Source organism: Ventosimonas gracilis (assembly GCF_001580025.1).
GTDB classification, from domain to species: domain Bacteria; phylum Pseudomonadota; class Gammaproteobacteria; order Pseudomonadales; family Pseudomonadaceae; genus Ventosimonas; species Ventosimonas gracilis.
Genome location: NZ_LSZO01000188.1, coordinates 1 through 57329, shown reverse-complemented (window position 1 = coordinate 57329; position 57329 = coordinate 1). Strand labels below are relative to the sequence as shown.

Sequence of the window (57329 nt, the reverse complement as noted above, 5' to 3'; positions counted from 1 at the left end):
TCGCTTCGCGCCCGCCGAGCATCCGGCGCTGCACCCCGGACAAACCGCGCAGATTGAGCAAGCGGGCAAACCCATCGGCCTGCTCGGTGCGCTGCATCCGGTGCTCGCACAAAGCCTCCACCTTAGCCAAGCGGTCTTTTTATTTGAACTGCAACTGGGCGCCTTGCAACAAGGCCGTCTGCCAGAGTTTGCCGGTCTTTCACGCTTTCCCGCCGTGCGCCGCGACTTGGCGCTTATCGCCCGAAGCGAACAATCCGCCGGAGCATTACAAGAGTGCATCCGTGAACAGGCGGGGCAATACTTGACCGAGCTGCGCCTGTTCGACCTTTATCAACCCAAAGATAATCCAAAGGAAAAAAGCCTCGCTTTCGGCTTGACCTGGCAGCACCCAACGCGCACATTGACCGACAGCGAAATCAACCAAAGTATCGCTGGCATCCTTAGCGCGCTTAAGCAACGCTTTAAAACAAAACTAAGGACTTAGGGAGAAACCAAGTGACCGCACTGAGCAAAGCCGACATGGCCGACCATCTGTGTAAAGCGCTAAAACTGGACAAACCGGCCGCCAAGGCCTTTATCGAACAGTTCTTTGAACAAATCCGCGCGGCGCTGGAAGCGGGCGAGCCGGTCAAGCTGTCCGGCTTTGGCAACTTTGAACTGCTCAATAAAAACCCGCGCCCCGGCCGCAACCCCAAAACCGGCGAAGAAGTCCCCATCAGCGCCCGCCGCGTCGTCACCTTCCACGCCGGACAAAAACTCAAAAGCCAGGTTGAGACACTGACAGCCTAACCAACCGCCATGCGTGCAATACGCATGGCGGGTTTCATTGCGCTAGAATAGTCGGCCATTTTCTGCCCGTCTTGAGCGCCTTTCGTGAGTGATTTGAGCCATATCCGCAATTTTTCCATCATCGCCCATATCGACCACGGCAAATCGACGCTGGCTGATCGCTTTATCCAGATTTGCGGTGGGCTATCCGAGCGCGAGATGGAAGCTCAGGTGCTCGACTCAATGGATTTGGAACGCGAGCGCGGCATTACCATCAAGGCGCACAGCGTTACCTTGCACTACCCCGCCAAAGACGGCAAAACCTACCAGCTCAACTTTATCGATACACCCGGGCATGTGGACTTTACCTACGAAGTCAGCCGCTCGCTCGCGGCCTGTGAAGGCGCGATTTTAGTGGTTGATGCCGGACAAGGAGTGGAGGCGCAGTCGGTTGCCAATTGCTACACCGCCATTGAGCAGGGGCTTGAAGTCATGCCGGTGCTTAACAAGATGGACTTGCCGCAAGCCGAGCCACAGCGGGTCAAGGCAGAAATCGAGCAGATTATCGGCATCGATGCAAGCGGCGCGGTGCCGTGCAGCGCCAAAAGCGGTGAAGGCGTGATTGACGTGCTTGAACACCTGGTCGCCACCATCCCTGCGCCCACCGGTGAAATAGACGCGCCGTTACAAGCACTGATTATCGATTCCTGGTTTGATAATTACCTGGGCGTGGTCTCTTTGGTACGCGTTAAACACGGCCGCCTCAAAAAAGGCGACAAGATTTTGGTGAAATCCACCGGTAAACAACACCAAGTGGACAGCGTTGGCGTCTTTCGCCCCAAACACAGCGAAACCGCCGATTTAAAAGCCGGTGAAGTCGGTTTTGTGATTGCCGGTATTAAAGATATTCACGGCGCACCGGTCGGCGATACCCTAACCTTGGCGGCGACGCCCGATGTAGAGGTACTGCCCGGTTTTAAACGCATTCAACCGCAGGTTTATGCCGGATTATTTCCGGTCAGTTCCGATGACTTTGAAGATTTTCGTGAAGCGCTGCAAAAACTCTGTCTAAATGATGCCGCTTTGCAATACGAACCGGAAAGTTCAGACGCTTTAGGTTTTGGTTTTCGTATCGGCTTTCTCGGCATGCTGCATATGGAAATTATCCAGGAGCGTTTGGAGCGTGAATACAATCTGGATTTAATTACCACCGCACCTACCGTTTTATTTGAAATAGTCCTTAAAACGGGCGAAACCCTCTGCGTGGACAATCCCTCGCGTTTGCCTGACCCATCGGCCATTGGCGAAATGCGCGAACCCATTGTCCGCGCCAATATACTGGTGCCACAGGAGCATCTGGGTAATGTGATTAGCCTGTGTATCGAAAAACGTGGCATGCAGCGTGATTTACAGTTTGTCGGCGGACAAGTACAACTGGTTTATGACTTGCCGATGAACGAAGTCGTGCTCGACTTTTTTGACCGCTTAAAATCAGCCAGCCGTGGTTATGCTTCACTCGATTACAGCTTTGACCGCTTCCAGGCCGCCAACCTGGTTCGCTTGGATGTATTGATTAACGGTGAAAAAGTCGATGCACTGGCGCTTATTGTCCACCGTGAGCGCGCCGCGCAAAAAGGGCGCGTATTAACGGAAAAAATGAAAGAACTCATCCCCAGACAAATGTTTGATGTCGCCATCCAGGCGGCGGTAGGCGGCCAAGTGATTGCCCGCACCACGGTTAAAGCGCTGCGCAAAAACGTACTCGCCAAATGTTACGGCGGCGATGTGACGCGCAAACGCAAATTGTTGGAAAAACAAAAAGCCGGTAAAAAACGCATGAAACAAGTCGGTAATGTGGAAATCCCGCAAGCGGCGTTTCTTGCGGTACTTAAAGTTGATAGTTAAACCTACCCTTGAGCGCTTAAATAATGTCAATAGATTTTTCACTGCTGCTGGTATTGTTGGTTGCTGTTTGCGGCGCCTTGGCGTTGCTCGACTTTGCCGTGCTGGCACCGCGCAGACGCAGCGCTATTTTGTTATATCAAGGGCAAACGCTGGAGCCGGAACCCGCTGTACTGGATAGGTTAAACCGCGAGCCGTTATTGGTCGGTTGGGGTAAATCGTTATTTCCGGTATTGGCCATTGTTTTGGTTATTCGCTCGTTTTTGGTCGAGCCTTTTCAAATTCCAACCGGCTCCATGCGACCAACCCTGGAAGTCGGCGATTTTATTTTAACCAACAAGTTTATTTACGGTATTCGTTTACCGGTATTGGGCAGCGAGATTATTCCGGTGACCCAGCCCAAACGCGGTGATGTGATGGTTTTTCGCTATCCGATAGACCCTGCTGTTCATTACATTAAACGGGTTATTGGTTTGCCGGGTGATAAAATCCATTATGATCAAGAGAGTAAACAGCTTTATATCAATGGACAATTAATTGAAGAACAGCGGCAAGAGGATGAGCCGGGCAGTCTTGGCAGTATCACCTGGTACCGCGAAAAACTCGGCGAAACCTCGCACCTTATCCGTAAAGAAAACGGCCCCACCCGTTATAACCCCAATACCGACTGCGGCGCTTGTGAATGGACTGTGCCACCAGGCTATTACTTTATGATGGGTGATAACCGTGACGGCTCGCACGACAGCCGCTATTGGGAGAACCCCTATCCCTCCCCCGAACTGCAAGGCATGGTGCCGGAGCGTTATATCGTCGGCAAAGCCTTTACCATCTGGTTTACCTGGCCTTCCCCCAGACTGCAAAACCTGCCGAGCTTGTCGCGGGTAGGCCCGATTAAATAACTATTTTAAGGTAGTGGGCGGCTTACTCTTGCCATGCGCAAGATTATTCATATCGATGCCGATTGTTTTTTTGCAGCAGTGGAAATGCGCGAAAACCCGCGCCTTAGCCGTAGGCCGATTGCCGTCGGCGGTGCGCCAGATAAGCGCGGGGTTATCGCTACCTGTAACTATCCGGCGCGGGCTTTTGGCGTGCGTTCAGCAATGGCCAGTGCCTACGCCAAAAAGCTTTGCCCGCAGCTTTTAATCATCCGCCCGCGCTTTGAGCTGTACCGCGAAGTCTCGCAGCAGATGCGGCAGATTTTTCGTCATTACAGCGAGCAAATCGAGCCGCTGTCGCTGGATGAGGCTTATCTGGATGTTAGCGACAGTGCGCATTTCTCCGGCAGCGCCACGCGCATTGCGGTGGATATTCGCCGCCAAATCCAATCCCAGTTAGGCCTTAGCGTCTCGGCGGGCGTTGCCCCCAATAAATTGCTGGCCAAAATTGCCAGCGACTGGCGCAAACCGGATGGGCTCTTTGTTATCCGCCCGGAACAGGTGCTGGATTTTGTCGCGCCGCTTGCGGTCAGTCGGCTGTACGGCGTGGGCAAGGTGACGGCGGGCCGGCTGGAGCGTTTAGGCATTCACACCGCTTTGGATTTACGCCAGCGCGATTTACTGGAACTCACTCGCCTGTTTGGCCGCTTTGGCGAGCAGCTTTGGCAGTTTGCCCGAGGTATTGACGAACGCCCACTGGAAACCTCCAGCAAGCGCCAGTCCTTAAGCGTGGAAACCACCTTTGTGCGGGATTTGCCAGATATTGAGGCTTGCCTTGCAGAATTGCCCAAGCTGCTCGCCGAACTTAAACAACGTCTGCAAAAACTTAACGGCTACCGCGTCGGCAAACCCTTTGTCAAAGTCAAATTCTGCGACTTTAGCCAAACCACGCTGGAACAAACGGGCGCACAGCCCGACCTTGCAGGCTTTGCCGCGCTGCTGCGCAAAGCGCACGCCCGCGCGGGAAAACCGGTACGCCTTTTGGGCATCGGCGTTCGCCTGATGGATTTAGGCGCAGAAGGCGAGCAGCTTTTATTGTTTAGGACATAATCTTTAAGTTTCTACAACGGGTTTATTGGGCTATTTTGCACAACTAATTGGATAGTATTGGATAAAATATCATCACACTAAAGAACGATAAAACCATTAAACCGCAGCCCTTTTTAATACCGATGGAGGGGTGAAAAATGCAGCTTTTTGAAAGTCTTGGTTTTCATTGGGAACGCTCTGTTGTGCCTGCGAAAATCCCTGTTCACTCGATCGAACGAGTCTGCTTTCGATTTTACAAAATGCTTCCTGAATTTGTTTGGGATGCGGGTGTTTTAGAGGGTAATCCCTTTACCTTTCCAGAAGTTAAGACTTTACTGGATGGTGTGACTGTGGGAGGGCATAAACTCTTTGACCAAGAACAAATTTTAAATTTGGCTGAAAGCTCAAAAACACTGCTTGGCTTGGTTAAAACAAAAAAATTTGCTCTGAACAAGAACACATTCTGTACATTACATGGGCAAGTGGCAAAAAATGAAGCACTGGAGTGGGGGCTTTTTCGCGGCGAAGGCCAAGAAATCAACTTTAGTCCCATGGTGAGTCTTGGAGAAAAAGGCGTTTATACGCCAATGCCTACAGAAAAAGACGCCATTAACCTCAACAAAAAATTTGCAAGTGGACTTCACGCATTAAATCAAGAAGTTCACCAGCCTTTTGAGCAAGCCTGTTTGTTTTTTCTTTTTGGTGCGTTACAGCAATTCTTTTTTGATGGTAATAAGCGCGCCTCACGCTTGATGATGAATGGCATTTTAATGTCAAATGGAATGGATGCCATTAGCGTTCCGGCGGCAACGGTGCAAGAATTTAACCATAAAATGGTCGATTTTTATGTCTCCAAGGATGCTACAGAAATGCTGGCTTTTTTGCTTCGCCAGCATCCTGAGTTTGAAAAAATCGAGCAACTGAACAAAAAGGATCGATAGTGCAATGGCTCGGTCACGGCATTATCGTTGTTCGCCGTTAGTCTTCTTCTTTGAGCGGCCACAGGCGGATGGGGTCGCCTTGATCCGCCCAAAGCTGTAGCTGGCCGGTTGTCGAAAAGTCCCAGCGGGTGATTTTGCTCAGCATGTGCAAAAAGCGCTGTTCTTGTTCCATCAGTGCCCCTGGGCAGGCCATTAGGGTGCTGCTGGGGGCAGTGAAGGTAAGCTGCTCGCCGTGCAGCTCATAGCTGCTGAGCCAGCGGTTGCAGCCGCCGTCACCGTAGGCGCGGCCTTCTTCGGCCAGCGTCAGGCTGAGGTGGCTATTGTCAACCAGTGGGCGCTCGCCCAGCCATTCGACTTGCCAGCGGCTGCCCGCTTGCAGGCTGGCAGGTTTTTCGGCAACGGGTAAACGGCCAGTACAGGCTGTTAAAGCGGCTGTCACCAGCAGCACGGCAAGACGGTAGCTCATGGTTATCCCCTTAAAGTTACAGACTGTAGGCAATCACGTAATCGCCGCGATCCTCGTTGCTGCCGGTACGAGTCGCGCCGCCAGCAACGACCACGATGTATTGCTTGCCGTCCGCGCCCATATAGGTCATCGGTGCACCTTGGCCGCCGACCGGCAGGCGCGAGCGCCAGAGTTCCTTGCCGCTGTCGCTATCGAGTGCACGCACGTAAAAGTCCATGCTGCCGTGGAAGAAGGTCAGTCCCCCTTGTGTCACCAAGGGGCCGCCCATCGTTGGCATGCCAAGCGGGATATGCAGCTGGGCTTTGTAGCCCAGAATGGGGCTGTCTTCGATACTGCCGAGCGGCACCTGCCAGCGCGTTTGCCCGCTGACCAAGTCAATCGCGGTCATGCTGCCAAACGGCGGTTTAAAGCAGGGAATGCCGAGCGGCGAAACAAACATCGAGCGCTCCACGCCCCAAGGCGTGCCCAGTTGTTCGGAATACTCGCCTTCCGACGAGGGTTTGAGATTGATGCGTTTGGCCTCTTCGCGTGAGATAAATTGCCCCCACTGCGCCATGCGGATGTCATTGACAATCAGTGTGCCGCTGCGTGCATCCAGTGCGCCGCCGCCCCAGTTCATGCCGCCGTAGTAGCCGGGGTAAATCAGCGTGCGTTGTTTGTCCGATAGCGGGGTAAATTCGCCCTCCCAGCGCATTTTTTTAAATTGGATGCGGCAATAAAGCTGGTCGAATATCGACATGCCCCACATATCGGTTTCCGTTAGCGGTTCAGCGCCGATGGAAAGCACCGAATAAGGCTGAGTTTCGGCAACTTTCATGCCGGGCATGGCATCGGTTGCGACCTTGCGTTGCTCGACTGGGATAACCGGTTTGCCGTTGCGCCGGTCGAGCACAAAAATTTGCCCGCGCTTGGTCAGTTGGATAAGCGCCGGAACGGTGCTGCCATCAGGTCTCGGCAGGTCGTACAAAATCGGCTGCGCGGCGACGTCGTAATCGAACTGGTCAATATTGACGGTACGGAAATGCCAGCGCTCGCGGCCGGTTTTAATCTCCACGGCAACGATGGCGTCGTTGTATTCATCGGAATAGGGATGGCGATTACCCGTCCAGAAATCCGGCGTTTGGTTGCCGGTGGGGAAATAGGCCAACCCTAATTGCTCGTCATAAGCGGCAGTGCCCCAAAAGTTCGGGCTTTCGATAGGATAAACCTCGCCTTCGGGCAATGGCTGACTGTCTTTTGCGCCACGCGAGGCATCCCATGCCCAGAGCAGTTCACCGCTTTGCACATCAAAGCCGCGCACCACACCGGAGACTTCGCCCACGCGCAGATTGTCCTGAATGCGTCCACCCACCAGTATTACGCCGCCCGCTACCAAGGGCGCGGAGGTCAGGTTGTAGGACGTCGGCCCGTTAGGTCCTAAACCTTTAAGCAAATCGACAAAGCCTTGCTCGGCAAAGTTTTTACAGGGTTTTCCGCTTTGTGCATCCAGTGCGAATAAACGCGCATCGCCCGTAGTGCTGATAATGCGCTGCGCACAGCTTGCAGGTTCGGCAATGGTTTCTTGCAGGGCCCCGCCGACTTCGCCCGCCTCTTCGCCCGCCTCTTCACTGATTTCGCGACTGATGCTTGTTGCCGGTATTTCGGCATAAGCTACGCCACGGCAGCGCTTCCAGCCTTTGTTAATCTCAGCTTCTTTGACTTTCGGGTCAAAGCGCCAGATTTCACTGCCGCTGACGGCATCAAGGGCAATAACCTGATTACGCGGGGTGCACAGATACAGGCGGTCGTTCACTTTAATCGGCGTGACCTGATATTCGCCGCCATCAACCGCCAGCTCGCCGGTACGGTACTGCCAAGCGATTTTTAAATCTTTAACATTGCCCTTGTTGATTTGCTCAAACTGCGCAAAGCGCTCGCCGCGCAGATTGCGGCCATAGGCCGGCCAGTCACCCGCGCTGTCTTGTCCGGCATTGATATTAAGCACGCGCAAGGGTTCGGCGCTGGCGGCCACTTCCTCGTGCGGTAAAAACATCCCCGCACCCATACCGCCAAGACCTGCCATCAGCAACAGAGCCAGTACCAGCACCGCCTTGCCCCTCGGTACTGGCCCCGACAATGCAGGTGCGGCCAAGGTTACTACCAGCGTCAACACGGCAAAGGCCGTGATGCGCGGCACCCACTGCCAAAAATCGAAGGCCACTTCCCGGAAGCTCCAATAGCCTGCCGCAAACAGCAGCAGCCAGCTTAGCCAAAAGGCAATGCCCCAGCCGCGCAACAATCCCCAGCCGATCACGGTAGCGACTATGCCGCTTGCCAGATAAAACCAGCTACCGCCCAGCATCAGCAGGTACAGCCCGCCGCCTGCCAGAGCCAATCCCAGCAGCGCAAAAAGAAACCCCAGCGGGGTCAGCAGCCAAGCCAACAGCCTGCCCATGTGTGTATGCCTCGTGCAATCGTGCAAAGTAGTGCGCAGAGGTCGCGCACAAAGAAATAATGCGGTTAATTGTCGCCCACTGACCGGCTCTGCTGCAATCTTTTGTGCCGCAGCGCCCCTCTTCCACTGGATTATTTGGCTTGATAAACAATGCTTTGCTTGCAACGAACGGTTTGAAAGTAATCCCCCAACCCGCCCAGACTTTCGGTTGCGCCAAGCAGCAGGTAGCCGCTTGGTTTTAGGCGCTCGTGCAGGCGCTTGATAATGCTTTCGCGTATGGCTTGCGAAAAATAAATCAATACGTTGCGGCAAAAGATAATGTCGAACTGACCCAGCATGGCGTAGCTGTCCAGCAGGTTTTGCAGACGAAAAGTCACCCGCTGGCGGATGGCGGGTAACACGCGCCAATGGCTTTCATCGATGGGCTTAAAGTAGCGCGCCAGCCGCTCAGCGGACAGTCCGCGGCGGATGGCGAGCGCATCGTATTCGCCACGCTGGCAAACGGCCAGCATGCGCGTTGACAGTTCGCTGGCAATAATTTCTGTGCCGCTACGAAAAAGCCCCGACTGGCTCCGTTCAAATTCATCGATCGACATGGCTATCGAATAAGGCTCTTGGCCGGACGCGGCGGCAGCCGACCAGATCCGCAGCGGCGCATGGCGCGCTTCGGCCAGCCGCGCGGGCAGCAGATGCTCTTTGAGCGCCTCAAACGGGTGTCCATCACGAAACCACAGCGTTTCATGAATGCACATGGCATCGATGACCTGCTCGCGCAAGCGGCCAAACGGGTGTTTTTCCAGTTGTTCGAGCAGATCGTGCAGATTGTCTATGCCGTGCTCGCGCAGCAACGTGCCGAGTTTGGCACTAACCAAATAGCGCTGCTCCGCGCCCAGCACAATGCCGCTTTGATTTTGCAAAAACTGGCAGAAACGCTCAAAGCCATCATTCATTAAATGGCTGCTCAAATCTTTTGCTGAATTCATCCACGACGACTTTAACGATTTTCTCGACATCGATAATTTCTACCAACTGGCCGTCGATATGGGTAACGGCGGTTAAATAGTGGTCTTCGCCGCTACCGGTCGGCGGCGGCAAGATGTGCTGCCAGTGTTGCGTTACCGTGCGCTCCAGCGCACGCACCAAAAAACCCTGCAGGCGCTTGCCGTACTCGGTGATGATGACAAAATCGCCGCCCGCACCATAAAGCCCCGCCTGACCGATGGCGCGCGCCAAGTCCACCACTTGCATGGTGTTGCCGCGAATAGTCGCCAGGCCGCAAACCAGCATATGGCTGCCGGGAATTTGATTAAGCATTGGGCATTGCAGCACCTCACGCACCTTAAATACGTTAATGCCGTAAAGCTGCGCACTACCGAGTCGAAACAGCAATAACTCCAGAGCGCTTTGCCCCGCCAGTTGGCTACGCTGGTCGACCGAATCCATCAAAGTGCTCATATCACTCTCTGTTAAATATCTACCCTCTCCCCGCCTTTCTCCCATCAATGGGCGAGGGCAGCAATCGCGCACGTATTTTGCATGCACTGCCGCCATGAAACTGATCTCACCCCTTATCGGACTCTGGCTTACACTGCCTTTTTCGTGCTTTGCGGCGAATGAAGCGGTTATCGGCAACGCCCGTGTTTTTCTTGAGCAGCAAGTGAAGGATTATTTGCAGCAAATGTCGCTGAGCGGTCGCTGGCAGATTGAATTTGCGCCGATAGATGCGCGTCTTTCCGCCAAATCGTGCAAAAAGCCACTGATGAGCTCGCTTGAAGGCCGCGTGCCGCTTGGCCGCTTAAGCGTGCGCGTGCGCTGCACAGAACCTGCCTGGACGCTGCTGCTGCCCGCGCGGGTGCAGCTCTGGCAGCGCGTGCTCGTCGCGCGTCATCCGTTAAAACGCGGGCATTGGCTGAGCGCTGAGGATGTCACTTGGGTTTTGCGCGATATTGGCAGCTTGCCGCCGGGCTGGCTGACTGAGTTTGACGCACTGCAAGGCCAGCAATTAACCCGTTCGGTCAGCGCCGGGCAATTGCTGATGCATACGCAGTTAAAAGCGGCGCTGTTGATTGCAGCGGGCGAGCAGGTGCAAATCCTTTCGGGCAGCGGCGGTATTCGTGTACAAATGGCTGGCGAGGCGCTTTCCGGCGGCAGCCTGGGACAGCAAATCCGCGTGCGCAATTTAACCTCGGGGCGCACGCTGCGTGCGCGGGTGATTGCACGAGGACAGGTTGAGGTGGATGGCTAATCGAGCCTTTCCCTCGCCCGCTTACGGGAAAAGGGAGAGGGTCATCAGCTCGCGGTGAAGTCGTAGTTCATATCGTCGTTCGGTGCTTGCAGGTAGTAGCCCTGAATATAGTGGGCACCGGCTTGCCAGAGCAGCGAGAGTACGCCAACGGTTTCTACAAAGGGCACGATGCTTTGCTTGTTCTGTTCGGCGAGCTTATCCAGCAACGCTTTTAAACGCTGTTGATTTTCGGCTTCATCCAAGTCTTGCGAAAGGCTGCTGCCGAGCTTGATAAAGTCGGCATCAAGATGCTTAAACAGGGCGAACTGGCGGGCGCTGCCGTCGAAATTTGCCAGGGCGACTTTGCAATGCAGTGCGTGCAAACCACCGATAAGGGTTTGTGTTTGCTTAATCCATTGTTCGGTATCGGCAGTGTTTAACTGGAAAATCAACCGCCCTTTGGGCAGTTTGGCGGCATTGATCACGCTGGCGAGCCAAGGCAGCAGGCTTTGGTCTTGCAGGTTGATGGGCGACAGATGGATAAACAGGCAGGGCGAATCCTTGGCGCTGCGCTGGCGCTTGATGGCATTTAAGATGACCCAGCGGTCGATTTTGCCGAGCAGCCCGGCCTGCTCGGCAACGGGCAAAAAATCGAGTGGCGAAATCTCTTCGCCCTGCGCGGTTTTAAGGCGCAGCAACACCTCATAGTGCTTATCCGACGCACCGCGCAGGCTGACCAGCGGCTGGAACAACAGGCGAAAGCCGTCGCTGGTAAACGCTTGTTGAAGCAGGGCAACGATGTCGCCGCTACCGGCTCTGGCGGCAAGTTCTTCGGACGGGTCAAAGCATTTTAAGCCATTGCCTTGAGCGACGGCACTCGCGCATTGCCGCGCCCGTTCCATGACTTGCACGGCTTCAGCGCTGTCTTGTGCAAGGCCGACCAAGCCAATTGAAAAACTGGTCTGCACGGTGCGCCCGCCCACATCAAACAGACGGCTGGATACCTCTTTGAGCAGCAGGTTCAGACTTTTTCCCATCTGCGGCGCGGTTATCCCGGTTTGCAGCAGACTAAAGGCGTTGTCGGCAAAACGCGCGAGCGACACGTTCTCGTCAAAATGCCCACGCAGCAATTCGGCTAGGCTAATCACCAGTTGTTCGACACCGGACAGGCCTATGCTGGTGAGCAAATCCGAATAATGGTCAATGCGCAGATAGGCTACTGCGGCGGGCGTGCTGCTGGAGGCGGTTTTTTCCAGCAATTTTAAGAAGTGGTTATGGTTGAAAAGCCCGGTGGTGAGATCCTGACTGCTGATTTTCTTGAGTTTTGCTTCAAGTTCAGCATCGCCGTGCTCGCTTCTGATAATCACTTGGGTGCAGGCTTCGCCCTGCCAACGGGCTGGGGAAAACACCATTTTTGCGGCAAAGGGTTTGCCGCTGCTGGTCACGGCGGTCAGTTGCAGCTCCGCTTCTTGTTCGCTTGAAGCCTCCTTGAAAAAGGCCTTGAACTTGGCTTGGTCGGCCTGCGCTATCAGGTCGATGATGGGCATGCCTTCGAGTTCTTCGGCGCTTTCATAGGCAAAACGCTGCCGCCAGCTCTGGTTGCCGTAGATGTGCATGCCGTCGTGAATGTAGGCAATGGCATCCTGCGAACTTTCCAGCAGCAACTGACAGCGTTTTTCCGCTTCGCGGTGCGCCTCCAGAGCCGCGTGCAGGGCGCGGCGGTCTCGCAGATTGGCGAGTTCGCGACTGGCTATCAGCAACAGCATGCGGTCTTCGCCTTGCGCCACCACGCCGCGCGCGCCGCGCTCCAAGGCCTCAACAATGACCGCAGAGCCGCTGTCTTGTTCAACCAATTGAATCAGCGGAATGTCGCGCGAGCGTTTGCTCAGTAGCGCGGCCACTTGCTCTGCACTGATCTGCTCGCAGGCAGGGGCGCAAATCAGCAAATCCCAGCTTTGCATCAGCGACTGCTGCAATTGCTCAGGGCAATCCACGCGCTGCACGCGCACCGAACGTCCGCCCGCGCGAAACAGGTTGGCAATGCGTTCGGCTTCGTTTTGTGAGTCTTCGACCAGTAACAGCGAAGTGGCTCGTTTTGCGTGGTTCATATAGCGACTTCAATGAACAAGCGGGATAAATGGTTGCTCGCTTACTGCAAGAAACCTCGCAAAACTTTGAATTTTATAGGCTATCCCATAAGTTGTCAAAACTGCCCTCTTCGATGGAGGCGCTATCCGCTGCGGGCATTTTGCCCGTCGCAAGCGCAGGTTTTGCACCATCCGCCCCCAGCAAGCGGTAGGAAAATTGGTTGAAGTTAATGCTGCCCGCTTGCCAATGTTCCAGCAGCGCCAGGCTCTCTTCGCCCTCGGCGTTGATGCGCACTTGGTCACCCTGCTTAAACGGCAGACTGGGTGTAATTAGCCTGGGCGACACGATGCCATTACCGGAAGGCAGCAGTAGTGCACGCAAAAAAGGCTGCTCGAACTGGCCACTGCGTACCCGTTGCAAGGCGCATGGCAAGGCGCTGCCTGCTATGCGTTCGACGCCGACTTGAATAGCAGAACCCTCTTGCATAATCCAACTGACGCGGGCAATGGTAAAGCCCTGCTCACCGGCCTCTCGAATGCCGACCAGTTCGCCAATCGGCAACTGCGTTTCGCCTTGCCCCTGCCAAGTCAAGCAGTAGCCGCCGCTGCTGCGGTTAAGCAGTTGTTCTTGATACAGCGGGTACTGCTCCGTTTCCTCATCCGCTCCCTTTGGGGCAAAGGCAAAGTTACCGTAGCCATCGGTTAACTCTTCACCGCCTCTTACCACGCCGCCCCAAGCGTCCACTTGCGCGGCGGTATCTTGCGAAAACAAGACCGGTTTGCTCGCGCGTTGTCCCAGCAGCGATTCAAACGAACGCTCGCCCGCCAGAAAATAGTGCAGCGCGCGCAATCCCACGCACAAGGTCAGCTCGCCTTGCGCTGGACGACGCTCCCAGCGGCGTGGCGCCGGGTCGCTAAAGGCGTTCAGCAGATGTTGTAACAATGCCGGGCGAAGCATCGACGGCTCAGTCGCCGCTTGCTGCTGTTTGATAGTCGAAAGCAGCGCGCTTAAGTTAATGCCCAGCAGGCCATCTGTTTCACCTTCTGCCAACAAGGAGCGGTAGCAGGGCGGTTGGTCACGTTTGAGCGATACCACAAACAGGCTGCTTTGCGCGTGCGCCGCTTGCGGTTTGACGCGCGAAACCCAAGTTTCCAGCGCTCCCAACAACGGCGCGATGCTCGCCTGATGCAGTTGGTTGGTACGTGCGCCGCCCAGCAGCACGGCCGTTAGCCAGGTCTGCTCAATGGAAATTTCCTCCAACTGGCTTTGCGGGTCGCTCTGCGGTGCTTGTTGCAGGCCAAATTTGCAGGCCGTTTGATACAGGCCATGTAGCTCCAACCACAGGCCATCGGCTGGCGCTTGGTGCAATTGGCAACTGCGCAAGAGCAATGCACGCAGCGTATGGCAAGTCCGTTGCAAGGCGAGGCTGAGTACTTTGAGATTGCGCTTTATATTGCCCGCTTGTGCTTGCGAGACAATAATCAGCTTGTAACCCACGGCGAGACGTTCTTGCAGGGACTGGCACAGCTTGGCGATTTGCTGGGCGCGTTTATCCAGCACCAGCGGTTGGTTAAGCAGAGTAGGTTCTAGTTGCTGGCATAGATAAAACACTTCGCCGCGCAGCAGTTCAAGCAGCTCCAAACGGTTCTCAAAGGGTGTTGCCAGTTGATTCAGTTCTAGCAAGGCTTTATAGACTTGCTTGGCCATTTCGCCCAAATTGGCTTTGGGCAGGGTTTTCAGCCAGCGAGCTAAACCCTTTGGCGTGGAGTCGCAAAAAGACAGTCGTGGCTGGCTGGGGTTCGCGGCAGGCAGAAATGATCGCGTGGTTTGGCCTTCCATAAACGCTCCAAAATTCTAAGTGATTGAGGTAGTGCTTTTGCAAGGCATCCTGCCTTCAAGCGAGTATTGCGCGCAAGACTTATGCCCGCTTGGGGTATATCAACGCTTAGCGGCAACTGCCCAGCCGCTGTCCCATGCGCACCTTACTGCCGGCGCCAAGTTCGCCGCTCCAATCCACCTGCTGCTGCTCGCCAAACAGCAAGATGACGGTTGAACCTAAGCGAAATCTACCAAGTTCCGTGCCCGCTTGCAGATGAATCGGGCCATCGTAGCTAAAGCGTTTGACCTGCCGCTTAACTGGGGCGACAAGCCCTGCCCAGACGGTTTCCATCGACGCGACAATCATTGCGCCGACCAAAACCAGCGCCATTTTTCCGCAGGCTGTATCAAAAATACACACCAGCCGTTCGTTACGCGCGAATAAATCCGGTACGGCGCTGGCGGTTAAGGGATTCACGGAAAACAGCTTGCCCGGCACATAAATCATCTCGCGCAAGGTGCCGTCTATCGGCATGTGCACGCGGTGATAGTCGCGCGGCGACAGATAAACCGTGGCAAAGCGACCATTTAAGAAAGGCGCCGCGCGCGCGCTATCGCCGCCCAGCAAGGCAAGGGTGCTAAAACTGTGGCCTTTAGCCTGAAACACCCGCCCATGCCCGATCTCGCCCATCTGGCTAACCGCGCCATCGGCCGGACAGAGTATCGCCCCGGGCGTTTCATCAAGCGGCCTTGCATCAGGCTTTAAGGCGCGGGTAAAGAAGGCGTTGAAGCTATCAAAGGCGAGCGGGTCTTCAATCTGCGCCTCGCGCATATCGACCTGATAACGGCGGACAAACCAGCCAATCAGGCGGTTTTTTAGCCAAGGTGCGCGGGCTTCGGCGAGCAAGCCGACCAGCCTCGACAATAAATGCTGCGGCATTACATATTGGACAAGGATAAACAGCCGGTCTTTTAGCGGCATTTCGTTCATGGCAGGCTAGCTCTCAATCGGTGTGTCGGCACGGCTGCCCCACTCGGCCCAAGAGCCGGGGTAGGCTTTAATCCGTGGAAAGTTAAGCGAACGGGCGAGTAGATAGGTAAAACCGGAGCGGTGGTGGGTTTGGCAGTGGGTGATGACTTGCTTGTCTTCGGTGATGCCAAGCGCACCAAGCCGCTCGCTGATGTCGACGCGGATACGTAACGAGCGCTCCCTGTCCATACCCGCCGTCCATTCAAAATGCACAGCAGTGGGGATATGCCCACTGTGGTATTCCGCTGCCGAGCGGGCATCCCAAATCACTAAATCTTCTGCATGCAGGCGGCTTTTGATGTAGTTGCAATCGGCGCTTGGCGCATCACACAAGGTTAAAGCGGCGCGCCTTACATGCGCCGCGGGAAGCTCTTGTGACAGCGGCAAGCCTTCATCCAGCCAAGCTGGTAAGCCGCCGTTTAAATAGTGCATACGTTTATGACCGATCAGATCCAAAAGCCAGATAAAACGCCCAGCCCAGCCACCGCCTTCATCGTCATAGACCAGATACACCGCATCCTGGTGATGCCCCAATTCGCCAAACAGTTGCGAAAGTTGCAAAAGCTCTGGTGCAAGCCCCGGCGCAGGCGGCGTACCGCGCTGGGTACGCTTGGGATCAAGCCAACGTGCGCCCGGCAAGTGGCCTTGCTGGTAACGCAGCGCACTGCATAAATCGACCACAATCAGATTGGGCGCTTGGAGATAAGGCAATATCTGCAAGGGCTCAACCACCAGCGGTAGGTCATCGGGAACAGCCAGCATGCAAAGCACCAACCTGGAAAAAGAGCGCCGATTATAGCCTTGCACAAGACTTTATGTTTTGCGCCAATAAGGCACTTTTAAGGAGAGCTTTGATGCGCCTGCCCCGTTTGTTTATCGATAAGCCACTGTCGCTGGGCGTGCATACATTGCCCGCAGACCGCGCCCATTACTTAAGTCGCGTGCTGCGCCGCCGCGCTTTCGATGCGGTGCAGTTGTTTGACGGCAGCGGCTTTGAGTATTTGGGTGAACTGACGCCATCTAGCAAAAGCTTGCAGGTGGCGCTTAAGCAATGCCTGCCTGGACTTGCCCGTGAAAAGCTCGCCATTCATCTGGGGCAAGGTTTGTCGCGCGGCGAGCGGATGGACTGGGTGATACAAAAAGCCACCGAACTCGGCGCAAGCAGCATCACACCGATTATTAGCGAGCGCTGCGAAGTGCAGCTTAAAGGCGAGCGTAGTGAAAAACGCTTAGGTCACTGGCGGCAAATCGCCATCAGCGCCTGCGAACAGTGCGGGCGCTCATATTTGCCGCAGATCAACCCGCCGCAGCCACTCAAATCCTGGCTTGCCGAAACGGGCGCGGATTTAAAGCTGGTACTTTCGCCGCAATCCTCCAGTGCTTTGCCTTGCACCCAGCCGGCAAGCCTTGCGTTATTGATTGGCGCAGAAGGCGGCTTGACTGAGGATGAAGTCAAAAAAGCCCAGTTGGCGGGCTTTTTGGCGCTGCGACTTGGCCCACGTATTTTGCGCACAGAAACCGCAGCCATAGCCGCGCTTGCGGTCGCGCAGCAGTGCTTCGGGGATTTTTAGTCGTCATCGGCTTAATTAAGGGCGCAAGCTGTATTGAAGGCAGGCGGCGCAAAGCGGCACAATGTCTGCGGCTTTAAAACAACAAAAGCCGCTGACCGTGAATGAGTGCGTGCCATGAACAATCCCAACAACCCCAGCAACCCGTCCCATCCCGCCGCTGACGAGGCCGACAAGGTGCAGTCCATCGGCTTTTTGTTGGTGGATAACTTCACGCTGATTTCGCTCGCCTCGGCGGTTGAACCGCTGCGCATGGCCAACCAGCTTTCCGGCCGCGAACTGTACCGCTGGCACAGTCTGAGCACGGACGGTGCGCCGGTACGCGCCAGTGACGGGCTGCAAATCACGCCGGATGCCGCGCTCGCAGACGCACCCGAGCTGCACACGGTGATTCTCTGCGGCGGCATTGATATTCAGCGAAGCGTACGCCGTGAACAACTGCTCTGGCTGCAACAACAGGCGCGGCGTGGCTTGCGCATTGGTGCAGTCTGTACCGGCAGTTGGGCGCTCGCCAAAGCAGGCCTTTTGGACGGCCATGAATGCAGCGTGCATTGGGAAATGCTGGCTTCCATGCAAGAGGCTTTTCCGCATGCACAGGTGACCACGGCGCTGTTTTCCATCGACCACGAGCGCTGCACGGCCTCCGGCGGCACTTCGCCGCTCGACATGATGCTCTATCTGATTGCAAACGAGCATGGGCGCGAGCTGGCCGCCGGTATTTCCGAGATGTTTATCTACGAGCGCATGCGCAACGCACAGGACCATCAGCGCGTGCCGCTCAAACACATGCTGGGCAGCAATCAGCCGAAATTACAGGACATCGTCGCGCTGATGGAAGCCAATCTGGAAGAGCCGATTGACCTTGATGAACTCGCGCGGTACGTCAAAGTCTCGCGCCGCCAGCTTGAGCGATTATTCCAGAAATACCTGCACTGCTCGCCATCACGCTATTACCTGAAACTGCGGCTGATTCGTGCACGGCAACTGCTTAAACAAACGCCGATGTCGATTATCGAAGTCGCTGCGGTCTGCGGTTTTATCTCCACACCGCATTTTTCCAAGTGCTACCGCGAGTATTTCGGCCTGCCGCCGCGCGACGAACGCGCAGGCCACCGGCTGGAAAAAGTGCTAAAGGCGCTGGAAACCGACGAACAGGCCGTTAGCGAGCAACCCGCCTCCTCAGCGCTGGCCGCCCTCTCCATCGCCAAAGATGAGCCTACTTTTGCCAGTGTAAGGCTTTGACATCCTCCCTCGCCCGCTTGCGGGGAGGGGCTGCGGAGGGTTACAGCGAACGCGCCACTTCGACTTTCTCGAACACTTCGATTTTGTCGCCAATTTTGACGTCGTTGTAGCTTTTAACGCCGATGCCGCATTCCATGCCGGCGCGCACTTCGGCGGCATCGTCTTTAAAGCGGCGCAGGGATTCCAGTTCGCCTTCAAAGATCACCACGTCTTCGCGCAGTACGCGAATCGGGCGGTTACGGTGGACGGTGCCTTCGATCACCATGCAGCCCGCGATTGCGCCGAATTTTGGCGAGCGGAATACGTCGCGCACTTCGGCAACGCCCAGGATGTTTTCGCGCAAATCGCTGCCCAGCATGCCGGAGAGCGCTTTTTTCACGTCGTCAATCAATTCGTAGATCACGTTGTAGTAGCGTAAATCCAGGCCTTCTTGCTCGACGATGCGCCGTGCGCCCGCATCGGCACGCACGTTAAAGCCAAACAGTACACCGCCGACTGCAAGCGCAAGATTGGCATCGCTTTCGGTAATGCCGCCTACGCCCGCGCCCAGGATGCGTACCTGCACTTCGTCGTTGCCAAGCGAGGCGAGCGAGCCTTGTAGCGCTTCCAGAGAACCGCGCACGTCCGCCTTGAGGATGACGTTGAGGGTCTTTTTCTCGTCTTGCCCCATATTCTCAAACAGGTTTTCCAGCTTGTGTGAAGCCTGTTTGGCGAGCTTGACCTCGCGGAATTTGCCTTGGCGGAACAGCGCCACTTCCCGTGCTTTGCGCTCGTCGGTGACAACGCTCATGTCATCACCGCTATCCGGTACGCCGTCCAGACCTAACACCTGCACCGGAATGGAGGGTCCTGCTTCTTTGACCGGCTTGCCGTTTTCATCGAGCAGCGCCCGCACGCGGCCAAAGTTGGAACCGGCCAAAATCATATCGCCTTGGCGCAGCGTACCGTCCTGCACAAGAATGGTGGCCACCGCGCCGCGACCTTTGTCCAGCTTGGCCTCGACCACCACGCCACGCCCTGGGGCGGCGGCCGTGGCTTTGAGTTCCAGCACTTCGGCTTGCAGCAATACGGCTTCAAGCAGCTCGTCAATGCCCGTCCCGGCTTTGGCGGAAACCGGCACAAACTGCGTATCGCCACCCCAATCTTCAGGGATGACATCGAGCGCGGCGAGGGCGTTTTTGATGTTATCGGGATTCGCTTCCGGCTTATCCATCTTGTTCAGCGCGACCACAATCGGCACACCGGCCGCCTTGGCGTGCTGCACCGCTTCAATGGTCTGCGGCATCACGCCGTCATCGGCAGCGACGACCAGAATAACGATGTCGGTCGCTTTGGCACCGCGCGCGCGCATGGCGGTAAAGGCGGCGTGGCCGGGCGTGTCGAGAAAGGTGACCATGCCGCGTTCAGTCTCGACGTGGTACGCACCGATATGCTGGGTAATGCCGCCAACTTCGCCAGCGGCCACTTTGGCGCGGCGGATGTAGTCGAGCAGCGAGGTTTTGCCATGGTCAACGTGACCCATCACGGTCACGACCGGTGCACGCGCCGTGGCTTCACCCTCGAATTTAAGCGATTCAGCCAGTTGTTCTTCCAACAGGTTGTCACTGACCAAGCGCACTTTGTGGCCTAACTCTTCGGCAACCAGTTGCGCGGTTTCTTGGTCAAGCACTTGGTTGATGGTCACTGGTGTGCCCATCTTGAACATAAATTTAACCACTTCAGCGGCTTTTACCGACATCTGCTGCGCCAGTTCGCTAACGGTGATGGTTTCACCCAAAGCGACCTCGCGCACCACTGGATTGGCGGGCGCTTGAAAGCCGTGTTGATTGCGTTTTTTGGCACGGCCTTTACCGCCGCCACGGCCGCCTCTGCGCATATCGCCGTCGTCATCCAGGCTGCGCGGGGAAACTTTGGCCGGTGTGGCGCGGTCTTTGAGCGCTCCGCGCTGCGTGGCGTTTTTCCGCTCGCCGCCGCCACGGCGTTCACCGCCGCCGTCGCGTTCGGCGCGTTCCGGCTTGCGCGGCGCTTCTTTAGGCTTGGCAGGCTTGGCGGCGCTTTCGGCGGGTTTGCGCGGCGCGACCGTAGCCGTCATGCGCGGCGCTTCGTTGCGCGCGGTTTTGTTTGCCGTTGGCTGGGCTTTGGTCTGCTCCTTGGTCTCGGTTTTTACTTCCAGCTCGGCCGCCACAACGGGTTCGGCTTCGGCTTCGGCGGCTTTGACGACGGCGGCACTGGCGGCCACGGCAGCCGCTTGCTGCTCTTGCTGCTGTCGCACCGCTTGCTCAGCGGCTAACTGTTTGGCTTTTTCTTCAGCGGCTTGCTGCGCGGCTTGTTTTTGCGCGGCGGCGGGGTCTTCGCGTTTGACAAAGGTTTTTTTCTTGCGCACTTCAACGCTAATGGTTTTGCTGCCCGCCACGCGCAGGGTGCTGGTGGTTTTGCGCTTTAACACGATTTTTTTCGGCTCTTCCACCTGCTGCCCGTGGCTGCCTTTAAGATAAGCGAGCAGCACGCCTTTTTCGCTATCGCTTACCGCTTGCTCGGCTTTGCTGTGCGAAAGGCCGGCTTCTTTCATTTGCGTCAGCAGGCGCTCTACGGGTGCGCCGACTTCTTCGGCCAGTTGTCTTACGGTCACTTGCGACATCAGTACTCTCTCCTCGCCCGCCTGTTTTATTCAAACCAATGTGCCCGGGCGGCCATAATCAGTTTGCCTGCTTGTTCGGCATCAACGCCTTCAATATCCAGCAGGTCATCAATCGATTGCTCGGCGAGGTCTTCGCGCGTTTGCACGCCGCGTAGCGCCAGTTCCTGTGCCAAGCTTTGCTGCATGCCGTCAAGTGCCAGCAAGTCTTCGGCGGGCTGCGCTTCGCTGCGTTTTTCTTCGCTGGCAATGGCATGAGTCAATAGACGGTCTTTGGCGCGGGTGCGCAGCTCGCCGACGATTTCTTCATCAAAACCGTCGATGCTGAGCATTTCTTCCATCGGCACGTAGGCGACTTCTTCCAGGCTGGAGAAGCCTTCTTCGACCAGCACTTGCGCCAGCTCTTCATCCACGCCCAGTTCATCGATAAAGCGCTGCTTGATGTCGCCGCTTTCCGCCTCTTGTTTGGCGCTGATGTCGGCTTCGCTCATCACGTTGAGCGTCCAGCCGGTCAGTTGGCTGGCGAGACGCACGTTTTGCCCGCCGCGACCAATGGCTTGTGCCAAATTGCCTTCGGCGACGGCAATGTCCATGCAGTGGCTGTCTTCGTCCACGATAATCGCCGCGACTTCCGCCGGTGACATGGCGTTGATGACGAACTGCGCCGGGTTATCGTCCCACAGCACAATGTCCACACGCTCGCCGCCCAGTTCGCCGGAAACCGCCTGTACGCGTGAGCCGCGCATGCCGATGCAGGCACCTTGCGGGTCAATCCGTTTGTCTTTGGCGCGCACGGCGAGCTTGGCGCGCACGCCCGGATCACGCGATGCGCCCATCACTTCAATCATGCCTTCGGCGATTTCCGGCACTTCGACGCGAAACAGTTCAATCAGCATCTCCGGCGCGGTACGTGAGAGGATAAGCTGCGGGCCGCGGTTTTCGCTGCGGATTTCATGCAGTAGCGCACGAACCCGCGCGCCGCTACGAAATATCTCGCGCGGAATGATGTCTTCACGCGACAGGATGGCCTCGGCGTTGTTGCCCAAATCGACAATAATGTTGTCGCGCGTGACCTTTTTTACCGTGCCGGAAATAATCTCGCCCAACCGGTCGCGGTAGGCATCGACCACCTGGGCGCGTTCGGCCTCGCGCACTTTTTGCACTATGACTTGCTTTGCGGTCTGCGCGGCGATGCGGCCAAATTCGATGGATTCAATCGGCTCTTCCAGCACATCGCCGATTTTGGCATCTTCTTTGCGTTTTTTTGCCTCGCTTTCGGTGATTTCCTGTGCGCCGTCATCCAGCTCACCATCGGCGACCACGGTAAAACGGCGGAAGGTGCTGTAGCTGCCGTTTTGCCGGTTAATGGCAACGCGCAAATCCACTTCTTCATCAAAGCGCTTTTTCGTCGCCAGGGCGAGCGCCAGCTCCAGCGCCTCAAAAATCGCCTCCGGCGGTACGCCTTTTTCGTTGGAGACGGACTCCACTACCAGCAGTACTTCCTTACTCATCGTTACGCCTCATCGTTTCTCGCCAGCCGTTGCCACTGGCAGCGCATGCAATAAAAATTCAATCAAAAGCGGGGATCACATTGGCTTTATCGATTGAAACCAAGGGCAAATACCAGTTTTGCCCCTCTACCCCAATAACCTGCACCGCTTCATCATTGGCCGCCCTAATCACGCCTTGCAGATTGCGCCGCCCATCGAGAGGGGCGGTCAAGCGGATTTTGACCTCGCTGCCCACATAGGCGGCAAACTGCGCCGCGTTAAATAGCGGGCGATCCATACCAGGGGAGGAGACTTCGAGGTTGTACTCGCCGCTAATCGGGTCTTCCACATCCAAAACGGCGCTGATTTGCCTACTGACTGCCTCGCAGTCTTCCACTGCAATGCCATTTTCGTGGTCGATATAAACACGCAAAAGCGAGTGGCGACCTTGTGCCAAAAACTCAATACCCCAGCACTGATAACCCAGCGACTCAACTACAGGTGCCAATAATTCGTGTAACTTATCCAGTCGGCTGGACATTGCTTGTCCTCAATCGGCCGTGCTTAAAAACAAAAAAAGGGCGCTTAGCCCATCCCGTCACCGCTTGGGAGCTTTCTCTGGACGGACGGTACTTCCCAAGATACCGCCCCGCCAGCAAAAAGCCCCTGAAAAGGGGCTTTTTACGAGACTTACATGGTTGCGGGGGCTGGATTTGAACCAACGACCTTCGGGTTATGAGCCCGACGAGCTACCAGACTGCTCCACCCCGCGTCAAAAGCAGGGCATGGAGTATATATAAAGAAAGCCGCGCAGTCAATGAAAAGTCTTTTAGAATTGCGCTCACCTGCCCTCTCCCGCTCTCCCAACAGAGGGGAGTTTGTCTGCCCACCGCACAGTACCCGCTTTCTCCCCTCCCCCGCCTGCGGGAGAGGAGGCGCTGGAGAGGGCAAGAGGGTTGCAGTCTTTTGTAAGGCCGTGTCTTTTCGCAACTATCCCGTTGATTAGCCTTAAGTTTGGAGAGTTTCCCAATGAGCAGCGATTTTCAATTTATCGAGGTCAGGCGCAACGAACCGCAGAAAAAATCCCTAAGCGAGCGGCAAACGGGTTTTGTCGAAATCTACCAAGGCTTTAACCAGAGCCAGGCCGGTGAGCAGGCCGGGCGCTGCCTTTCCTGTGGTAATCCTTACTGCGAGTGGAAGTGTCCGGTACATAACTTCATCCCCAACTGGTTGGAGTTAATTGCTGAGGGCAAGATTTTGGCGGCAGCGGAACTATCCCACCAAACCAATAGCCTGCCGGAAGTGTGCGGGCGCGTTTGCCCGCAAGACCGCCTGTGCGAGGGAGCTTGCACGCTGGGCGAGGGTTTTGGTGCCGTGACCATCGGTGCGCTGGAAAAATACATCAGCGAAACTGCTTTTGCCTTGGGCTGGAAGCCGGATATGTCCGCCATCGTACCAAGCGGCAAGCGCGTGGCCATTATTGGCGCGGGGCCGGCCGGTTTGGGCTGCGCCGATGTGCTCGTGCGTAGCGGGGTTACGCCAGTGGTGTTTGACCGCCAGCCTGAAATCGGCGGGCTACTCACCTTTGGCATTCCCGAATTCAAGCTGGAAAAAAGCGTGATGACCCGTCGCCGCGAGATTTTCTTGCAGATGGGCATTGAATTTCGCCTCAATACCGAAGTCGGCAAAGATATTGCACTTGAACAACTGCTGAATGAGTACGACGCCGTATTTATGGGCATGGGTACTTACCGCTATATGAAAGGCGGCTTCCCCGGTGAGACCTTGCCGGGCGTGGTGGACGCGCTCGATTACTTGGTCGCCAACGTTAATCGCAACCTGGGCTTTGCCGAAGGCTGTATCGATTTTGCGGGTAAGCATGTCGTTGTGCTGGGCGGCGGCGATACCGCGATGGACTGCACGCGTACCGCCATTCGCCAAGGCGCAAAGAGCGTCACCTGCGCTTATCGGCGTGATGAAGCCAATATGCCCGGCTCCAAGCGCGAGGTGCAAAACGCCAAAGAAGAAGGCGTGCAGTTTTTATTTAACCGCCAGCCGCTCGCCATTATTGGCAATAAAAGCGGTGTAAGCCACGTGCAATTGGTAGAAACCCGCTTGGGCGAGGCCGATGCCCGTGGCCGCCATTATCCCGAGGTTATCGAAGGCAGCGAGCAAACCTTGGCCGCCGATGCGGTAGTGATTGCCTTTGGCTTTCGCCCAAGCCCGGCGGATTGGTTTGAGCCTTCTGGCATTCGCACCGATAAAGAAGGCCGCGTACTCGCTCCGGTCTGTGGCCGCTTTGCCCATCAAACCAGCCATCCAAAGATTTTTGCCGGTGGTGATATGGTGCGCGGCTCAGACCTCGTCGTCACTGCCATCTTTGAAGGGCGCAAAGCCGCTGAGAGCATCTTGACTTATTTGGAGATTTAAATGCCCTGGTTACAACTGCGCGTCGCCGTCACCCCACAGCAGGCGGCGCGTTTGGAGCAAGCGCTGGAAGGTTTTGGCGCACTTTCCGTCACCCTGATGGATGCCGCTGACCAGCCGATTTTTGAGCCAGAGTTAGGCACCACACCACTCTGGCAACAGAGCGAATTGCTCGCGCTGTTTGAGGCCGAAGCCGACCAGCATTCGCTGCGCGAGCAATTAAAGCAACTGGATAACAGCCTTAAGCCGCAGTTTGAGCATTTGCCCGACCAAGACTGGCAGCGCCACTGTATGGATAGCTTTAAGCCGCTCAAAATCGGCAAAAAACTGTGGATTGTACCGAGCTGGCACCAGCCGCCAGAACCAGGCGCGCTGAATTTACTGCTTGACCCGGGGCTTGCCTTTGGCACCGGCAGCCATCCGACTACCGCGCTCTGTTTGCAGTATCTGGAAGCAGCTGTTTTGGCAGGTCGCCGCGTACTGGATTTTGGCTGCGGCTCCGGCATTCTTGCGCTGGCCGCGCTGCTGCTCGGCGCGCGCGAAGTGATCGGCACCGATATTGACCCGCAAGCGCTTGCAGCCACCAAGGATAATGCGCAGCGCAATGGCCTGAACGATGAGCGCCTTAAGCTCTATCTGCCGGAACAACTGCCCACTGAAAAAGTGGATGTGCTGATTGCCAATATACTCGCGGCGCCTTTGCAACAACTGGCCGGGCAATTTGCCCAATTTTTGCCCTCCAGCGGCAAAATCGCGCTGTCCGGCATTCTCGCCGAACAAGCCGAAGCGGTGCTTGATGCTTACTCTCAAGACTTTGAGATGGCAGCCCCGCTCGAACAAGACGGCTGGATACTGCTTTACGGCACAAGAAAATAGCCTGCCCTCTCCCGCAAGCGTTTCAATAAGCCCGTTGCGCTTGCGTTTAAAATGCGACCAGATGTCGCTAGCCGTCATACAAAAGGTCGCTGGCGGGCAATTGCCCGATCGTTAAAGCTCTACCCTTGAGCCACCCTATTGACGCCGCCAACGTACCGGCCACAAGCCCAAACGTCAGCAGGCAGCGTTAGCGCCTTTAAAAAAATCAGACGAAAGGGCTAATTTACCTGCAACAGCAGTCCGCTTAACAACAGCCATAACAAGGAAAGGATGCACACGCATGCACTCTGGAAAAATCGTGGTGCAAAACCTGTACAAGGTCTTTGGCTCCGAACCGAAAGAGGCCATTGACTTGCTCCGGCAAGGCTGGAGCAAGGAGAAAATCCTCGCCGAACGTGGCGCGGTCATTGGCGTCAGTGATGCCTCATTCAGCGTCGAAGAAGGCGAGATTTTCGTGCTGATGGGGCTGTCCGGCTCCGGCAAGTCCACGCTCATCCGCCTGATTAACCGGCTGATTGAGCCTTCCGCCGGGGATGTGTTTATCGACGGGCAAAACGTCGCCAAACTCTCGCAAAAAGCTCTGGTGGATTTGCGCCGCCGCGATATGAGCATGGTCTTTCAATCCTTCGCCCTGATGCCGACGCGCCGCGTGCTGGATAACGCCGCCTTTGGCCTTGAGGTCGCCGGCATGCCTCGCCGCGAGCGCGAAGCGCGGGCGATGGAAGTGCTTGCGCAAGTGGGCCTTGATACCTTTGCCGATAAATACCCGCATGAGCTTTCCGGCGGTATGCAGCAGCGCGTGGGACTGGCGCGGGCGCTGGCGGTTAATCCGTCAATGATCATCATGGACGAGGCGTTTTCTGCGCTCGACCCGCTCAAGCGCCGTGAAATGCAGGATGTTTTGCTGGATTTACAGCGCAAACAGCAGCGCACCATTATTTTTGTCTCGCACGATATTGAAGAAGCCATGCGCATCGGCAGCCGTATCGGCATTATGGAAGGCGGCGTGTTGGTGCAAATCGGCACGCCACAGGAACTGATCCAAAATCCGGCCAATGACTATGTGCGCGCGTTTTTCAGCACCATCGACACCAGTCGCTACCTCACCGCAAGGCAGCTTTGTGAAGACAACGTGCCGCTTTTTATCGAGAGCGGCGTTAGCCTGGATGCGCCCACCGTGCGCGGCGCTCTGCAAGCGCAGGGCAAACACTACGGCTTTGTGCTGGATGCAGAAAAACAGCTCAAAGCCGCCGTTAGCCTCGAAACCATCGCCCTCGCTGCGGATGCGCCGAATGCCAACTGGCAAAGCCCGTGCACGCCGATCAAGCAGAACCTGCCACTCGACCAAGTGATTGCCAAGCTGGTGCAAAGCGAAGGGCCTTTGCCGGTGATCGATGAACAAGGGCGCTACTGCGGCGCTATCAGCAAGCGTCATCTGTTAAGCCAATTGCGTGGAGAAGCCGCATGAAAAAATGGGATATAGGCCAGTGGGTCAACCATTTTGTCGAATATCTGCAAGAAAACCACGGCGCGGCCTTTGATTGGTTCGGCGGCTTGATTAACGGCTTTTCCGGCACCGTCGAACAGCTCTTGATGTGGCCGCCCGCCTGGCTGATGGTCACGCTATTTGCCCTGCTCGCGCTATGGCGAGTCGGCGCGGGCTTTGCCCTGTTTACCGCAGCGGCGCTGAGCACCATCGTGCTGACCGAATTTTGGCCGCAAACCGTGGTCACTTTGGGGCTGACTTTTTCTTCGACCTTAATCAGCCTGCTGCTGGGTATCCCGCTTGGGATTTGGGCCGGACGCAGCGAGCGCGTGGCCACTGTGATTCGCCCCATGCTGGACTTTATGCAGACCATGCCCGCCTTCGTCTACCTGATACCGGCGGCGATGTTCTTTGGCCTTGGCCGCGTACCCGGCATTATCGCAACCGTCGTATTCGCCATGCCGCCTGCGGTGCGCCTGACCAGTTTGGGCATTCGTCAAGTCAATAAAGAAATCGTCGAAGCCGGACAATCCTTCGGCTGCAACGCCCTGCAACTGCTGATGAAAGTACAGCTTCCCAACGCGCTGCCGTCGATTATGGCAGGCGTTAACCAAACGCTGATGATGGCGCTGTCGATGGTCATCATTGCCTCGATGGTCGGCGCAGGCGGATTGGGTAACGAAGTGCTCGCCAGCATCCAGCGCCTCGACGTGGGGCTTGGCTTTGAAAGCGGCATGGCGGTCGTGCTGCTCGCCATTATTCTCGACCGCATCACCGAAAGTTTCGGCACGCCGCAGCCAGGTACCAGCTTCTTCAGCCGGCTGTTTAGCCGCATGCAAAGCGCGCCATCCCCTGCGCAAAGCTCGCACTCATAAAAAAGGAAAACCCCTATGAAAACAATAATCAAACACAGCGCGCTACTGGCGTTGTTATTCACCGGCACGGCCACCGCGGCGGAACCGGCCTCCTGCCAAAGCATCCGCTTTGCCGAAGTGGGCTGGGCGGATATTGCCGCCACCACGGGCATTGCCGCCGTGATTACTGAAGGCTTGGGCTATAAACCCAGCAAAACCCTCGCCTCGGTACCCATTGCCTTTGCCGGTGTGGGCAATAAAAGCATTGATGTCTTTTTAGGCTATTGGATGCCGACGATGGACGAGATGATTGAGCCGTTTTTACAGCGCGGCACCGTCAAGGTGCTGGAAAAAGCCAATCTGGAAGGTGCCAAATACACCCTCGCCGTCCCCGCTTATACCTACGATGCCGGGCTTAAATCCTTCCAGGACCTCGCGCGTTTTAAAGACGCGCTTAACAGCAAGATTTACGCCATTGAACCCGGCAACGACGGCAACCGCGCGGTGGAAGACATGATCAAACGCAACCTGTTTGATACCAAGGGTTTTAGCCTGGTCGAATCCAGCGAGGCGGGAATGCTGGTGCAGGTACAGCGCGCGGTCAAAAAACAAGAGCCTATCGTCTTTTTGGGCTGGGAACCGCACCCCATGAATACCCAGTTCGACATCCGTTATCTGGATGGCGGTGATGAAACCCTGTTTGGCGCGGATTTTGGCGCGGCCAAAATCTGGACGGTCATCCCGCCGGACTACGAAAGCCGCTGCCCGAATATCGGCAAATTTTTAAACAACCTGCAATTTACCGTCGGCGTAGAAAGCGAGCTGATGGAAAAAATCCTCGAAAAAGAAAACCCGAACACCACCGCAGCCAACTGGCTGCGCAGCCATCCCGACTGGCTTGAGCGCTGGCTTGATGGCGTGACCGCCTTTGACGGCAGCGACGGCCTTGCGGCCGTAAAACAACATCTTGGGCTTTAACAAGGAGCATCCATCATGAAACAACCTTTGATCAAAACCCTAACCGCTGCGGCACTCGCCTTAAGCATGGGTGCAAGCGTACAGGCGGCGGACAAGCCCACACTCAAAATCGGCTATATCAATAACTGGGATGACAGCGTGGCGGTGTCCTTTGTCGCGGCGGAAATCCTGCGTGAAAAGCTTGGGTTTCCGGTCGAGATGAAACCGGTGGAACCGGCGCTGATGTGGCAAGGCGTTGCGCGTGGTGATCTGGATATATCGCTGTCCGCCTGGATGCCCGTGACCCACGGCGAGTATTCGGCCAAATTGGGCGATAAGGTCGAGATTTTAGCCAGCAATTATGTCGATGCCAAAATCGGCCTGGTCATCCCCGACTATGTGGAGGGCGTTAACAGCATCGAAGACCTCAATGCCCATGCCAAAGACTTTAACGGCGTGATTACCGGTATCGACGCAGGCGCGGGCATTATGCGCCGCACCGAAGATGCCATTAAAGAATACGACCTTAAGCTAAAACTCATGCCCTCCTCTGGCAGCGGCATGGCAACCGCGCTGGACCGCGCCATCCGCGCGAAAAAACCGGTGGTCGTCACCGGCTGGATTCCACACTGGATGTTTGCCCGCTGGTCATTGCGCTTTTTGGACGACCCCAAAGGCGTTTACGGGCAGGCCGAACATATCGACACCTTCGTCCATCCCAGCCTCGCCGAAAAAGCCCCCGATGCCCACGCCTTCCTGAAAAAACTCTCTTGGGGCGCAGCGGATGTGGGTGCGGTCATGCTTTCCATCACCGAAGGCGCAAAACCGGAACAAGCCGCCAAAGACTGGGTAAACCAGCACGCAGACCAAGTGAACAACTGGCTGCAATAAAACCACCCGCCCCTCTCCCGCGGGATGTCTGCTTACAGCAGGCCAAGAATGCCGTACAGCAGCATCCCGCCGCCCATCAGCCAGATCAATAGCAGTAGCGCCAAGCAAAACGGCTTGCTGCCAGAGCGCCACAACAGGCGCAATGGGCTGGCAAAGCCCAGCGCCGCCATTGCCATGCCAAGCAATAGGGTATCAAGCGTGTTAACTGCATGCAGTACGGCAGTCGGCAGGGTAATGACTGAATTAACCAGCACCACGGCGATAAAAGCCAAGGCAAAACCGGGCAGTTTGATGGGTCGCTTCTCGTCTGAACCGCCGCGCGAGAAGTAAAACGACAGCGCCAGCAGAAAAGGTGCGAGCAGCATCACCCGCAGCATTTTGCCAATCAGCGCCACGTCTGCCGTTTCGCGCCCGATACTCTGTGCCGTCGCCAACACTTGCGCCACTTCATGCACGGTCGCGCCAATATAAAGACCAAATCCCGCCGTGCTAGCAAAAAAGTCCCCATAAAGCTTATAGAGCAAGGGATAAAGCAAGGTCGAAAGCGTGCCGAACAGCACCACAGTCGCGATTGCCACGGTGACTTGCTCGCTGCGCGCGCGAATCACAGGCTGCGCCGCCATAATCGCCGCCGCGCCGCAAATGGCACTGCCGATGCCAATCAGCAGGCTGCTTTCAGCATCGAGTTTGAGCCAGCGAATCCCCAGCCAACAGGCGAGTAAAAAGGTCGAAAGCAGCATCAGCACATCCAGCAGCAACCCACTCAAGCCGACTTGGCCGATATCCTGCAGCGAAAGCCGCACGCCGTACAGCACCACGCCCGCCCGTAACAGCCAATGGCGGGCAAATTGAATACCGGCCCCAAGCGGCGCATGCCAAGCACCCGGCAGCAGATTGCCCGCCAGCAGACCGAACAAGATCGCCAGTGTCAATGCCGCCAAGCCGTGTGCGGCAAACCACGGGATTTGCCCAATCAGCGCCGCGATCCCGGCCAAACAGCCGCAAAAAACCAATCCAGCCCACCAATGAAACGAAACGGATAAACGACGCATGTCCCGCGCATCCTGTTCATATTAAGAACAGAAATATGCTAAAAGGGAGCCTTGTTATCTGTCCAACGGATTATTTTTGTAAAACCAATAGGTAAAACAGGTAAGGCAATGTCCCGATTACGCTTGACACTACGTCAGCTACAGAGCTTTGTCGCCGTCGCCCGGCAAGGCAGCACCTCGGGTGCGGCGCAAGCAACGGCACTTTCGCAATCGGCGACCAGCGCCGCGCTGAGCGAGTTGGAGCGCCTGCTGGGGCTTTTGTTGTTTGACCGCGTGGGCAAGCGCCTGCTGCTTAACGACAACGGCCTCGCCTTGCTGGCGCGCGCCGAAGCGCTGCTCGACGGCGCGGCCAGCATCGAGCAGATGGCAAACGACAGCGATACCCGTTCACTGCGTATCGGTGCGAGCAGCACCATCGGCAACCATATCCTGCCGCGCTTTTTGCGCAGCCTGCTGCCCGCACAGCCGCACAGCGGCAAACCGCTGCTGCGCGTGCAAATCGGCAACAGTGAAAGCATCTGCGCGGCGCTGGCGGCTTTTGAACTGGATATCGGGCTGATTGAGGGGCCCTCGCACTACAGCGAGTTACAAGCCACGCCTTGGCTCGCCGATGAACTCGTGCTGGTCGCCGCGCCGAACTTTATCAAGCTCAATACGCCACTGAATATCGATACCCTGCGCGAGGCCGTCTGGCTGCTGCGCGAGCCAGGTTCCGGCACGCGCGAGATGACCGACCAACTGTTGCTGGCGCACCTTGGGCAGTACCGGCACTGTATCGAGCTGGGCAGTTCTGAGGCGCTCTTGAATGCCGCCGCGCAAGGACTGGGACTGGCCTGCCTATCCCATTGGGTGGTGCAAAACGCGTTGCAGCAAGGACAGCTCGTGAAACTCAATACCCCATTACCGCCGCTGCGCAGGCAATGTTTTTTAGTGATACACCGACAAAAAATCATCACCGGCGCATTGCAGCACTTTATTCAACGAGCGCAAGATTGGAGCCAGCATTGACATCCTCCCTTGCTAAAGCAAAGGGATTCCTACCGCGTCCAGCGAAGCGTTGTCGCTTTGCTGAATCACCTCGGCGGGTTCCTGCTGCTGATCCCCTACTTCAGGATTCACTTCACAGGCGAACCGGGCATGTCCTGCCCTTAATATATTGATCGCACCGACCATGTCGGCGTTGTTTTCGTAGCCGCATTCGATACACGCGAAATGCGCTTGGCATTGGCGGTTGTCTTTCGATACATGCCCGCATACGGGACAGGTCCGGCTGGTGTTTTGCGGTGGCACCGCTACCAGTATGCCGCCGTTCCAGTCCAGCTTGTATTGCAACTGCCGCCGAAACTCGAACCAGCCTTGGTCGAGTATGGCTTTGTTCAGGCCAGACTTGGCACGGACATTACGCCCAAGCGCTTCGCTTGTCCCCGCCGCTGATTTCGACATATTGCGTACCTGCAAATCCTCAATACACACGACCGCGTGGTTTTTGCTGATCGTGCTTGTGGCTTTGTGCAGGTAGTCGTGACGGGTGTTACGGATGCGTGCGTTCAAACGCTGAACTTTGCGTGCGGCCTTCCACCAATTATTACTGAATTTCTCCTTTCGGCTCAATGACTGCTGCGCTTTGCGTAGCGCCGTTTCATGCCGCTTGAAGCTGTTGAGCGGTGCGAGGTAACGACCGTCCGAGAGCGTAGCAAAACGGGCAATGCCAAGATCAATGCCAATAGCGCTGGTGGTTTCGCGCAAGGGTTGTTCCACTTCCCGCTGGGTCTGTATCGACACAAACCACTTGCCCGCCCGCCGCGATACCGTGACATTGCGCAGCACACCTTGAATGTTGCGGCTATTGCGATAGCGCAGCCAGCCCAGTTTGGGTAGAAATATCCGGCTATTCGCTTCATCGAGCTTGATTTGCTGCGGCTGCGGATAGCGGAAGCTGTCGCGCACGCCTTTCCTTTTGAAGCGGGGAAATTCCGCCCGTTTGGCAAAGAAGTTGGCATACGCCCGTTCCAGGTCTTTGAGCGATTGCTGCAAAGTCTGCGCAGGCGAGCACTTCAACCAGGCAAGCTCGCGCTTCCACGCAGGTAGCCGATTTGCCAGCATCGTATAGCTGAACCGCGTTTGCTTATCGGCCTCGTAGCGCTCCTTTTGCAAAGCCAGCGCTTTGTTATAGACAAACCGGCACGAACCGGCAAAGCGGTTCATATCGCGCTTTTGCTGCCCATCCGGTATCAGTTCGTATTGGTAGGCTTGCAGACGTTGCATGCTTGGCAGTATAGGTCGATCTATGAAAAACAACACCGATGAGCTACGCAGCAAGGACGGCTACGCCGTCCGCGCTATCCATCCTCGCCCTGAAGAGGCTGTCGCAAAAGGGACAGAGAACTCATTTTATTCTGAATTTAAATTTTAACCACGTGATTTTATTGATATAAACTAAACAAATCCGTAGCAAAAATCAGGTAGCGGAGCATTTCGCGACAGCCTCTGAAGAGCGAGGTCTTACGCGCAACTCTGATAAATCATTGCCGCTATAATCGACCCGCCCCAAAAAAAGGTAGTTTTTAAGCCAGCAACAACCGATGGGAGTTTGCCATGTTTGGATTAAATCAACGTTTTTTTACCACCGTTAGCTTATTTCTGTTGTTGATGATAAGTGGCTGCCACACGACGGAAGATCTTAAAACGCCGCAGATTCGGCTGGTTAATATTGAAGTCGAAGAAATCAAACTGCTCGAACAAAAATTTATTTTGCATCTGCAAGTGGATAATCCCAATGACCTTACACTTGCCCTGCACCGTTTCAGTTATCAGCTTTGGTTAAACAATCTGGAAATAGGCAACGGCCAACTGGATAAAAGGTTTAGTATTGCCGCGCACAATTCACGTCTTATTGAAGTACCGCTGCATACCAATATCTGGCAGCATATAAAACCCTTGACCGCCGCGCTAAAAAACCCACAAAACCCGCTGCATTATCGTTTGCAAGGCAAAATAAAAACCGGTTGGCTGTTTGGCTCTAATCTGCACTTTAACAGTCAAGGTGAGATGACTCCTGCCGATTATTTGCCGCAGCTCTAGCCACTGCGCTATGGTTTATCCTTTTTACACCGCCACTTTAAGGAATGCTCCATGTCTTTACCCGCCTTGCTTAACCATCGCCTGCGCCTGCCGCTGGTCGCAGCTCCCATGTTTTTGATTTCTGCGCCTCAATTGGTGCTTTCTTGCTGCAAAAACGGTGTGGTCGGCAGTTTTCCCGCACTAAACCAGCGCACCAGCAGCGGTTTTAGCGATTGGGTAGATGAAATCAAAGCATCACTGACCGAAGATGACGCGCCTTTTGCGGTCAACCTGATTGTGTTTAAAGGCAACCCGCGCGTTTCGAGCGACCTTGCCATCTGCGAAAAAAAGCGCGTACCCATCGTTATTACCAGCTTGGGCGCGGTCAAAGAAGTGGTCGATACCGTGCATAGCTACGGCGGCTTGGTGTTTCACGATGTAACCACCCGCCGTCACGCCGAAAAAGCCGCCGAAGCCGGTGTTGACGGCCTGATAGCCGTAGCCGCCGGCGCCGGTGGACACGCCGGAACGCTCAGCCCGTTTGCCTTAATCCGCGAAATCCGCGAGTTTTTCGACAAAACCCTGCTGCTTTCCGGAAGCCTCGGGCACGGGCGCGAAATTCTCGCCGCGCAAGTGCTTGGCGCAGACCTTGCCTATATGGGCACGCGCTTTATCGCCACGCAGCAAAGCGATGCCGATGAGGCCTACAAACAAATGCTGCTGCAAGCCCGCGCCGGTGACATTGTCTATACTCCTGCCGTTTCCGGCATTCCTGCCAACTTTATGCAAAAGAGCCTGGAAAAAGCCGGTTACGATACCGAACGGCTGAAAAAAGGCGAAGTACACAAACCCGCACAGGAGTTCAGCAGCGAGGAAGCCAAAAGCTGGAAGAACATTTGGTCTGCCGGTCACGGTGCAGGCAGCATCAGTGATATTCCTTCGGTAGAAGCACTGATCGCGCGACTGGATAGCGAATACCAAGCGGCTGTACGACAGGTGCGTAGCCACTAAACATCCCTTCAGCGCGCACGATACTAACAAGGTATATACTTCGTCAGTACCTTTGCAAAAAGCGTTTTCACAAAGGAGCGCACCATGGCAAAAGAAGCCGTTTTCACGATGAAGCTGGAACCTGAGTTGCGTGCCGACTTTATGGCCGAAGTGATCGCCGAAAATCGTCCGGCATCCCAGGTCATGCGCGAGTTGATGCGCAGCTACATCGAGCAGCGCCGCCAGGCTCGCGAGTACGACGAATACCTGCTGCGCAAGGTCGAAGCCGGACGCGCCTCCATGCGTGTCGGCCGTGGCCGGTCGAATGATGAAGTTGAAGCCACCTTCGCTGCCAGGCGCAACCAGGTAGCGGCGGGCCAGACGTGATAGTTGTCTGGACGCCAGAAGCGGAACAAGACCGCGCCGACATTTGGGACTACATCGCGGCCGACAACCCCGGCGCAGCCGTTCGTATGGATGAGCTTTTCCGCGATGCGGCCGCCCGGCTGGGCGCTCATCCGCAGATGGGCAAGGCGGGCAAGATCGCCGGCACCCGCGAGTTGATACCGCACAAAAGCTATCGGCTGGTGTACGAGATCGACGGAGACAGGGTGTGGGTGCTGGCCTTGGTGCATACGGCCCGGCAGTGGCCGCCGGTGTAAGGGAAGAGCGCGCAGGCGGGTGCTTGTCGGTGCGTAGCCACTAAACATCCCTGCCATACCACCTGCCCGCGGGCGAGGGGCGGGCTTTCCCCTCTGCTATTTATGGGAGAGAGAAGAAGTTTTTATGTGCCAGCCCCGTTACAAAATCATCTTTAGCGGCGAGCCGCTACCCACGGTCTCGGATGAAACGCTAAAAGCCAATCTCGCCCAGTTGTTCAAAATTTCCTTGGAAGAAGCGCAGCAGCTGATGTATCGCGGCGAGATAACCCTCAAGCGCGACCTGCCCGAAGCCGAGGCCGAACGTTACCTGGCCGCGCTGCAAAACGCCGGTGCCGTCTGCCACAAGGAAGCCGCCGAACTTGCGCTAGTCCATGACGAAGCGCTGGAACAAGCCAAAGCCGCCGAAGCCGAACGCTTGGCGCAAGAAGCCGAGCAGCAAGCCGCCGAAGCGGCGCAAGGCACCCCATTAAACCCTTACCTCGCACCCAAGGCCGCCGTTTTCGACGAAAACGACGAGCGTTTTGCCGAAGCGCTTAACCCCTACTCCGCAGAAGGCCGTATTGGCAGACTACGTTATTTGGCCTGGTTAATGGCATCGACACTGGTGATTGGCATCCCGCTGTTTGTGGTGACATCGCTGCTGTCCTGGATAAGTTCCAGCTTAAGTGCTCTTGCCATGCTACTGTTTGTGGCGGGCGGCATAATGCTAATCGTTTGCGACTTTCGCTTTGCCATCCAGCGTCTGCACGACCTGGGGTTTTCCGCCTGGTGGGTATTGCTGCATTTTGTGCCGATAGCGGGCAGTATCTTGCCCTTTGTACTGATGCTTGCCCCCGGCAGCTCAAAGCGCAATATCTACGGCCCGCCACCCCCGCCCAACAGTTTGGCCGTACAGTTTCTGGCGGCGTTATGGTTGCTGCCGATTGTGTTTGGCTTGTTGAGCTTACTGTTTCGCTAATGATTAAAGGAAAGTCGCCATGATGCTTAACCGCCACTACAGCCCCCTCGACCGCCTGCTGCTGCAAGCCGATGCCGCTTTGCGCACTTTAGTGCCGGGCAGCAGCCAGCCAGCGCGCCCATCCCCAGCAAACGCACTTGCCGAAACGAGCTTAAGCGAAAGCCAGAGTCGCCATTTGGCCGGACTGATGCGTATCAACCACTGCGGCGAAGTCTGCGCACAGGCGCTCTACCAAGGCCAAGCCTTGACCGCCAAACTGCCCGAAGTACGCGATCAGATGGAGCAAGCGGCGCAGGAAGAGGTAGACCATCTGGCTTGGTGCGAGCAGCGCTTAACCGAGTTAGGCAGCCGCCCCAGCGTGCTGAACCCGCTGTTTTACGGACTGTCACTCACTATTGGCGCACTGGCTGGACGCATCAGCGACCGCATCAGTTTGGGCTTTGTCGCCGCTACCGAAGAGCAAGTCTGCCGTCATCTGGATGACCATTTGCAGCAACTGCCGGATGACGAGCAAAAATCCCGCGCCATTTTGCAAGCCATGCGCGAGGACGAACAGCGCCACGCCGAATCCGCGCTGGCCGCAGGTGGCTTTGACTTTCCCGCACCGGTTAAATTCGGCATGCGCTGTATCGCCAAAGTGATGACCAAGAGCACTTATCGGATATGAGGATTGCGAGGACTTACTCCGCCTCAATCACCTCGTGACTGTGGCTGAGCAGCACCCCGGCGCGTTCGAGCATCACACCCGCCGAGCAGTATTTTTCTGCCGAAAGCTGCACCGCCCGCGCCACTTGTGCGGGCGCAAGGCCACGCCCTTTGACCACAAAATGCAGGCGGATTTGGCTAAAGACTTTAGGCACAACCTCTGCGCGCTCGGCCTCTAACTGCGCCTCGCAACTGATGACCTGCTGGCGGGATTTTTTCAGGATGGAAACCACATCAAAGCTCGCGCAGCCACCCAAGCCCAGCAGTAGCATCTCCATTGGCCGCACGCCCAGATTACGCCCGCCCAACTCCGGCGGGCCATCCATCAACACGGCATGGCCGCTGCCGGATTCGCCCAAAAACATCGCCTCGCCCACCCATTGAACCCGTGCTTTCATCGCCTGTTTGCCTTAAGTGAAAAAGAAATCCAGCTTAGCACGCGGCTCTCTCCCACTTGTGGGGTGCTTGCCTCGCCGCCGTGCAAACACTTAAGCTGCTGCCTCCAATAATGACCCAAGGAAAGTCTGCCATGACGACAAACTCCACCAATAACAACCCTTACAGTGCACCACAAAGTGACCTTGAACTGGATAACAGCCAAGGCAAGGTGCCTTCCATTAGCGAAGCGCTGTCGCGCGGTTATGACTTTGCCATAGGTGAAGTACTAAGCGAGGCATGGAGCAAAGTCAGTGGCAGCAAAGGCACCATTATCGGTGCGGCTTTGCTTACCTTTGTGTTGATGTGGGTCGCTTCTTTTATAGCAGGATTGATCAGTTCTCTTATTGGAATCGCTTCCCCTGGATTGGGTATTGCTACTGAATTGACACTAGAAATTATCACCGGCGCATTGATAGCCCCAGTGATTGCCGGTCTATTTTTAATCGGTATGCACCGCTCCGCTAATTATCCCATCCGCTTTAACATGATTTTTGACTTCGTTAATAAAGCCGTACCGTTGCTGTTAGGCTACTTATTGATGAATCTCGTTATTTTTGTTCCTGCCGCGTTATTGGTGGGATTGGCTGCCGTACTCGGTCTGCCCATCGGCGTGCTTTTTCTCGCTATTGCCATTGCCGTTATTTACGCCACCTATTTAAGTGTTGCTTATATATTCACCTTGCCTTTGATGGCCGAGCGCGATTTATCCCCTTGGCAGGCGCTGGAAACCTCGCGCAAAGCCGTTAGCCAACGCTGGGGTAAAGTCTTTGCTGTGCTGATACTGATCTACCTTTTTATGCTGCTCAGTGTCTTTACGCTATTTATTGGCTTGATTTGGACTATCCCGCTGGCGCTTATTGCGCTTGGCATTGTCTACCGCACCATTTTTGGCGTGCTGCCGCCTACCCACTAAATCAGTCCGGTGAGCTTACCTTTGCCCAGCGCAGCCAGGCTCGATAGCGTCTTCCATCTGGAAACCCCTGAAGGCATTGACCTGCTGCTGCGTCCGGCAGGTCCCTTGCCGCGGGCGCTGGCCTTGTTGTTCGACCTGCTGCTGCGCGGCTTGCTGCTGGCACTGCTGGCGGTTGTGCTGTTTTTTTTTGGCGGGCTGGGCAAGGGGCTGATCACTATCTTGGCGTTTGTGATCAGTTGGGGCTACCCGATTTTGTTTGAGGTGCTCTGCCAGGGGCAAACGCCGGGCAAAAAGCTGATGGGGCTTTGCGTGGTGCATGACGATGGCACGCCGATTGGCTGGCCGTCTTCCATCACCCGCAATCTGCTGCGTGCGGCGGATATGCTGCCGGTTGGCTACGGCCTCGGCTTGGTGGCTTGTCTGCTGCAAAAGCAGTTCAAGCGCCTGGGGGATTTGGCGGCAGGTACTTTGGTGGTCTATAAGCCCGCGCTAGCCAAAAACCGCCCCGAACTGCCAAAAGCGACGCCGCTGCGCCTGCCCTTTGTGCTCTCAGCGGATGAACAACGCGCGGTGCTGGATTTTGCCGAACGCCACAAGCAGCTTTCCAGCGCCCGCCGCGCGGAACTGGCGGCCATTGTCGCGCCCGTGCTGAGCGTGGATGAAGCGCAGGCCGAGCAGCAGCTTCACCGCCTCGCCCGCGGCCTGTTGGAGAGCGCATGAAGCAAAGCCAGTTTGAAAGTCGCTACCAGTCGCGCTGGCAACAATTTGCCGAGCAGCTTGAAGTATTGGAAGGCGCTAAGAAATCCCAAAAAGATAAAAAACAAGCGGTAAAAGCGGACGAGGGCTTTATCAGCGCTTATCGGGCGCTTTGCCAGCAGCTTGCGCTTTCTACCGAGCGCGGCTACAGCCGCCATCTGATCGACCAGTTGCAGCAACTCGCGCTGCGCGGTCATCAGCAGCTTTACCGGCATAAAAGCACCTTGGGCGTGCAGCTTTTGCGCTTTGTGCTGGTTGGCTTTCCTCAGCGCGTGCGGCAAGAGTGGCGCTTTGTCCTCGCCGCCTGCCTGCTGCTCTTTGGCAGCATGCTGGGCATGGGGATTTTGACTTATCTGTTCCCAAGCTTGCTGGAGCTGCTGGCAAGCCCCGAGCAGATTGCCCAATTCGAGCAGATGTACAACCCCGCCGACCCGCGCTTTGGCAAAGTCGGCACACGTGAGGCAGCGACCAACTGGGGGATGTTTGCCCATTACATTGAAAACAATATCGGCATTGCCTTTCAGACCTTTGCCAGCGGTGTGTTGTTTTGTATTGGCAGCCTGTTTTATCTGCTGTTTAACGGCATTTATATCGGCGCGATTGCCGGTTATTTAACGCAAATCGGCTCTGGCGCGCCGTTTTGGAGCTTTGTTGCTGCGCATTCGTCCTTTGAACTAACTGCCATAGCCATCAGCGGCGCGGCGGGGCTGCGCCTTGGCATGGCGCTGCTCGCCCCCGGGCGCTTGCTGCGCGGCGAAGCGCTGCGCTTGGCCGGGCGCTCGGCTGTCGGCTTGATTGGCGGCGCAACACTATTTTTACTGCTCGCCGCCTTTATCGAGGCGTACTGGTCGCCGACCATCTTGCCTTGGCTCTGGGTCAAGTACCTCTTTGGCATTTTTCTCTGGCTTTTGATGCTGGCTTACCTGTGTTTGGCCGGACGTGGTATGGAGACTGCCGATGCATTTGACTGATGCGAGCGTGGTACTGCGCCAGCGCAGTGCCTGGGAGGCGGTTGACCTTGGTCTGCTGCTCGCACGCAAGCACAGCGCCCTGCTGCTGATCAGCCAAGCGCTGGTTACGCTGCCAGTCTTTGCATTGATCAGCCTGTGCCTTTGGCAGCACCCAGCCTATGCGTATCTGTTGTTTTGGTGGCTTAAGCCGCTGTATGAAAGGCTGCCTTTGTATATCCTCTCGCGCGCGTTGTTCGGTCAAACACCGCGCTTGAAAGAAGCGCTACGGGCGCTGCCCAAGCTATTGGGACAGCAATTTTTTGCCAGTTTGCTGTGGCGCAGGCTTAGCCTGTGGCGCAGTTTCGCCCAACCGGTTGTCCAGCTTGAAGGCTTACAAGGCAAGGCGCGGCGCGAGCGGCTGCGCATCCTTGGGCAAAAAGACAGCGCCACCGCCAGCGGCCTTACCCTGATCGGCGTGCATATTGAGCTGCTGCTTTGGCTGGGTCTCTGTCTGCTGGCTTTTCTGCTGCTGCCGCAGCAACTATGGACGCTTGACGATTTACTGAACATCAACAACTGGATTCTTTCCGATGAAGAGAGCCGCCTGCACTATCACCTGTCCAACTTGGCCTATGCGCTGGTGCTGGTATTTTGGCAGCCGATTTACGCCGCTTGCGGCTTTACCCTGTATCTGAACCGCCGTACCCATCTGGAAGGTTGGGACATCGAGCTTAAATTTCGCGCCCTGCGCCAGCGCAAAACGGTCAATCCCTTATTGCTGCTTGTACCCGTACTGCTGGCCGCGTCCCTCGCCCTGCCCTCGCCCGCCCTGGCACAGGGGGAGGAATTAGGCCCGGATAAAGAACGCCTGTTGCAGCAGTCGCTCACCAGCAAAGCGGCGCAGGATGAGATTAAAACGCTGCTTGATGCGCCGCCTTTTACCAACCGCAAAACCCAAACCGAATGGCAATGGGATAATAAAGCGTCCCTGATTTCTGTGATTAAGGCTTGGTTTAGCTGGCTGTTTTTTCTTCATGATTTAGCGCAGTGGATACAAATTGTGCTGTGGTCTGTGGTGATCAGCCTGTTTGCCTTACTTGCGTGGCGCTGGCGACACTGGCTGGCCACCTTTTTTCAGCCTCGCCATTTGCGCAAAAAGGCCAAAGTCGCGCCGCCGGCGGTATTGTTTGGCCTTGAAGTCACGCCCGAAAGCCTGCCCGAAGACCTGCTCGCTGCCGTGCGCGGTCTGTGGGATCACAAACCGCGCGAGGCGTTGGGATTGTTCTACCGTGGCCTGCTCAGCCGACTGCTGCACCAATTTAATCTGCCGCTAACCAGCGCCCATACCGAAGGCGAGGTTTTAGCCCTGGCCCGCTCGCTGCAACAAAGCGAACTGACCGATTTTTGCACACAGTTGACCGACTGCTGGCAGCGCACCGCCTACGGTCACGAGCTTCCCGGCGCTTCACTTAAAGAGCCGCTCTGCCAAAGCTGGCAAGCTTTGTTTGAAGGGCAAGCGGCATGAGTTTACGCAAAAAAATCCTGCTTGCCCTGCTCGCCGCTTTGCTGCTGTTTATAGTCTCCTGTGCGTTCTGGGCGGGCAGCCGAGTTACCCGTCATAAGAAGGAAATCACCTACCCCTCGCCACAAGCACTGTTCAATCCCTACTTGGCGGTTGAACACTTTTTGAAAAAACAAGGCATAAGCATTCGCCGCAGCAGGAGCCTCAAAAGCGCCTTGCGCACTCCATCTGCTGGGAAAACCCTGCTGCTGCTTGCCGAAGGGCGCTCGTCCATGACCCGGCAGCAAACCGAGCAACTTTTGCAATGGACAGGCTTTGGCGGGCATCTGGTGGTGGTGGCAGAGCGCATCTGGGACGAAAAAAAAGGGCAAAGCGGCGACCTGCTGCTCGATAGTCTAGGTATCGAGCAGTATCTGTCCAAAGACTTGGCCGAGGAAAAACCGGCCAATAAAAAAGCCGAGCGCTATCCCAAACTGACCAAGCTCTATCTGGAAAACGAAACCTCGCCGGCCTACATCAGCTTTGATACCCGCTACCACCTGTTTGATGCGCAAGACCGCGCCCATGCTTGGGCAAACAGTGGCGGTGGCATTACCCACATGCTGCAACTGCACTACGGCGACGGGCTGATTACCGTACTTTCCGATCCGTGGATCTGGAACAACAACAATATCGGTCAATACGACAACGCCTGGCTGCTCTGGTATCTGACCCAAGACCATAAAGAAGTCACCCTGCTCGATCAGTTCAAAGCCAAACAGAACCAGCCGAACCTTATTGATGCCCTGCTGCAATACTTCCCCGAAGCGCTCGCGGCCTTGGCGCTGCTGCTGCTACTGATCCTCTGGCATAACGCGCAAAGGCAAGGTCCACTGCTGCCAGCGGCTTCACGCGCCAGACGGCAACTGGAAGAACATCTGCGTGCCAGCGCCGATTTTTTGCACAGACAGCAAGGCCACGCCCACCTGATCCAGATGCTGCAACAAGACATCGAAAAACGCGCCGCCGAACGCCAGCCCGGCTTTGCTGCACTTACTAACCTCGCACGTCAAAAAGTGTTGGCGCAGCTTGCCAGAACATCCCTCGCCGAGGTGCGCGCGGCGATGCAGCCACCGGCCGAACGCCCAAGCGCCGCTGATTTCAGTCATCAGGTCAAAGACCTGCAAACGCTCAGGAATGCCCTATGAACACCACGTCCGACCTTAATCCACCCGCTATCGATTTGAAGAAATCCTTTGACGAACCCGGCGCCGCCCGCCAGCGCGCCGCATTAGTGGTGAGTGCACTCAAACAAAACCTTGAGCAAAGCCTGATCGGCCAAAGCGCGGTTATTAACGATGTATTAACAGCGCTACTGGCCGCGGGTCATGTGTTGCTCGAAGGCGTACCCGGCCTCGGCAAAACCTTGCTGGTTCGCGCCCTGGCGCGGGCGATTGGCGGCGCGTTTGCGCGGATACAGTTCACCCCCGACCTGATGCCCAGCGACGTCACCGGCCACGCCGTCTACGACAACCAAAGCGGCGAGTTCAAACTGCGCAAAGGGCCGGTATTTACCAACCTGCTGCTCGCCGATGAAATCAACCGCGCGCCGGCAAAAACTCAAGCCGCACTGCTCGAAGTCATGCAAGAGCACCAAGTCACCCTTGAAGGCCGCGCCTTGCCCGTGCCACAACCCTTTATGGTATTGGCCACGCAAAACCCGATCGAACAAGAAGGCACCTACCCACTGCCCGAGGCCGAACTCGACCGCTTTATGCTCAAACTGCAAATGGACTACCCCGATGCGGCGGGCGAATTGCAAATGGTGCAGCAAGTGACCCGTTCGGCCAAAGCCGACATGCTTGAAGTCACCGAACAGACAGCCATTTTGCAAGCGAGCGACCTGATCACCCTGCAACAAATCGCAAGCCAGATGCCGCTGGATGAGCAAGTGATGGACTACGCCGTGCGCATTGCCCGCGCCACGCGCAGTTGGCCGGGGCTTTTGCTCGGCGCAGGGCCTCGCGCCTCGATTGCGCTGGTCTGCTGTGGCCGCGCCCGCGCCCTTTTGCGCGGCGGCGACTTTGTCTTGCCGGACGACATCAAAGCCTGCGCTCCCGCCGTACTGCGCCACCGCGTGCGGCTGTCGCCAGAACTGGATATTGAAGGCTTATCCGCCGACCAAGTGCTGGCCTCACTGCTCGAACAAGTCCCCGCGCCAAGGCTGTAGAAGGAAAAGGGATAAGGACAGGGCTTGCGCGCTGAGCGGGTCTGCACGATACTTGTATCACATCAGCCAAAGGAGCAATAGCTATGGCGCTTTCGATTCGACTGCCTAGCGACGTGGAAGGCAGGCTGAAAAGCTTGGCGGCACGAACCGGACGAACAAAGTCCTTTTACATTACAGAAGCGATTACCGAACATCTGGAAGACCTTGAAGATTTGTACTTGGCCGAGCGCGAGCTTGAAGCCATCCGCTCTGGCAAGTCGCAAACCGTACCACTTGAAGAAGTGATGAAACGCTATGGTATGGAAGGTTGAGCTTTCGTCGCTGGCTCAAAAAAACCTTGACCAGCTTGACCCACAAATTGCCCGGCGTGTCTTGTCATTTCTGCATGAGCGCGTGGCCCCGCTGGACGATCCACGCAGCATCGGTGAATCCCTCAAGGGTTCGCGCCTTGGCATCTATTGGAAATACCGCGTCGGGGATTACCGCATCATCAGCAGCATCGAGGACGACGCCTTACGCATCCTCGTTGTTCGCATCGGCAACCGGCGCGACGTATACCGATAAAAAAGCCACTGCAATGCAGTGGCTTTTTTATTGAACCTTCCGTCCTTACTGGTTATTCAGCGCTTCGGACAGTTGGCTTTCGACGTCACTGGCGCTGATCGGTAAGGGTTCGGCCTGTTCGCGGCGGCGTTTGCGTTCGCTGTGGTAGGCAAGACCGGTACCTGCGGGTATCAAGCGACCGACCACGACGTTTTCCTTCAATCCACGCAGTGAGTCGCGTTTGCCGGTGACGGCGGCTTCGGTGAGCACGCGGGTGGTTTCCTGGAAGGAGGCCGCCGAGATAAAGGACTCGGTGGACAGCGAGGCTTTGGTAATGCCGAGCAGCACCGGCGTGTAACGCGCCGGGAAGCGTTCGGCAGCGACCAGCTTCTCGTTTTCTTCCAGCACCTGCGCCAGTTCCACCTGGTCACCCTTGATAAAGGAGGAATCGCCGGATTCGCTGATTTCAACGCGGCGCAGCATCTGCCGCAAAATGGTTTCGATGTGCTTGTCGTTGATTTTTACCCCTTGCAGGCGGTACACGTCCTGAATTTCGTTGACGATGTACTTGGCCAGTGAACTGACCCCAAGCAGCCGCAGAATGTCGTGCGGGTCACTCGGACCATCGGAAATCACTTCGCCCTTGTTCACCTGCTCGCCTTCAAACACGTTCAGGTGACGCCACTTGGGAATCAGCTCTTCGTACGGGTCGCTGCCGTCGTTTGGCGTGATGACCAAGCGGCGCTTGCCTTTGGTCTCTTTACCGAAGCTGATGGTGCCGCTGCTTTCCGCCAGAATCGAGGCTTCCTTCGGACGACGAGCCTCAAACAGGTCGGCCACGCGCGGCAGACCGCCGGTGATGTCGCGGGTTTTCGAGGTTTCCTGCGGGATACGCGCGACCACGTCACCGACGCCCACTTTTGCGCCATCGGTCAAGCTGACCAAGGCGTTGGCGGGCAGGAAATACTGCGCGGGCAGGTCGGTACCCGGCAGCAGCAGGTCGTTACCCGCCTCGTCAATTAATTTCACCGCCGGGCGAGTATCTTTGCCCGCCGCCGGACGGTCTTTGGCATCGAGCACTTCGATATTGGCAAGGCCGGTTAATTCGTCGGTTTGCCGCTTGACGGTGATGCCTTCTTCCATGCCGATAAAGGTGATGGTACCGGCGGTCTCGGTAATGATCGGGTGGGTGTGCGGGTCCCACTTGGCGACAATGGCACCGGCTTTGACCTCGGCGCCTTCCTTGACCGAAATGACCGCGCCGTAAGGCAGCTTGTAGCGCTCGCGCTCGCGGCCAAATTCGTCGGCAATGGCAAGTTCGCCAGAACGCGACACGGCGACCAGATGGCCGTCGGCGCGTTCCACCGATTTAAGGTTGTGCAGGCGGACGATCCCGCCGTTTTTCACCTGGATGCTGTCGGTCGCCGAGGTTCGGCTCGCCGCGCCGCCGATGTGGAAGGTACGCATGGTGAGCTGGGTACCGGGCTCGCCGATGGACTGCGCGGCAATCACGCCAACCGCTTCGCCGATATTCGCCAGATGCCCGCGCGCAAGATCACGCCCGTAGCACTTGGCGCAGATGCCGTGACGGGTATCGCAGGTAATGGGCGAGCGGACTTCGATTTCATCGATGTTGTTGATCTCGATCACTTCGACCCAGTGCTCGTCAATCAAGGTTCCAGCAGGCACTATGACTTCACCGCTGGCCGGACTTAACACCTCACGCGCGACCACACGACCGAGCACGCGCTCGCCGAGCGGCTCGACCACGTCGCCGCCTTCGATATGCGCGGTCATCAGCAGGCCGCGGCTGGTGCCGCAGTCGGTTTGGGTGACGACCAAATCCTGCGCCACGTCCACCAAACGGCGCGTCAAGTAACCGGAGTTGGCGGTTTTCAGTGCGGTATCGGCCAGCCCCTTACGCGCCCCGTGAGTAGAGATGAAGTACTGCAATACCGACAAGCCTTCGCGGAAGTTGGCGGTAATCGGCGCTTCAATAATCGAGCCGTCGGGTTTGGCCATCAGCCCGCGCATACCGGCGAGCTGGCGAATCTGCGCCGCGCTACCACGCGCGCCGGAGTCGGCCATCATGTACATGGAGTTAAAGGACTCCTGCTCGACGGCTTGCCCTTGCCGGTCAATCACGCTCTCGCGCGATAAGTTGTTCATCATGGCGCGGGAGATTTCATCGTTGGCGCGAGACCACAGGTCAATCACCTTGTTGTACTTCTCGCCTTGGGTGACCAGGCCGGAGGCGTACTGGCTCTCGATTTCTTTGACTTCCTCGGTCGCCGCTTTAATGATGTGGGCTTTTTCCGCCGGAATCATAAAGTCGTCCACGCCGACGGAAACGCCGGAAATGGTCGAGTAAGCAAAGCCGGTGTACATCAGTTGGTCGGCAAAAATCACCGTGTCTTTTAAGCCCACGCTGCGGTAGCACTGGTTAATCAGGCGCGAGATGGCGCGTTTTTTCATGGTCTGGTTGACCAGGTCAAAGGATAAGCCCTTCGGCAGGATTTGGAACAACAAGGCACGGCCTACCGTGGTATCGACGATACGGCGGTTTTCCTGCAACTGGCCTTGATCATCTTTGAGCCATTCGCTGATGCGCACTTTAACCTTGGCGTGCAGCGAGGCTTGCTTGCTGCGAAATACCCGGTCGACTTCCTGCAAATCGGCAAATACACGGCCTTCGCCTTTGGCGTTAATCGCCTCGCGGGTCATGTAGTAAAGCCCCAGCACCACGTCTTGCGAAGGCACGATAATCGGCTCGCCGTTGGCCGGGGAAAGCACGTTGTTGGTAGACATCATCAGCGCACGCGCTTCAAGCTGCGCTTCCAAGGTCAGCGGCACGTGTACCGCCATCTGGTCGCCGTCAAAGTCCGCGTTATAGGCGGCGCAGACCAAAGGATGCAATTGAATGGCCTTGCCTTCAATCAACACCGGTTCAAACGCCTGAATGCCCAAACGGTGCAGCGTGGGTGCGCGGTTGAGCAATACCGGATGTTCACGAATAACGTCGGCGAGCACGTCCCAGACTTCCGGCAGTTCGCGCTCGACCATTTTTTTGGCCGCTTTAATGGTGGTGGCAATGCCTAAGGTTTCCAGCTTGCCGTAGATAAAGGGCTTGAACAGTTCGAGCGCCATTTTCTTCGGCAGGCCGCACTGGTGCAGGCGCAGCGTAGGCCCTACGGTAATCACCGAACGGCCGGAATAGTCCACGCGCTTGCCGAGCAGGTTTTGCCGGAAGCGCCCCTGTTTGCCCTTGATCATGTCCGCCAAGGATTTCAGCGCACGCTTGTTGCTGCCGGTAATGGCGCGGCCGCGGCGACCGTTGTCGAGCAGCGCGTCAACCGACTCTTGCAGCATGCGTTTTTCGTTGCGCACGATAATGTCCGGCGCGGACAGTTCAAGCAGACGCTTTAAGCGGTTGTTGCGGTTGATCACGCGGCGGTACAGGTCGTTCAGATCGGAGGTGGCAAAGCGTCCGCCGTCGAGCGGTACCAGCGGGCGCAAGTCCGGCGGCAGTACCGGCAGTACGGTCATCACCATCCATTCCGGGCGGTTGCCGGAATCTTTAAAGGCTTCCATCAGCTTTAAGCGTTTGGAAAGCTTTTTGATTTTGGTTTCTGAGTTGGTCTGCGGGATTTCTTCGCGCAGGCGGCTGATCTCGTATTCCAGGTCAATGCCAATCAGCAGTTCGCGGATGGCTTCCGCGCCCATTTTGGCCTCGAACTCGTCGCCAAACTCTTCCACCGCTTGCAGGTAGCTTTCATCGGTCAAAAGCTGGCCTTTTTCCAGCGTGGTCATGCCCGGCTCGGTGACCAGGAAGCTCTCAAAATAGAGCACGCGCTCAATATCGCGCAGCGTCATATCGAGCAGCAAGCCGATACGCGAAGGCAGCGATTTCAAGAACCAGATGTGTGCTACGGGAGCGGCCAGTTCGATATGCCCCATGCGCTCGCGGCGCACTTTGGCGAGCGCCACTTCCACGCCGCATTTTTCGCAGATAACGCCGCGGTGCTTAAGGCGCTTGTATTTGCCGCACAGACATTCGTAGTCTTTAATCGGCCCGAAAATTTTGGCGCAGAACAGGCCGTCGCGCTCCGGTTTAAAGGTGCGGTAGTTGATGGTCTCGGGCTTTTTCACTTCGCCGTAAGACCAGGAGCGGATGACCTCAGGCGAAGCCAAGGCGATTTTAATGCCATCGAACTCTTCGGGCTGACCCTGGTTTTTCAGCAAATTCAGTAAGTCTTTCAAGGTCTTTCCTCCTGAAAGGCCGCACGCTCAGCGCGTGCAGCGCAGGTTTAGGTTGCCGGTCGCGGTTATTCGGTTTCGAGGTCAATATCAATGCCGAGCGAGCGGATTTCTTTGACCAGTACGTTGAAGGATTCGGGCATGCCAGGCTCCATGCGGTGATCGCTGTCCACGATGTTTTTGTACATGCGCGTTCTGCCGTTCACGTCGTCGGATTTCACCGTCAGCATTTCTTGCAGGGTGTAGGACGCGCCGTAGGCTTCCAGCGCCCAGACTTCCATCTCACCAAAACGCTGGCCGCCGAATTGCGCCTTGCCGCCCAGCGGTTGCTGCGTGACCAAGCTGTACGAGCCAGTGGAACGCGCATGCATCTTGTCATCGACCAAGTGGTTGAGTTTGAGCATGTACATGTAGCCTACGGTGACTTTGCGCTCGAAGGCATCGCCGGTGCGCCCGTCAATCAGGCGCATCTGGCCGCTTTCCGGCAGGCCCGCGAGATTCAGCATGCGGCGGATTTCTTCTTCCTTGGCACCGTCGAACACGGGCGTTGCCATCGGCACACCGGCTTTTAAGTTTTCCGCCAGTTCCAAAACCTCTTTATCCGATAGCGAGCGCAGGTCTTCCTTGCGCGGGCTGCCGCTGTTGTAAATTTCGGTAAAGAGTTTGCGGATTTCGGAAACCTTGGCTTGCTCTTCAAGCATGGCCTGAATTTTCTCGCCCAAGCCTTTGGCCGCAAGCCCCAGGTGAGCCTCCAGGATTTGCCCGACGTTCATACGCGAAGGCACGCCCAAGGGGTTTAGCACGATGTCCACCGGCACGCCGTTTTCATCGTGCGGCATGTCTTCGACCGGCATGATGATCGAGACCACACCCTTGTTACCGTGCCGTCCGGCCATTTTGTCGCCCGGTTGGATACGGCGCTTGATGGCAAGGTAGACCTTGACGATTTTTAAAACGCCCGGCGCCAGGTCGTCGCCCTGTTGCAGCTTGCGTTTTTTCTCTTCAAAGCGGTCGTCCAGCATTTGACGGCGTTCGGCAAGCCGGGCTTGGGCTTGTTCGAGCAGGTCATTGAGCGCGTCATCGGCCAGACGCAGGTTGAACCATTCGCTGCGATCAAGATTGGCAAGGTGATAGGCGGTGAGTTTGGCACCTTTTTTAAAGCCTGCGCCGCCAACCACCTCGGCATCGGTCAAGGCAAGGCGCAGCCGCTCGATGGTGGCGCCTTCAACGATACGGTATTCCTCGTTGAGATCTTTGCGGATTTGATTGAGTTGCTCGCGCTCAATCGACAGCGCACGCGAGTCGCGCTCAAGGCCATCGCGGGTAAAGACCTGTACGTCAATGACCGTGCCTTTGGTGCCGGTCGGCACGCGCAGGGAAGTGTCTTTTACGTCGCTGGCTTTCTCGCCGAAAATCGCCCGCAGCAGTTTTTCTTCCGGCGTTAATTGGGTTTCGCCCTTGGGCGTGACCTTGCCGACCAGAATATCGCCCGGCTGCACTTCTGCACCCACATAGATAATGCCGGCCTGGTCGAGCTTGTTCAGCGCCGCTTCGCCGACGTTTGGAATATCGGCGGTGATGTCCTCGCTGCCCAGCTTGGTATCACGCGCCACACAGGTGAGTTCCTGAATGTGGATGGTGGTGAAGCGGTCTTCTTGCACCACGCGCTCAGACAATAAGATGGAGTCTTCGAAGTTGTAACCGTTCCACGGCATAAAGGCGACGCGCATGTTTTGCCCCAGCGCGAGTTCGCCCATGTCGGTGGAAGGCCCGTCGGCGAGAATGTCGCCGCGTGCGACCACATCGCCCTTGCGCACCAGAGGACGCTGGTTGATGCAGGTGTTCTGGTTGGAGCGGGTGTATTTGGTCAGGTTGTAGATGTCTACCCCGGCCTCGTCGCTTTGCATCTCGGCATCGGACACGCGCACCACCACGCGGCTGGCATCGACCGAATCAATAATCCCGCCACGCCTTGCCACTACGCACACACCGGAATCGCGTGCCACGTTGCGCTCCATGCCGGTGCCGACCAGTGGCTTGTCGGCGCGTAAGGTCGGCACCGCCTGGCGCTGCATGTTCGAACCCATCAGCGCACGGTTGGCGTCGTCGTGTTCGAGGAACGGGATTAAGGAGGCGGCAACGGAAACCACCTGCTTGGGCGAGACGTCCATCAGCGTCACGTCTTGCGGCGCTTTGACGGTAAATTCGTTCATGTGGCGCACGGCGACCAGTGCATCGGTCAGCTCGTTTTTGCTGTTCATGGCAGCAGAAGCCTGGGCAATCACGTGGTCGGCTTCTTCAATCGCCGACAGGTAGACGATTTCATCCGTCACTACGCCTTCTTTGACCACGCGGTACGGGCTTTCCAAAAAGCCGTAGCTGTTGGTACGCGCGTAGGCGGCCAGCGAGTTGATCAGGCCGATGTTAGGCCCTTCCGGCGTTTCAATCGGGCAGACGCGTCCGTAATGGGTCGGGTGCACGTCACGTACCTCAAAGCCTGCACGTTCGCGGGTAAGGCCGCCCGGCCCCAGTGCGGAAACGCGGCGCTTGTGGGTGATTTCCGACAGCGGGTTGTTCTGGTCCATAAACTGCGAGAGCTGGCTGGAGCCGAAGAACTCTTTGACCGCCGCCGCGACCGGCTTGGCGTTAATCAAGTCTTGCGGCATCAGTCCCTCGCTTTCGGCCATCGATAAGCGCTCTTTGACCGCCCGCTCAACGCGCACGAGGCCGATGCGGAACTGGTTTTCCGCCATCTCGCCGACGCAGCGCACGCGGCGGTTGCCGAGGTGGTCGATGTCGTCCACTATGCCTTTGCCGTTACGAATATCGACCAGTGTTTTCAGCACTTCGATGATGTCTTCTTTATTCAGCACGCCACTGCCGGTGACTTCTTCGCGGCCAATGCGGCGGTTGAATTTCATCCGTCCGACGGCGGACAGGTCATAGCGTTCGGCACTGAAGAACAGGTTGTTAAACAGGGTTTCCGAAGAGTCCTTGGTCGGCGGCTCGCCCGGGCGCATCACGCGGTAAATCTCAACCAAGGCTTCCAGCGCATTGCTGGTGCTATCGATGCGCAAGGTATCGGCGATAAACGGGCCGCAGTCAATATCGTTGGTGTAGAGCGTTTCCAGCTTGACCACTTTGGCCTGAACGATTTTTTCCAGCGCATCAGCGCTCAGCTCGCTGTTGACCGGTGCCAGCACTTCGCCGCTCGCAGGGTCAATCACCGTGCGCGCGGTCAGCCGACCTACCAGGTATTCCTGCGGCACTTGCAGGGTTTTAATGCCGGCTTTGTCAATCAGGTTGACGTGCCGCGCGGTAATCCTGCGGCCTTGTTCAACAATGACCTTGCCTTTGCCGTCACGGATTTCAAAGGCGGCAATTTCACCACGCAGACGCTGCGGCACAAGTTCCAGTTGCAGTGTGCCGTCTTCATTGATTTCAAACAGGTTTTTGTCGTAGAACAGGTCGAGGATGTCCTCGGTACCGTAGCCTAAGGCACGCAGCAATACGGTCGCGGGCAGTTTGCGACGACGGTCGATACGCACAAAGACCGCATCTTTGGCATCGAACTCAAAATCCAGCCAAGAGCCGCGGTAGGGAATAATCCGCGCCGAATAGAGCAGCTTGCCGGAACTGTGGGTTTTGCCGCGGTCGTGGTCAAAGAACACGCCCGGCGAGCGGTGCAACTGGGAAACCACCACGCGCTCGGTGCCGTTAATGACAAAGGTGCCGTTTTCGGTCATCAACGGGATTTCGCCCATGTAGACTTCCTGCTCTTTGATGTCCTTGATGGCTTTGTTGGAGGGCGGCGAGTCGCGGTCAAAAATAATCAGCCGTAGCTTGACGCGCAGCGGCGCAGCATAGGTTACGCCGCGCATCACGCATTCTTTTACGTCAAACGGTGCATCGCCCAGGCGGTAGCCAGCATATTCGAGCGCCGCGTAGCCGGAGTTGCTGATAATGGGAAATACCGATTTGAACGCCGCGTGCAGCCCTGCGTCTTTAAGCTGCTCGCGCGGGCGGCCTTGTTGCAAAAATTCACGGTAGGAATCGAGTTGGATGGCGAGCAGGTAAGGCACCTCCATCACGTCCGACAATTTGCTAAAGTCCTTGCGGATTCGTTTTTTCTCGGTGTATGAATAAGTCATCAGCGTTCCCCGGCCTGGTCACCTGGTTGTTTGGGCGCTGCCCTTTTGGCAACGACCCGAAAAATCCTTCGGCAGCTTTACGCCTGCCCTGCCCTTCGATTAAGGGCAAACCTCCGTCACGGGGACAAATCACCCATAACGGAAAAAGGCCGGTGGCAAAAGCCACCAGCCACCAGCCTCATACGCGTATGAGAGCTGTCAATGCAACGCCTGAACTTACTTAAGTTCGACCTTGGCACCTGCTTCTTCCAACGATTTTTTGGCCGCTTCCGCTTCTTCTTTGGAAACGCCTTCTTTAACCACGCCCGGCGCACCATCGACCACGGCTTTGGCTTCTTTCAGGCCAAGGCCGGTCAACTCACGCACAGCTTTAATGACGTTGACTTTCTTCTCGCCGGCTTCAAGCAGCATGATGGTGAACTCGGTCTGCTCCTCGACCACTTCAGCCGCAGCGCCAGGGCCTGCCACTACGGCAGCGGCGGCGCTGACGCCGAATTTTTCTTCCATCGCCTTGATCAGTTCGACGACTTGCATCACCGACATTTCGCCGATGGCATTGATGATTTCTTCGTTGCTCAGAGACATTTGTCTAATCCTGAAAATATTGGGGGTTAAAAATGGAGGTTAAGCTGCTTGGGTCGCTTCTTTTTGTTGCTGAATCGCCGCCAAGGTACGCGCCAGCTTGCTGGTGGCTCCTTGGATCACGCTCATCAACTGCGAAACGGCTTCGTCATAGGTCGGCAGCGTCGCCAGAAGGTCAATTTGGTTGGCTGCAATCAGCTTGCCTTCAAAAGCGGCGAGCTTGATCTCGAACTTGTCCTGTCCCTTGGCAAATGCCTTGAAAATCCGCGCGGCAGCGCCGGGATGTTCATGGGAAAAGGCGAGCAAAGAAGGGCCTCTAAACGCCTCTTCCAACACTTCAAAGGAAGTGCCGCAGAGCGCTTTTTTCGCCAAAGTGTTGCGCACGACTTTTACGTACACACCGGCTTCGCGAGCTTCTTTGCGCAGTCCAGTCATCGCCGCCACAGTCACACCACGGGCATCAGCCACTACAGCGGACAGGGCAGTCTGGGCAGCCTCGTTGACTTCAGCGACTATGGCCTTTTTGTCTTCGAGCTTGATTGCCACGGGTTTCTCCTGCTTAGGTTAAGTTCATCGGGCTTGCGCCGGATGGGTTTTGGTGCTTTGCACCATCTGCGCAGGCCGGATAAGTCAATCATCCGTTTAAGGCTTCGCCGCCTGCGGTCTTGGACGGCTCCCGCAAGCAGGAACCCCAATTCTTTGCCAGAGCGCTCTGGCGAGCATTCGCTAAATATTGAGCGAGGCTTGGTCAATCAACAGACCCGGCCCCATGGTGCTGCTCAAGGTGACACGCTTAAGGTAGATACCCTTGGAGGAAGCAGGCTTCAAACGCTTCAAATCAGAGAGCAGCGCCTCAACGTTCTCTTTAAGCTTGTCCGCTTCAAAGCTCACTTTGCCCACAGCGGTATGGATAATGCCTTCTTTGTTGGTGCGGTAGCGCACTTGTCCGGCCTTGGCGTTTTTAACCGCGCCTGCGACATCCGCCGTCACCGTGCCGACTTTAGGGTTAGGCATCAGGCCACGGGGACCCAGCAATTGACCTAGCTGACCCACTACGCGCATGGCATCGGGGGAGGCAATCACTACGTCGTAATTTAAATCACCGGCTTTCATTTCTGCAGCCAGTTCATCCATACCGACTTTATCAGCACCCGCGGCCAGCGCGGCCTCGGCATTAGCGCCTTGAGTGAATACCGCCACACGCACGCTTTTGCCGGTGCCATGCGGCAGCACGGTAGCGCTGCGCACCACTTGGTCGGATTTACGCGGGTCAACCCCCAAGTTGACGGCAAGGTCTACCGATTCGGTGAACTTGACGGTGGACAGTTCAGCCAACAATTGGGCGGCTTCAATAAAGCTGTAGGCTTTGCCCGCCTCGACTTTGGCGGCAATGGCCTGCTTGCGTTTGCTGGATTTAGCCATTTACACGCCCTCCACGGTTAAGCCCATGCTCATGGCGCTACCGGCAATGGTACGCACGGCGGCATCCATATCGGCGGCGGTCAAGTCGGCATGCTTGGTTTTGGCGATTTCTTCAAGCTGCGCACGGGTGACAGTGCCGACTTTTTGCGTATTCGGGCGCGCCGAACCACTGCTGATACCCGCTGCTTTTTTCAGCAAAATCGCCGCCGGCGTGCTTTTGGTTTCAAAAGTAAAGCTGCGGTCGCTGTAGACGGTGATAATCACGGGCGTTGGCAGCCCCGGCTCCATACCTTGGGTTCTGGCGTTAAATGCCTTGCAGAACTCCATGATATTTACGCCATGCTGACCCAAAGCAGGACCCACCGGCGGCGACGGGTTGGCCTGCCCGGCCTTGACTTGCAGCTTGATGTAAGCCTGTATTTTCTTTGCCATTTGGCTCTCCTAAAGTGGGTGCAAACGCCTTGCGGCTCCCCGTTGCATCGCTGCCCGCCAGAGGCTCTGGCAAAACAGCAAAACCCGACAAACCTTTGGGCTTCTCGGGTATTGATCTTTTCGCTATCAGGACACTTTTTCGACCTGGCTGAACTCCAGCTCAACCGGCGTTGCACGACCAAAGATGGTGACGGCAACCTGCACACGGCTTTTATCGTAGTTGACCTCTTCAACCACACCGTTGAAGTCGGCAAACGGCCCATCGACCACACGCACCGTTTCACCCGGCTCAAACAGGGTTTTCGGTTTAGGCTTGTCGCCGCTGTCGGCCACACGGCGCAAAATCGCTTGGGCTTCTTTTTCCGTGATAGGCGCAGGCTTGTCCGCCGTACCGCCGATAAAGCCCAGCACGCGCGGGGTGTCTTTGATTAAATGCCAAGTCGCTTCGGTCATTTCCATCTGTACCAGCACGTAGCCGGGGAAGAATTTGCGCTCGCTTTTACGCTTTTGCCCACCGCGCATCTCCACCACTTCTTCGGTGGGCACCAAAATCTCGCCGAAGCAATCTTCCATACCGGCAAGCTGCACCCGCTCATGCAGCGAGCGCATCACCTGCTTCTCGTAACCCGAGTAAGCATGCACCACGTACCAACGCATAGCCACGCTTACGTCCTCAACCTATCACAAAAGAAATGAGCCAACCCAGCAGTGAGTCCAGCCCCCACAGCAGCAAGGCCACCACCAGCACTACCGCCACCACAATCAATGTGGTCTGCGTGGTTTCCTGCCGGGTCGGCCAAACCACTTTACGAATTTCGCCACGAGCCGCTTTAAGCAATTCAAAAAACTGCCGGCCCTTGACCGTCTGCAACGCGACCAGTATGGCGACTGCCGCCAGCGCAAGCAGACCCATCACGCGGTACAAAATGGACTCAGCGGCAAAGTATTGATTGCCGACCACGCCTAAAACAACCAGCGCCAAAACCGCCAGCCACTTTAGGGTATCCAAGGAAGATTTTTTGCCTTCAGCTTTGGCAATCATCAAGAAAAGCTCTTTTTAATAAAATATTGCCGATTGAAAAATTGGCAGGTCAGGAGGGAATCGAACCCCCAACCTACGGTTTTGGAGACCGTCGCTCTGCCGATTGAGCTACTGACCTGTAAAGCGCACCAAAAAACAGGCCGCATAGAATAGCGGCCTGTGATGGTGATTTCAAGTGCTTAAGCGATGATTTTGGAAACCACACCCGCGCCAACGGTGCGGCCACCTTCGCGGATGGCGAAGCGCAAGCCTTCTTCCATGGCAATCGGGTTGATCAGGGTGACGCTCATTTTGACGTTGTCACCCGGCATTACCATTTCGACGCCTTCCGGCAGTTCGCAGCTTCCGGTCACGTCGGTGGTGCGAAAGTAAAACTGCGGGCGGTAGCCCTTGAAGAACGGGGTGTGACGGCCGCCTTCGTCCTTGGACAGGACGTACACTTCGCATTCAAACTGGGTGTGCGGCTTGATCGTGCCGGGCTTGGCGAGCACTTGACCGCGCTCGACTTCATCACGCTTGGTACCGCGCAGCAGTACGCCGACGTTTTCACCGGCGCGGCCTTCGTCGAGCAGTTTGCGGAACATTTCCACACCAGTACAGGTGGTTTTGCTAGTCGGGCGAATG

Annotated in this window: 52 protein-coding genes, 2 tRNA genes and 1 pseudogene (1 of these 55 running past the window's edge); 30 read left to right on the top strand and 25 right to left on the bottom strand. The window is 56.5% G+C overall.

The genetic code is table 11. From position 1 onward, the window contains the following. From pheT to AXE65_RS10765, 6 genes are all read left to right on the top strand, one after another. Nucleotides 1-484, top strand: partial view of a phenylalanine--tRNA ligase subunit beta gene (gene pheT, locus AXE65_RS10790; protein ID WP_068392093.1) — the 3' portion only. The gene continues 1889 nt to the left of window position 1, outside the view; only the last 484 of its 2373 coding nucleotides appear in the window; its start codon lies beyond the left edge, outside the window; it ends in the stop codon at nt 482-484. An 11-nt stretch (nt 485-495) separates the two neighbouring features. Beyond that, the gene (locus tag AXE65_RS10785) at nt 496-789 is read left to right on the top strand and encodes an integration host factor subunit alpha (protein ID WP_204376556.1); all 294 of its coding nucleotides are present in this window, start codon (nt 496-498) and stop codon (nt 787-789) included. Nucleotides 790-873: 84 nt separating this feature from the next. Beyond that, nucleotides 874-2673 carry a translation elongation factor 4 gene (gene lepA, locus AXE65_RS10780; RefSeq protein WP_068392089.1) on the top strand — a complete coding sequence of 600 codons (1800 nt, stop codon included), beginning with the start codon at nt 874-876 and terminating at the stop codon, nt 2671-2673. A 23-nt stretch (nt 2674-2696) separates the two neighbouring features. Continuing rightward, nucleotides 2697-3569 carry a signal peptidase I gene (lepB, locus tag AXE65_RS10775; RefSeq protein WP_068392086.1) on the top strand — a complete coding sequence of 291 codons (873 nt, stop codon included), beginning with the start codon at nt 2697-2699 and terminating at the stop codon, nt 3567-3569. Nucleotides 3570-3602: 33 nt separating this feature from the next. After that, the gene (dinB, locus tag AXE65_RS10770; RefSeq protein WP_068392082.1) at nt 3603-4655 is read left to right on the top strand and encodes a DNA polymerase IV; all 1053 of its coding nucleotides are present in this window, start codon (nt 3603-3605) and stop codon (nt 4653-4655) included. A gap of 137 nt (nt 4656-4792) precedes the next feature. Then, nucleotides 4793-5575, top strand: a complete 783-nt coding sequence (locus tag AXE65_RS10765; protein WP_068392079.1) for a Fic family protein — start codon at nt 4793-4795, stop codon at nt 5573-5575. A gap of 37 nt (nt 5576-5612) precedes the next feature. On the opposite strand, the gene AXE65_RS10760 is transcribed toward AXE65_RS10765, so the two are convergent. From AXE65_RS10760 to AXE65_RS10745, 4 genes and pseudogenes are all read right to left on the bottom strand, one after another. Further along, nucleotides 5613-6041: an META domain-containing protein gene (locus AXE65_RS10760; protein ID WP_068392076.1), complete on the bottom strand. Its 429-nt coding sequence runs from the start codon at nt 6039-6041 to the stop codon at nt 5613-5615. A 16-nt stretch (nt 6042-6057) separates the two neighbouring features. Then, the gene (locus AXE65_RS10755; protein WP_068392073.1) at nt 6058-8475 is read right to left on the bottom strand and encodes a membrane-bound PQQ-dependent dehydrogenase, glucose/quinate/shikimate family; all 2418 of its coding nucleotides are present in this window, start codon (nt 8473-8475) and stop codon (nt 6058-6060) included. Nucleotides 8476-8606: 131 nt separating this feature from the next. Continuing rightward, complete coding sequence (locus AXE65_RS10750) at nt 8607-9425, bottom strand: CheR family methyltransferase (RefSeq protein WP_068392070.1); 819 nt, start codon at nt 9423-9425, stop codon at nt 8607-8609. Nucleotides 9426-9462: 37 nt separating this feature from the next. Continuing rightward, nucleotides 9463-9930 (bottom strand): annotated as a pseudogene (locus AXE65_RS10745) (chemotaxis protein CheW); the annotation flags it as partial. Between the two features lie 94 nt (nt 9931-10024). On the opposite strand from AXE65_RS10745, the gene flgA reads away from it, so the two are divergent. Next, entirely contained in the window at nt 10025-10720 is a 696-nt protein-coding gene (flgA, locus tag AXE65_RS10740) for a flagellar basal body P-ring formation chaperone FlgA (RefSeq protein ID WP_068392065.1), read from the top strand. A 44-nt stretch (nt 10721-10764) separates the two neighbouring features. Here flgA and AXE65_RS10735 read toward each other — a convergent pair whose 3' ends face one another. The 4 genes from AXE65_RS10735 to AXE65_RS10720 form a co-directional block, all read right to left on the bottom strand. Next, entirely contained in the window at nt 10765-12807 is a 2043-nt protein-coding gene (locus AXE65_RS10735) for an EAL domain-containing response regulator (RefSeq protein WP_068392062.1), read from the bottom strand. A 73-nt stretch (nt 12808-12880) separates the two neighbouring features. Then, nucleotides 12881-14626 carry a cyclic-di-GMP receptor FimW-related protein gene (locus tag AXE65_RS10730; RefSeq protein ID WP_068392059.1) on the bottom strand — a complete coding sequence of 582 codons (1746 nt, stop codon included), beginning with the start codon at nt 14624-14626 and terminating at the stop codon, nt 12881-12883. A gap of 106 nt (nt 14627-14732) precedes the next feature. After that, nucleotides 14733-15587, bottom strand: a complete 855-nt coding sequence (asd, locus tag AXE65_RS10725; RefSeq protein WP_068392120.1) for an archaetidylserine decarboxylase — start codon at nt 15585-15587, stop codon at nt 14733-14735. A 15-nt stretch (nt 15588-15602) separates the two neighbouring features. Beyond that, the gene (locus AXE65_RS10720; protein WP_068392118.1) at nt 15603-16397 is read right to left on the bottom strand and encodes a rhodanese-like domain-containing protein; all 795 of its coding nucleotides are present in this window, start codon (nt 16395-16397) and stop codon (nt 15603-15605) included. A gap of 92 nt (nt 16398-16489) precedes the next feature. On the opposite strand from AXE65_RS10720, the gene AXE65_RS10715 reads away from it, so the two are divergent. Beyond that, nucleotides 16490-17206, top strand: a complete 717-nt coding sequence (locus AXE65_RS10715; RefSeq protein ID WP_068392056.1) for a 16S rRNA (uracil(1498)-N(3))-methyltransferase — start codon at nt 16490-16492, stop codon at nt 17204-17206. 114 nt (nt 17207-17320) lie between these two features. After that, entirely contained in the window at nt 17321-18445 is a 1125-nt protein-coding gene (gene gbdR, locus AXE65_RS10710; RefSeq protein ID WP_079214141.1) for a choline metabolism transcriptional regulator GbdR, read from the top strand. 40 nt (nt 18446-18485) lie between these two features. Here the strand turns inward: gbdR and infB are convergent, their stop codons facing one another. The 4 genes from infB to AXE65_RS10690 all read right to left on the bottom strand — a co-directional run bounded on the left by infB (nt 18486) and on the right by AXE65_RS10690 (nt 23342). Next, entirely contained in the window at nt 18486-21083 is a 2598-nt protein-coding gene (gene infB / locus AXE65_RS10705; RefSeq protein ID WP_068392054.1) for a translation initiation factor IF-2, read from the bottom strand. Nucleotides 21084-21109: 26 nt separating this feature from the next. Further along, the gene (gene nusA, locus AXE65_RS10700; RefSeq protein WP_068392051.1) at nt 21110-22591 is read right to left on the bottom strand and encodes a transcription termination factor NusA; all 1482 of its coding nucleotides are present in this window, start codon (nt 22589-22591) and stop codon (nt 21110-21112) included. Nucleotides 22592-22649: 58 nt separating this feature from the next. Then, complete coding sequence (gene rimP / locus AXE65_RS10695; RefSeq protein WP_068392048.1) at nt 22650-23111, bottom strand: ribosome maturation factor RimP; 462 nt, start codon at nt 23109-23111, stop codon at nt 22650-22652. A gap of 154 nt (nt 23112-23265) precedes the next feature. Beyond that, nucleotides 23266-23342, bottom strand: a tRNA-Met gene (locus AXE65_RS10690). A gap of 257 nt (nt 23343-23599) precedes the next feature. Here AXE65_RS10690 and AXE65_RS10685 point away from each other — a divergent pair. The 6 genes from AXE65_RS10685 to AXE65_RS10660 all read left to right on the top strand — a co-directional run bounded on the left by AXE65_RS10685 (nt 23600) and on the right by AXE65_RS10660 (nt 30061). Beyond that, a complete protein-coding gene (locus AXE65_RS10685; protein ID WP_068392045.1) occupies nt 23600-25000 on the top strand; it encodes an FAD-dependent oxidoreductase in 1401 nt (466 codons plus the stop codon). Further along, complete coding sequence (prmA, locus tag AXE65_RS10680; RefSeq protein WP_068392042.1) at nt 25001-25873, top strand: 50S ribosomal protein L11 methyltransferase; 873 nt, start codon at nt 25001-25003, stop codon at nt 25871-25873. 280 nt (nt 25874-26153) lie between these two features. Continuing rightward, nucleotides 26154-27341 carry a quaternary amine ABC transporter ATP-binding protein gene (locus AXE65_RS10675; RefSeq protein ID WP_068392039.1) on the top strand — a complete coding sequence of 396 codons (1188 nt, stop codon included), beginning with the start codon at nt 26154-26156 and terminating at the stop codon, nt 27339-27341. Next, nucleotides 27338-28234: an ABC transporter permease gene (locus tag AXE65_RS10670; RefSeq protein ID WP_068392037.1), complete on the top strand. Its 897-nt coding sequence runs from the start codon at nt 27338-27340 to the stop codon at nt 28232-28234. Before AXE65_RS10675 ends, AXE65_RS10670 begins: the two co-directional genes overlap by 4 nt. 15 nt (nt 28235-28249) lie before the next feature. Then, nucleotides 28250-29191 carry a choline ABC transporter substrate-binding protein gene (choX, locus tag AXE65_RS10665; protein ID WP_068392034.1) on the top strand — a complete coding sequence of 314 codons (942 nt, stop codon included), beginning with the start codon at nt 28250-28252 and terminating at the stop codon, nt 29189-29191. A 15-nt stretch (nt 29192-29206) separates the two neighbouring features. Further along, on the top strand, nt 29207-30061 hold the full coding sequence (locus AXE65_RS10660; RefSeq protein WP_068392032.1) for a glycine betaine ABC transporter substrate-binding protein: 855 nt from the start codon (nt 29207-29209) through the stop codon (nt 30059-30061). A 32-nt stretch (nt 30062-30093) separates the two neighbouring features. Here AXE65_RS10660 and AXE65_RS10655 read toward each other — a convergent pair whose 3' ends face one another. After that, nucleotides 30094-31113 (bottom strand): YeiH family protein, encoded by a 1020-nt coding sequence (locus tag AXE65_RS10655; protein ID WP_068392027.1) that lies wholly within the window; start codon nt 31111-31113, stop codon nt 30094-30096. A gap of 108 nt (nt 31114-31221) precedes the next feature. Here AXE65_RS10655 and AXE65_RS10650 point away from each other — a divergent pair, with 108 nt between their 5' ends. Beyond that, nucleotides 31222-32121 (top strand): LysR family transcriptional regulator, encoded by a 900-nt coding sequence (locus tag AXE65_RS10650; RefSeq protein ID WP_068392024.1) that lies wholly within the window; start codon nt 31222-31224, stop codon nt 32119-32121. A 12-nt stretch (nt 32122-32133) separates the two neighbouring features. Here AXE65_RS10650 and AXE65_RS10645 read toward each other — a convergent pair whose 3' ends face one another. After that, a complete protein-coding gene (locus AXE65_RS10645) occupies nt 32134-33378 on the bottom strand; it encodes an RNA-guided endonuclease InsQ/TnpB family protein (RefSeq protein ID WP_153015453.1) in 1245 nt (414 codons plus the stop codon). Nucleotides 33379-33708: 330 nt separating this feature from the next. Here AXE65_RS10645 and AXE65_RS10640 point away from each other — a divergent pair, with 330 nt between their 5' ends. The 6 genes from AXE65_RS10640 to coq7 all read left to right on the top strand — a co-directional run bounded on the left by AXE65_RS10640 (nt 33709) and on the right by coq7 (nt 37450). Then, nucleotides 33709-34194, top strand: coding sequence for an LEA/WHy family protein (locus AXE65_RS10640; RefSeq protein WP_068392021.1), 486 nt, complete (start codon nt 33709-33711; stop codon nt 34192-34194). A gap of 51 nt (nt 34195-34245) precedes the next feature. Beyond that, entirely contained in the window at nt 34246-35184 is a 939-nt protein-coding gene (locus AXE65_RS10635) for an NAD(P)H-dependent flavin oxidoreductase (protein WP_068392018.1), read from the top strand. Nucleotides 35185-35268: 84 nt separating this feature from the next. Then, entirely contained in the window at nt 35269-35550 is a 282-nt protein-coding gene (locus tag AXE65_RS10630) for an antitoxin of toxin-antitoxin stability system (RefSeq protein WP_068392016.1), read from the top strand. Then, nucleotides 35547-35825 carry a type II toxin-antitoxin system RelE/ParE family toxin gene (locus AXE65_RS10625; RefSeq protein WP_068392013.1) on the top strand — a complete coding sequence of 93 codons (279 nt, stop codon included), beginning with the start codon at nt 35547-35549 and terminating at the stop codon, nt 35823-35825. The genes AXE65_RS10630 and AXE65_RS10625 overlap by 4 nt, the downstream gene beginning before the upstream one ends. Before the next feature lie 124 nt (nt 35826-35949). Then, nucleotides 35950-36783 carry a DUF805 domain-containing protein gene (locus AXE65_RS10620; protein WP_068392009.1) on the top strand — a complete coding sequence of 278 codons (834 nt, stop codon included), beginning with the start codon at nt 35950-35952 and terminating at the stop codon, nt 36781-36783. 19 nt (nt 36784-36802) lie between these two features. Continuing rightward, a complete protein-coding gene (gene coq7, locus AXE65_RS10615; protein WP_068392006.1) occupies nt 36803-37450 on the top strand; it encodes a 2-polyprenyl-3-methyl-6-methoxy-1,4-benzoquinone monooxygenase in 648 nt (215 codons plus the stop codon). Between the two features lie 13 nt (nt 37451-37463). On the opposite strand, the gene AXE65_RS10610 is transcribed toward coq7, so the two are convergent. Further along, nucleotides 37464-37886, bottom strand: a complete 423-nt coding sequence (locus AXE65_RS10610) for an OsmC family protein (RefSeq protein ID WP_068392001.1) — start codon at nt 37884-37886, stop codon at nt 37464-37466. A 131-nt stretch (nt 37887-38017) separates the two neighbouring features. On the opposite strand from AXE65_RS10610, the gene AXE65_RS10605 reads away from it, so the two are divergent. The 8 genes from AXE65_RS10605 (at nt 38018) to AXE65_RS10570 (ending at nt 44840) form a co-directional block, all read left to right on the top strand. Beyond that, a complete protein-coding gene (locus tag AXE65_RS10605) occupies nt 38018-38839 on the top strand; it encodes a DUF2189 domain-containing protein (RefSeq protein ID WP_068391997.1) in 822 nt (273 codons plus the stop codon). Nucleotides 38840-38848: 9 nt separating this feature from the next. After that, complete coding sequence (locus AXE65_RS10600; RefSeq protein ID WP_239685082.1) at nt 38849-39559, top strand: RDD family protein; 711 nt, start codon at nt 38849-38851, stop codon at nt 39557-39559. Beyond that, nucleotides 39556-40566 (top strand): stage II sporulation protein M, encoded by a 1011-nt coding sequence (locus tag AXE65_RS10595; RefSeq protein ID WP_068391991.1) that lies wholly within the window; start codon nt 39556-39558, stop codon nt 40564-40566. The genes AXE65_RS10600 and AXE65_RS10595 overlap by 4 nt, the downstream gene beginning before the upstream one ends. Then, on the top strand, nt 40553-42070 hold the full coding sequence (locus AXE65_RS10590) for a DUF4129 domain-containing protein (protein WP_068391988.1): 1518 nt from the start codon (nt 40553-40555) through the stop codon (nt 42068-42070). The genes AXE65_RS10595 and AXE65_RS10590 overlap by 14 nt, the downstream gene beginning before the upstream one ends. Beyond that, on the top strand, nt 42067-43254 hold the full coding sequence (locus AXE65_RS10585) for a DUF4350 domain-containing protein (RefSeq protein ID WP_068391986.1): 1188 nt from the start codon (nt 42067-42069) through the stop codon (nt 43252-43254). Before AXE65_RS10590 ends, AXE65_RS10585 begins: the two co-directional genes overlap by 4 nt. After that, nucleotides 43251-44276, top strand: a complete 1026-nt coding sequence (locus tag AXE65_RS10580; protein WP_079214140.1) for an AAA family ATPase — start codon at nt 43251-43253, stop codon at nt 44274-44276. The genes AXE65_RS10585 and AXE65_RS10580 overlap by 4 nt, the downstream gene beginning before the upstream one ends. 83 nt (nt 44277-44359) lie before the next feature. After that, nucleotides 44360-44587: a type II toxin-antitoxin system RelB family antitoxin gene (gene relB / locus AXE65_RS10575; RefSeq protein WP_068391984.1), complete on the top strand. Its 228-nt coding sequence runs from the start codon at nt 44360-44362 to the stop codon at nt 44585-44587. Further along, nucleotides 44571-44840 (top strand): type II toxin-antitoxin system RelE family toxin, encoded by a 270-nt coding sequence (locus tag AXE65_RS10570; RefSeq protein ID WP_068391982.1) that lies wholly within the window; start codon nt 44571-44573, stop codon nt 44838-44840. The genes relB and AXE65_RS10570 overlap by 17 nt, the downstream gene beginning before the upstream one ends. 45 nt (nt 44841-44885) lie before the next feature. Here the strand turns inward: AXE65_RS10570 and rpoC are convergent, their stop codons facing one another. From rpoC to AXE65_RS10520, 10 genes are all read right to left on the bottom strand, one after another. Beyond that, on the bottom strand, nt 44886-49079 hold the full coding sequence (gene rpoC, locus AXE65_RS10565; RefSeq protein ID WP_068391980.1) for a DNA-directed RNA polymerase subunit beta': 4194 nt from the start codon (nt 49077-49079) through the stop codon (nt 44886-44888). Nucleotides 49080-49144: 65 nt separating this feature from the next. Then, entirely contained in the window at nt 49145-53227 is a 4083-nt protein-coding gene (gene rpoB / locus AXE65_RS10560; protein ID WP_068391978.1) for a DNA-directed RNA polymerase subunit beta, read from the bottom strand. A 216-nt stretch (nt 53228-53443) separates the two neighbouring features. Beyond that, entirely contained in the window at nt 53444-53812 is a 369-nt protein-coding gene (gene rplL / locus AXE65_RS10555) for a 50S ribosomal protein L7/L12 (RefSeq protein ID WP_068391976.1), read from the bottom strand. A gap of 39 nt (nt 53813-53851) precedes the next feature. Next, nucleotides 53852-54355 carry a 50S ribosomal protein L10 gene (gene rplJ, locus AXE65_RS10550; protein WP_068391973.1) on the bottom strand — a complete coding sequence of 168 codons (504 nt, stop codon included), beginning with the start codon at nt 54353-54355 and terminating at the stop codon, nt 53852-53854. 180 nt (nt 54356-54535) lie between these two features. Next, complete coding sequence (gene rplA / locus AXE65_RS10545) at nt 54536-55231, bottom strand: 50S ribosomal protein L1 (protein ID WP_068391970.1); 696 nt, start codon at nt 55229-55231, stop codon at nt 54536-54538. Beyond that, the gene (rplK, locus tag AXE65_RS10540) at nt 55232-55663 is read right to left on the bottom strand and encodes a 50S ribosomal protein L11 (protein WP_068391968.1); all 432 of its coding nucleotides are present in this window, start codon (nt 55661-55663) and stop codon (nt 55232-55234) included. Nucleotides 55664-55789: 126 nt separating this feature from the next. Then, nucleotides 55790-56326, bottom strand: coding sequence for a transcription termination/antitermination protein NusG (gene nusG, locus AXE65_RS10535; RefSeq protein WP_068391965.1), 537 nt, complete (start codon nt 56324-56326; stop codon nt 55790-55792). A gap of 10 nt (nt 56327-56336) precedes the next feature. Then, the gene (gene secE / locus AXE65_RS10530; RefSeq protein ID WP_068391962.1) at nt 56337-56705 is read right to left on the bottom strand and encodes a preprotein translocase subunit SecE; all 369 of its coding nucleotides are present in this window, start codon (nt 56703-56705) and stop codon (nt 56337-56339) included. 42 nt (nt 56706-56747) lie between these two features. Then, nucleotides 56748-56823 (bottom strand) — tRNA-Trp (locus AXE65_RS10525). Between the two features lie 61 nt (nt 56824-56884). After that, a partial coding sequence (locus tag AXE65_RS10520; RefSeq protein WP_239685081.1) for an EF-Tu C-terminal domain-related protein occupies nt 56885-57329 on the bottom strand: 445 nt, incomplete at its 5' end.

Excerpts from the sequence above, each read along its gene's own strand:
- rplK (WP_068391968.1), bottom strand. The coding sequence starts at position 55,663 with ATGGCAAAGAAAATACAGGCTTACATCAAGCTGCAAGTCAAGGCCGGG.
- AXE65_RS10590 (WP_068391988.1), top strand. The coding sequence starts at position 40,553 with ATGCATTTGACTGATGCGAGCGTGGTACTGCGCCAGCGCAGTGCCTGG.
- rplA (WP_068391970.1), bottom strand. The coding sequence starts at position 55,231 with ATGGCTAAATCCAGCAAACGCAAGCAGGCCATTGCCGCCAAAGTCGAG.
- choX (WP_068392034.1), top strand. The coding sequence starts at position 28,250 with ATGAAAACAATAATCAAACACAGCGCGCTACTGGCGTTGTTATTCACC.
- rplL (WP_068391976.1), bottom strand. The coding sequence starts at position 53,812 with ATGTCTCTGAGCAACGAAGAAATCATCAATGCCATCGGCGAAATGTCG.
- lepB (WP_068392086.1), top strand. The coding sequence starts at position 2,697 with ATGTCAATAGATTTTTCACTGCTGCTGGTATTGTTGGTTGCTGTTTGC.
- dinB (WP_068392082.1), top strand. The coding sequence starts at position 3,603 with ATGCGCAAGATTATTCATATCGATGCCGATTGTTTTTTTGCAGCAGTG.
- AXE65_RS10630 (WP_068392016.1), top strand. The coding sequence starts at position 35,269 with ATGGCAAAAGAAGCCGTTTTCACGATGAAGCTGGAACCTGAGTTGCGT.
- AXE65_RS10645 (WP_153015453.1), bottom strand. The coding sequence starts at position 33,378 with ATGCAACGTCTGCAAGCCTACCAATACGAACTGATACCGGATGGGCAG.
- AXE65_RS10620 (WP_068392009.1), top strand. The coding sequence starts at position 35,950 with ATGTGCCAGCCCCGTTACAAAATCATCTTTAGCGGCGAGCCGCTACCC.
- infB (WP_068392054.1), bottom strand. The coding sequence starts at position 21,083 with ATGTCGCAAGTGACCGTAAGACAACTGGCCGAAGAAGTCGGCGCACCC.
- AXE65_RS10755 (WP_068392073.1), bottom strand. The coding sequence starts at position 8,475 with ATGGGCAGGCTGTTGGCTTGGCTGCTGACCCCGCTGGGGTTTCTTTTT.
- rimP (WP_068392048.1), bottom strand. The coding sequence starts at position 23,111 with ATGTCCAGCCGACTGGATAAGTTACACGAATTATTGGCACCTGTAGTT.
- gbdR (WP_079214141.1), top strand. The coding sequence starts at position 17,321 with ATGAACAATCCCAACAACCCCAGCAACCCGTCCCATCCCGCCGCTGAC.
- AXE65_RS10670 (WP_068392037.1), top strand. The coding sequence starts at position 27,338 with ATGAAAAAATGGGATATAGGCCAGTGGGTCAACCATTTTGTCGAATAT.
- AXE65_RS10750 (WP_068392070.1), bottom strand. The coding sequence starts at position 9,425 with ATGAATGATGGCTTTGAGCGTTTCTGCCAGTTTTTGCAAAATCAAAGC.
- AXE65_RS10595 (WP_068391991.1), top strand. The coding sequence starts at position 39,556 with ATGAAGCAAAGCCAGTTTGAAAGTCGCTACCAGTCGCGCTGGCAACAA.
- AXE65_RS10685 (WP_068392045.1), top strand. The coding sequence starts at position 23,600 with ATGAGCAGCGATTTTCAATTTATCGAGGTCAGGCGCAACGAACCGCAG.
- relB (WP_068391984.1), top strand. The coding sequence starts at position 44,360 with ATGGCGCTTTCGATTCGACTGCCTAGCGACGTGGAAGGCAGGCTGAAA.
- nusA (WP_068392051.1), bottom strand. The coding sequence starts at position 22,591 with ATGAGTAAGGAAGTACTGCTGGTAGTGGAGTCCGTCTCCAACGAAAAA.
- AXE65_RS10655 (WP_068392027.1), bottom strand. The coding sequence starts at position 31,113 with ATGCGTCGTTTATCCGTTTCGTTTCATTGGTGGGCTGGATTGGTTTTT.
- AXE65_RS10675 (WP_068392039.1), top strand. The coding sequence starts at position 26,154 with ATGCACTCTGGAAAAATCGTGGTGCAAAACCTGTACAAGGTCTTTGGC.
- AXE65_RS10610 (WP_068392001.1), bottom strand. The coding sequence starts at position 37,886 with ATGAAAGCACGGGTTCAATGGGTGGGCGAGGCGATGTTTTTGGGCGAA.
- asd (WP_068392120.1), bottom strand. The coding sequence starts at position 15,587 with ATGCCGCTAAAAGACCGGCTGTTTATCCTTGTCCAATATGTAATGCCG.
- AXE65_RS10650 (WP_068392024.1), top strand. The coding sequence starts at position 31,222 with ATGTCCCGATTACGCTTGACACTACGTCAGCTACAGAGCTTTGTCGCC.
- coq7 (WP_068392006.1), top strand. The coding sequence starts at position 36,803 with ATGATGCTTAACCGCCACTACAGCCCCCTCGACCGCCTGCTGCTGCAA.
- secE (WP_068391962.1), bottom strand. The coding sequence starts at position 56,705 with ATGATTGCCAAAGCTGAAGGCAAAAAATCTTCCTTGGATACCCTAAAG.
- AXE65_RS10660 (WP_068392032.1), top strand. The coding sequence starts at position 29,207 with ATGAAACAACCTTTGATCAAAACCCTAACCGCTGCGGCACTCGCCTTA.
- rpoB (WP_068391978.1), bottom strand. The coding sequence starts at position 53,227 with ATGACTTATTCATACACCGAGAAAAAACGAATCCGCAAGGACTTTAGC.
- AXE65_RS10570 (WP_068391982.1), top strand. The coding sequence starts at position 44,571 with ATGGTATGGAAGGTTGAGCTTTCGTCGCTGGCTCAAAAAAACCTTGAC.
- flgA (WP_068392065.1), top strand. The coding sequence starts at position 10,025 with ATGAAACTGATCTCACCCCTTATCGGACTCTGGCTTACACTGCCTTTT.
- AXE65_RS10585 (WP_068391986.1), top strand. The coding sequence starts at position 42,067 with ATGAGTTTACGCAAAAAAATCCTGCTTGCCCTGCTCGCCGCTTTGCTG.
- AXE65_RS10580 (WP_079214140.1), top strand. The coding sequence starts at position 43,251 with ATGAACACCACGTCCGACCTTAATCCACCCGCTATCGATTTGAAGAAA.
- AXE65_RS10605 (WP_068391997.1), top strand. The coding sequence starts at position 38,018 with ATGACGACAAACTCCACCAATAACAACCCTTACAGTGCACCACAAAGT.
- prmA (WP_068392042.1), top strand. The coding sequence starts at position 25,001 with ATGCCCTGGTTACAACTGCGCGTCGCCGTCACCCCACAGCAGGCGGCG.
- AXE65_RS10765 (WP_068392079.1), top strand. The coding sequence starts at position 4,793 with ATGCAGCTTTTTGAAAGTCTTGGTTTTCATTGGGAACGCTCTGTTGTG.
- AXE65_RS10735 (WP_068392062.1), bottom strand. The coding sequence starts at position 12,807 with ATGAACCACGCAAAACGAGCCACTTCGCTGTTACTGGTCGAAGACTCA.
- AXE65_RS10720 (WP_068392118.1), bottom strand. The coding sequence starts at position 16,397 with ATGCTGGCTGTTCCCGATGACCTACCGCTGGTGGTTGAGCCCTTGCAG.
- AXE65_RS10640 (WP_068392021.1), top strand. The coding sequence starts at position 33,709 with ATGTTTGGATTAAATCAACGTTTTTTTACCACCGTTAGCTTATTTCTG.
- AXE65_RS10730 (WP_068392059.1), bottom strand. The coding sequence starts at position 14,626 with ATGGAAGGCCAAACCACGCGATCATTTCTGCCTGCCGCGAACCCCAGC.
- AXE65_RS10715 (WP_068392056.1), top strand. The coding sequence starts at position 16,490 with ATGCGCCTGCCCCGTTTGTTTATCGATAAGCCACTGTCGCTGGGCGTG.
- AXE65_RS10760 (WP_068392076.1), bottom strand. The coding sequence starts at position 6,041 with ATGAGCTACCGTCTTGCCGTGCTGCTGGTGACAGCCGCTTTAACAGCC.
- AXE65_RS10635 (WP_068392018.1), top strand. The coding sequence starts at position 34,246 with ATGTCTTTACCCGCCTTGCTTAACCATCGCCTGCGCCTGCCGCTGGTC.